A 43,148-nucleotide genomic window follows, 5' to 3' on the forward strand; every position below is an offset into this window, starting at 1 on the left:
CGTCAATACGCGCTACCGCAGCGCGGAAGTCGCGCACCTGCTCAAACTATCAGGCGCCAAGCTCATGGTGGTCGAGGCGGCATTCCGCGGGATCGACTTTGCCGCCATCCTCGCCGATGTCGCCGAGGCCGAGGTGCCCGCGCTGCAACGGCTTGCCGTGGTCGGCGCCGATGCGATCGCCGCGCGTTGGCCCTGCGTGCGGTTCGATGCGTTCGAGACGCCCTACCCCCTGGCTCCGCCGATTCCAGATGACGTCGACCTGCCCGTGCTGCTATACACCACGTCGGGCACCACCAAGGGGCCGAAGCTGGTCGCGCATTCGCAAGCGACGCGGGCGACGCACGCCGCCTCCGTCGCCCACGCGCTCCGACTCGATCCCCGGCGTCATTCCCTGCTGGCGATGCTGCCGTTCTGCGGCACGTTCGGCATGACGAGCCTGCTCGGCTTCCTCGCGGCCGGTGCGACCATTCATGTGCTCGATGCCTTCGAGGCTGCGCCGGCGCTGCAGATCCTCAGCACGCAACGGATCACGCATTGCTTCGGTTCGGACGAGATGTTCCGGCGCATCCTCGGCCTCACCGATGCGCCGCGGCCGTTTCCGCATCTCGAACTCTGCGGCTTCGCCGCGTTCCAGCCCGGCTGGCGCGAGCTGGCGGCGGAGGCCGAAGCGCGCGGCATGAAGCTGTATGGCCTCTACGGTTCGAGCGAGGTGCAGGCGCTGTTCTCGATCGGCCGCGCTAGCGATGCCTTCGCCGATCGGATCGAGGGCGGCGGCTGGCCGATGTCGCCGGAGGCGAAAGTCCGCGTGCGCGACCTCGAGACGGGCGAGCTCGCCGGAAGCCTCGTCTCCGGCGAGATCGAGATCAGCGCACCCTCGCGCTTCCTCGGCTATTTCAACAACCCGGAGGCGACGCGCGAGGCGATCACCGCCGACGGGTTCTTCCGCACCGGCGACATCGGCCGGCTGCGCGGCGACGGCTCCTTCGTCTACGAGACCCGCGCCGGCGATGCGATGCGCCTCGGCGGCTTCCTGGTCGCACCCGGGGAGATCGAGGACGAACTCAAATCCTGCGCCGGCGTCGCCGATGCCCAGGTCGTTGCAGTCGATCTCAAGGGCCAGGCGCGCTGCGTCGCCTTCGTGATCCCGGCAGGCGAGCCACCGCGACAGGAGACGCTGATCGCGCGTCTGCGCGAGCGGCTTGCCGGTTACAAGGTGCCGGCGCGGATCTATGTCGTGGACGCCTTTCCCGTCACCGACAGCGCCAACGGCGTGAAGATCCAGCGCGCCAGGCTTCGCGTCATGGCGATGGAGCGGATCGCCGGCGAATAGACCCGTTCAGTACGACTTCGCAAGCCCCAGCACCTTTTCCGCGATGAAGCTGAGCGCAAGCTGCGGGCTGACCGGCGCGATGCGCGGGATCAGCACCTCGCGCAAATAGCGCTCGACGTGGAATTCCTTGGCGTAGCCGAAGCCGCCATGGGTCATCACCGCCTGCTCGCAGGCCGAGAAGCCCGCTTCCCCCGCCAGATATTTTGCGGCATTGGCGGCCGCGCCGCAGGGCATGCCCTTGTCGTATTGCCAGGCCGCCGACATCACCATCAGCCAGGCCGCCTCGAGCTCGACCCAGTTCACCGCGAGCGGATGCTGGATGCCCTGGTTCTTGCCGATCGGGCGGTTGAACACGACGCGCGTCTTGGCGTATTCGGTCGCGCGCGACAGCGCGAGCTTGCCGAGGCCGACCGCCTCGGCCGCGATCAGAATGCGCTCCGGATTCATGCCTTCGAGGATGTACTCGAAGCCTTTGCCTTCCTCGCCGATGCGATCCTCCATCGGGATCTCGAAGTCCTCGAAGAACAGCTCGTTGGAATCGACGATCTTGCGGCCCATCTTCTCGATCTCGTGGACCTTGATCCTGTTGCGGTCGAAATCGGTGTAGAACAGGCTGAGACCGTGGGTGGGCGAGCGCACCTCTTCCAGCGGCGTGGTACGCGCCAGCAGCAAAATCTTGTGCGCGACCTGCGCGGTCGAGATCCACACCTTCTGGCCATTGACGATGTAGCGGTCGTTCTTGGCGACCGCACGGGTCTTGAGCTGGGTGGTGTTGAGGCCGGTGTTTGGCTCGGTGACGGCGAAGCACGCCTTCTCGCGGCCCTCGACCATCGGCGGCAGCATGCGCCTGCGCTGCTCCTCGGTGCCGAACACGACGACGGGGTTCAGCCCGAACACGTTGATGTGCACCGCCGAGGCACCGGACATGCCGGCGCCCGACTCGGCGATGGTGCGCATCATGATCGCAGCTTCCGTGATGCCGAGCCCAGAGCCGCCATACTCTTCCGGCACGCAGATGCCGAGCCAGCCGGCATCCGCCAGCGCCTTGTGGAAGTCGTGCGGGAAGCCGCCGTCGTGGTCCTTCTTCAGCCAATAGGCGTCGGGAAAGCCTTCGCAGATCTTGGCGATGGCGTCGCGAATGGCTTCCTGCTGATCGGTGAGCGCGAAATCCATGGTCTTGATCTCCCTTCGCCAAGCGTTCTTTAGCTCGAAAAATTGCATGCAGATACGTGAATTTGCCCGCGAAGTGTGCCTACCATGCATGGGGTCATGCGGCGCGATGTGCGAAGCGCGCCGTTATTTCGCAGGGAGGAAACCGCGATGGCCGGACTTTATTTCGAGGACTTTTCCGTGGGCCAGGAGTTCAGGCATCCGCTGACCCGGACAGTCACGGAGATGGACAACACCATGTTCAGCCTGCTGACGCTCAATCCGCAGCCGCTGCACATCGACGCGCATTTCGCCGAGAAGACCGAGTTCGGCCAGCGCATTTTCAACAGCCTTTACACCCTCGGCATCATGATCGGCATGACGGTCTATGATACGACCTTGGGCACCACCGTCGCCAATCTCGGCATGACCGACGTCACCTTTCCAAGGCCGGTCTTCCATGGCGACACGTTGCGGGCCACGACGAAGGTGCTCTCGGTGCGGGAATCCAGATCGCGGCCCAGGGCTGGCATCGTCGAGTTCGAGCATCATGCCCTGAACCAGAACGACGAGATCGTCGGCAAATGCCGCCGCATGGCGATGATGCACAAGAGGCCGGTCTGATGCGTTCGATGTTGTTCGTGCCGGGCGATTCCCCGCGCAAATTCGAGAAGGCGAGCGAAGGCAGGGCCGACGCGCTGATCATCGATCTCGAGGATTCCATCGTCACCGAGAAGAAGGCGGAGGCGCGCGGGCACACGCTCTCGATGCTGAAGAGCCGCCCCGGCCCGCATCAGCTCTATGTCCGCGTCAATGCGCTCGACACCGGCCTGACGCTGGCCGATCTCGCCGCGGTGATGCCGGGCAGGCCTGACGGCATCGTGCTGCCGAAATCGCAAGGCGGCGACGACGTGCGGCAGGTCGCGACCTGGCTCGAGGCCTTGGAAGCCGCAGCCGGCATCGCGATCAGTTCGACCCGCATCGTCTGCGTCGCGACGGAGACCGCCGGCTCGATTTTCGGGCTCGGCAGCTACAAGGGCTGCTCGCCTCGCCTCGCCGGGCTCATGTGGGGCGCGGAGGATCTCTCCGCCTCGCTCGGCGCCACCGAGAAGGCGAGCGGCGGCGTATTCCACAGCCCCTATCGGCTGGCGCGCGATCTCTGCCTGATGGCGGCGGCTGCGGCGGAGGTCGCGCCGATCGATACGGTTTACACCGACATCGACAATCTCGCCGGCCTCGAGCAGGAGACGCGCGCGGCGCGGCGCGACGGCTTTTCGGCCAAGGCCCTGATCCACCCAAAGCATGTCGACATCGTCAACGCGGCCTTCGCGCCGACGGAGGCCGAGCGCGCCTGGGCGGAGAAGGTGATCGCGGCGTTCGCGAGCAATCCCAATTCCGGCACACTGCGGCTCGACGGCCAGATGATCGACAAGCCGCACCTTCGCGCGGCGAAGAAGATTCTCGGCCAGACCTAGGGCGGGACGCAAGACGCTTCGGGCCGGCTGCCGCCCGAAGCTGCCGGCTTCAGTCGAATGCCTGAACGGGTGGTGCCGGGGATTGCGCCGGCGCGGCAGGCGCGGCCTGAACCGGCGGAGCCTGGATCGGCGGGGCCGGATTGCCGGCAGCTCTCATCTGGCCGTTGGCAGCCATCGCCTCGCGCGTGCGCGACGGGCTGCCGGTCGCGGCGGCGCGACGCGGCGGCGGCTGCCGGTGCCTTGCCGACTGCGAGCCTCTCAGGCCCCAGGAACGGGCGATCGAGGGTCCGGCCGTGTAGCCGATCAAGGCTCCGGCGACCGCGCCGACCGGGCCCAGCACCACCGCACCCGAGACCGCGCCGAGCGCAGCATCGCCCGCGCGCTCTTGCGCGAGCGCGCTCGCGGGTACGCAGGCCAACATTACGACAGCAGTGATCAGTGCCTTGGTCATCGGAGCGCCTCCCTCGCGAAGGATCACTCCTGCTCAAATATGGCCACACGAGGTTCGCTTGCCGGCCAACAGAAGGCAATCGCTGACGGAACCCGACCATCCGGACAGTCCGATCGGCCGATCATCGATCTTCAGGGCCAGCAAAAAGGACCGGCGCGCCGACATCTTGACACCGTTCAACCTCTGCCTATTTTTTTTCGCCGAGAAGAGACCTTCTCGTCCTCGCACAACCAAAGGATCTAACGCGACCGTCTGGAGAGACGACGATGCTCGATGAGAATCTGGCCCGCATCCGTGCGCACCGCAACAACATCCACCGCTATCGGCGCCTGCTGAAGACCAGGTTATCGCAGCTGGAGCGCCAATTCATCGAGAGACGACTTGCGGAAGAGCGATCGGCGCTCGATGACTTGGCCGCCACGACCTTTCCCGTCGGCTTCCGCGCCGCCGAAACGCCGGCTGGCGCAATGGGGATGGCGCAATGAACAGCCAGCGCGACCTGCTCATCCGCGGCAGCGAGAAGGTCATCGGCCATTACGAGCTGCTTCTTGCCAGCGCCAAGAGCGAGCATGAGCGCGAGCTCTATCGCCAGCGCATCGAACGCGAGCGGCGGCTGATCCGGGACCTGCAGGGCGGATGGGATCACCGCGCGGCCTGAGCTGGGAGATCACGCGTCGCGTGCCCTCAGGGCAATCGCATTTGAATTTTGCAGAGGTCGTCATGCCCGGGCTCGTCCCGGGCATCCACGTTCTTTGTGCTGCGTGGAAAGGCGTGGATGGCCGGGACAAGCCCGGCCATGACGCTGTGGAGACAGCTTCCGCGGTTCGTCCCGCATTCGTTTCAGCGGACGAGGCGATTGGGGCCTGCGAGCGCGCTGCTCGGTTCGGTTGCGGGCGCCACTCTCACCGTGGCGGTGAACGGCGCACCGTTGCGCAGCAGCGTGAGCTTCACGTCCTCGCCGATCCGCGCCAGTCCGATCGTGTTGCGGAGCTGGGCGGCCGTGCGGATCGGGCGGTCATCGGCACCGGTGACGATGTCACCCTTGCGCAGGCCCGCCCTCTCTGCGGGCGAATCCGCCGCGATCTCGGCGATGACGGCGCCCTGATTCAATCCCTTGTTGACCGTGGGATGCAGGTCCTTCAGCGAAATGCCGATGCGGCCGCGCTCGACGCGGCCGCTCACGATGATCTGCTCCATCACCTTGCGCGCCATGTTGACCGGAATGGCAAAGCCGATGCCGACGTTGCCCCCCGCCGGCGAGATGATCGCCGAGTTGATGCCGACGAGCTCGCCGCGCAGGCTGACCAGCGCGCCGCCGGAATTGCCGGGATTGATCGCCGCGTCGGTCTGGATGAAATCCTCATAGCCCTGCTTGCCGAGGCCGGTGCGACCCAGCGCGCTGACGAGCCCTGAGGTCACGGTCTGGCCGAGGCCGAAGGGATTGCCGATCGCGAGCACGAAGTCGCCGACATCGAGCCCGTCGCTGTCGCCGAAGGGAAGCGCCTTGAGCCCGACCGGGTTCTGGACCTGGAGCAACGCGACGTCCGTTGGCGGATCGCGGCCGATGACCTTGGCCGAAAACTGCCGGCCGTCCTTGGTCGTGATCTGAACGGCGGAGGTGCCCTCGACCACGTGATTGTTGGTCAGCACATAGCCGCGCTGGGCGTCGACGATGACACCGGAGCCGGTCGCATTGACCTCCTTCTCGATCTGCCGGGGAACGTCGAAGAATTCGCGAAACAGCGGATCGCGATAGAGCGGGTTGTCCTCACGCACGCGGCCGTGCACGGAGATGTTGACCACGGCCGGCGTCACCTGGCGCACCAGCGGCGCCAGGGTCGGCACCGGGCCGCCGGTCTTCAGATCCGGAATCTGGCCGGCGGCAGGCTGCGATGCCGTGAGCGTCATCATCAGCAAGGCCAGGAACAAGAGACGCACAGCATTCATCATCGTCACCCTGCCGCGTTGTGTTGTGGGGATCGTCGAAATCGTGGCTTCAGCCTTCGTCGCCTGACGCGACGATCATGCCCTGCAGGGCCAGAAACGGGACCGCCCAGGCTGCCGCGGCCTGGCCGAGCAGCACGAGGGCGAGTACGGCGGGCGTGAACATCATGCCGCCTGCCCTTCTGCGGCGGCCCATGGCCGCCGCAACCGCATCGGCACGCCGCCGCCCCGCGGCGGGTCGTCATTGTCGTTGTCGGCGTCGAGCTTGCGCAAGGCGGCGAGAATGTCGGCGAGCCGGACGGTGTGGCTCATGCCGGGAATCTCGCGCAAGGCGGGACAGGATTCGACCGCGTACATGTCCGATGCCCAGGACGACAGGATGACGCGCTTCTCGGGCGACGAGAGCTCCTCGGCATTCAGGACGTCGGCAGGCGAGTCGTAGTGGGCGGCAGGATGAAACAGCGGATTGAGCGTGCCGGAACTGGTATTCACGTTGGTCATCGGTGGGTCTCCCACATGCTCCTTTCCAGGGGGACGGCTCGTTGACGATGAGACGGCGGCGCCACATCGCCGCCGCCCCGTTTGACGTTAATGCGTATTGATCGCGATGCGCTTGACGCCTTCGCGCGCCTTCTCCGATTTCGGCAGCGACACGGTCAGGACGCCGTTCGTGAACGACGCCTCGGCCTTGTCCTCCTCGACACCCTCCAGCGGAATCTGCCGCTCGAAGGCTCCGTAATAGCGCTCGGTGAAGAACCTGCCTTCGCCGCTGCGCTCTGCCTTCTTCTCGCCGCGGACGGTGAGGACGCCATTGGCGATCTCGACCTGGACGTCCTGCTCCGTCAGGCCGGGAAGTTCGGCCGAGACGGTCAGCGTCTTGTCGGTCTCGCTGAGCTCGACCTTCGGCCAGCCGAAACGACCCTCCATCAGCGGCGACAGGCCGGTCCCGCCGAAGCCGCGGAAGACATCGTCGAACAGACGGTTCATCTCGCGGTGAAGCGTCAGGAACGGATCGAAATTGTCGCGCGCCGGCGCAAGCTCCTGGTTTTTCGACCAGGGAATGAGATCACGAAAAGCCATGGGACTCTCCTTCATGCATCGGGAGCGCGGCCCGCGCATCCGCGCGCCGCGTTCCGCCACCTTTTCGATCGAGCGCTCAGGCTGCCTTCTTCTGCTCGATCTGCGATGCCGCAGGAGCGCCGCCCGTGATCGCAATGCGGCGCGGCTTCATGGCTTCCGGAACCTCGCGGACGAGGTCGATGATCAGGAGCCCGTCCTGGAACGAGGCCTGCTTCACCTGGACATAGTCGGCGAGGTTGAACACGCGCCGGAACGGACGCGCGGCGATGCCCTGGTACAGATATTCGCGCGCGGCAGTCTCGGGCTTCTTGCCCTCGATGGTGAGCGCGTTCTGCTCGGCCGTCACGGTGATGTCGTTGACACCGAAGCCTGCCACCGCAAGACTGATCCGGTAGTGGTCTTCGCCGGAGCGCTCGATGTTATAGGGGGGATAATTGTCCTCGGTCGCCTGGCGCAGCGTGCTGTCGACGAGGTCGGCCAGATGGTCGAAGCCGATGGTGGATCGCCACAGGGGCGCGAAGTCAAAACTGGTCCTCATAACCAAGTCCTCCAAAGAGCAAGATGGATACGAAGGAGCGCAAGGCGGGATTCAGACGAGTCCGAAAAGACCTGCCCGGCGCCCGTGCCGGACCCGATTGGCATCCGGCACACCGCTCTCGCGGCGAAAAACGACTTAGAAGACCGGAAACCGGTTTCAAGAGGGCCAACGAAAATTTTTTTTGCCCCATCGATGGTCCGCCGGGCCCGGAAGCTCTCGGCGGCAAGGCAAGGTAAAATAAGGGTAAAATCGGCGGTCGAAACAAGGCCAGAGTGCGTCGGCGCGTCTGGCCCCGGGCAACGCGCATGACGAACCAGGCGGCAGCACACCGCAGACCACGGTCCCGACCGCGGCAGGCTGGTCGCGCGGCCGGCGTGATTGCCCTGCTCGCCGCCGCAATGGCCTTTGCGGCGCAGGCCGAGGACATCGCCATCTCGCCCGCCGGATTGAAGCCGATCGGAACGATCGACGCGCGCTTTCAGTCCTACAACATCGAGATGGTGGAGGTGACTGGCGGACGGTTCTGGAGGCCATATCCGCGAACGACACGCGCCTTCGACCAGCGGGATCGTTACAGCGCGCGACCGCCGATCGATCTTGCCAATGCGCGACTGCGCCGGCTCGCCGCGGCGTTGTCGCCGGCCTATCTGCGCGTGAGCGGCACCTGGGCCAATGCGACGTTCTTTTCCGAGGCGCCGGGAAAGCCGCCGCCGGGATTCAATTCGGTGCTCAGCCGAGCGCAATGGCGCGGCGTGGTGGAGTTCGCGCGTGCGGTCGATGCGGAGATCGTCACCTCCTTTGCGATCAGTCCCGGCAACCGCGATGCCCACGGCATCTGGAAGCCGGATCAGGCGCAGCAGCTGGTCGAGGCGACGCGCGCACTGGGTGGCCGTCTCGCCGCCGCCGAATTCATGAACGAGCCGACGCTCGCAGCGACGAACGGCGCACCGGCGGGCTATGACGCGGCCGCCTATGGCCGCGACTTCAAGGTCTTCCGCGATTGGATGCGGCGCGCCGCACCGGAGACGCTGATCCTCGGCCCGGGCTCGGCCGGCGATGCACCATCGCCGTCCGGCGCGGGGCTCACCACACGGGACCTGCTTGCCGCATCCGGTCCTGGCGTCGATCGGTTCTCCTATCACCATTACAACACGATCTCGCCGCGCTGCGGCGGGCACGACGATCCGGCGCAGGCTCTTTCCGAGCAATGGCTCGGCCGTACCGATACGACACTTGGGACCTACCGGGCGCTGCGCGACGCATTCGAGCCGGGCAAGCCGATCTGGCTGACCGAGACGGCCGATGCGGCCTGCGGCGGCGGCTTATGGGACCGGACTTTGCTGGACACATTCCGCTATCTCGACCAGCTCGGACGCCTGGCGAAGGCCGGCGTCCAGGTGGTAATGCACAACACGCTGGCCGCCAGCGATTACGGCCTGCTCGAGGAAACCACGTTCAGGCCGCGGCCAAGCTATTGGGCCGCGCTGCTCTGGCGCCGGCTGATGGGAACGATCGTGCTCGACATGGGCAAGGCTGCACCGCGCGATCTCCATCTCTATGCGCATTGCCATCCGGCCAAACCAGGCGCGGTGTCGCTGCTCGCGATCAACACGTCATACAGCAGGTCGCGCACGCTATCGCTGCCGGATTCCGCCGAGCGGTACACACTGCACGCGGCGCGGCTGCAGGGCACGATTGTGCAGTTGAACGGCAAGACGCTCGCGCTGACCGACGATGGCCGGCTGCCGCCGCTCCAGGCACGCGCTGCACCACAGGGCGCGATTCGGCTCGCGCCGACGACGATCAACTTCCTGGTGCTTCCGAACGCTGCAAATCCGGCTTGCCTGTCCCGGCGCTCAGGATCTTAGCGAGTCCCGCGCCGTCTCCGGCGCCATAAGCGTCGCGATGATCGTGACGATCGACAGCGCGACGATGTAGACCGACACCGCCCAATAGGAGCCGGCCCAGGCGAGCAGCGCGGCCGCAATCAGCGGCGAGAAGCCGCCGCTGAGCGCCGCCGCGACGTTGGCGCCGAGCGAAGCTCCGCTGTAGCGCACCTGGGTGCGAAACAGCTCCGGCATGAACGCGGCCTTCGGCCCGAACAGCAGCGCATGGGTGAGCGTCATCGTGACGACGAGCGCGAGCGTGATCAGCGCCGGCTCCCTGGTGTCGAGGAACCAGAACAGCGGAAACGCCAGCGCCACCGAGAACACGCCACCGGCCAGATACAGCGCCTTGCGTCCGAACATATCGGACAGCCAGCCGGCCAGCGGCAGCGTCGCGAACTCGACGATCGCGGCATAGACCACCGCATCCAGGATCACCTGCCGCGGCAGGCCGAGCTTGGTCGTCGCGTAGACCACCGTGAACACGGTAAGGAGATAAGCGAGCCCGACCTCCGACACCGTGATGCCGATCGCCAGCAGAAAGCTGCGCCAGTCGCGGCGCAGCACTTCGAGGGCCGGCTGTGCCAGCACCTCCTTGCGCTCGACGATCTCCTTGAAGTGAGGCGTCTCCGCGAGCTTGAGCCGCACGATGAAGCCGACACCGACCAGCAGAATGCTGATCAGGAACGGCACGCGCCAGCCCCAGCTGAGGAAGTCCGCCTCGGGCAGCTTCGTCATCAGGCCGAAGATGCCGGTGGAGGCGGCGACGCCGAGGGGAAAGCCGACCTGGACCAGGCTGCCGTAGAAGCCGCGGCGGTTGCCGGCGTGCTCGATCACCATCACGACCGCGCCGCTCCACTCGCCCCCGAGCCCGATGCCCTGAACGAAACGAAGGATCACGAGCAGGATCGGCGCCCAGACGCCGATCTGATCGTAGGTCGGCAGGCACCCGATCAAGAAGGTGCCGAGCCCCATCGCAATCATGGTCGCAACCAGCATGGTCTTGCGGCCGAGCCGGTCGCCGTAATGCCCGATGATGGCGCCGCCGATCGGCCGCGCGACGAAGCCGACCGCATAGGTCGAGAATGCCGCGAGCGTGCCGACGAAGGGATCGAAGCTCGGGAAGAACAGCTTGTTGAAGACGAGCGCCGCCGCCGTGCCGTAGATCAGGAAATCGTACCACTCGATCGCGGTGCCGAGCGCACTCGCCCACACCACATGCGCCGTCGTCGATCTCTCCGCCGCCGCGGAGACCCCCATTGCTGTCGTCATGTCACGCCCCAACGATTCCAGTAGGCATCATGGCCAAACGTTGTGACGGTTGCAATCTGTGGGAGTTGTTGGCTCTCGTGCCCCGGACGCTGCGCAGCACGAAGTGATGCGCTGCAGAGCCGGGGCCCATCTTTCCTCAAGCAGTCCGTGCGGCATGGGTCCCGGCTCTGCGCGGCAGCGCAAGAGCGCTGCAGCGCGTCCGGGACACGAGACCTTGGGTGCCGCAACGGCAGATCCCGCCTAGCTGCTATTCGCTATTGACAAACTCATCTGTTAATATCTAACTACCACAAACAATCCTGCCGCGCCAAGCGGCGAATAAGAGAGGAAACGGCAATGAGAGGGCTCTTGGCCTGCACCATGCTCGCGGCCATGACTTCGGCTGCCATGACCACTGCGGCGACCGCGCAAGTGTCCGACGACGTGGTGCGGATCGGCGTGCTGACGGACCTGTCGAGCTGGGGCCGCGACAATTCTGGGCCGGGCTCGGTCGAGGCCGCCAAGATGGCCGTGGAGGAATTCGGGCCGACCGTGCTCGGCAAGCCGATCGAGATCATCAGCGCCGACCATCAGATGAAGACCGACGTCGGCGTGCAGATCGTCCGCGGCTGGTTCGACAACGGCAAGGTCGACGCCGTCGTCGACATCCCCAATTCCGGCATCGCGATCGCCGTGCACAACATGGTGCGCGAGCGCGGCAAGATCGCCCTGCTCTCCGGTCCCGGCGCGAGCTCGCTGACCGACGAGCTTTGCAGCCCGAACACCGTGCATTTCACCTACGACACTTATGCGCTGTCGAAGGTGACGGCCTCCGCCGTGATCCGGGAAGGCGGCAAGTCCTGGTACTTCATCACGGCCGACTACGCCTTCGGCCAGCAGCTCGAGAAGGACGCCACGCGCTTCATCAACGAGATGGGCGGCAAGGTGCTCGGCGGCGTCAAGCATCCGACCAACACCGCCGATTTCTCCTCCTTCGCGCTGCAGGCGCAGAGCTCGAAATCCGACGTGGTCGCCTTCGCCAATGCCGGCCAGGACACCGACAACGCCATCAAGCAATCCGGCGAATTTGGCCTGGTCCAGGGCGGCCAGAAGCTGGTCGGCCTGTTGATGTTCGACACCGACGTGCACGCCATCGGCCTGAAGGCCGCGCAGGGCACCTATATGACCACGGCGTCCTACTGGGCCATGGATGAGGCCACCCGCGCCTGGTCGAAGAAGTTCTACGAGCGCACCAAGGTGATGCCGACCATGATCCAGACCGGCGTCTACGGCTCGGTGCTGCATTATCTCAAGGCGATCAAGGCGGCCGGCACCGACGATTCCGCCAAGGTGATGGCCAAGATGCGCGAGCTGCCGATCGAGGATATCTTCGTCCACGGCGGCAAGTTGCGCGAGGACGGCCGTGTCATCCGCGACATGTATCTCGCCAAGGTGAAAAAGCCCGAGCAGTCCAAGGAGCCGTGGGATTATCTGGACATCGTCAAGACCGTGAAGGGCGAAGATGCCTTCCGCCCGGTCTCCGAATCCAAATGTCCGCTCCTGAAGAAGTGAGGTGAGACATGACCGGCACCGAGCATGACGCCATCGAGACTTACGAGTGCGACGTGCTCGTGGCCGGATCGGGTTGCTCCGGCATGTCGGCCGCGATCACCGCGCGCTATCGCGGGCTCGACGTGCTGATCGTCGAGAAGGAGCCGCGCTTCGGCGGCACCACAGCCCGCTCCGGCGGCTGGCTCTGGATTCCCGGCACCTCGCTGGCGAAGGCTTACGGCATCGAGGAGGCGCCGGAACAGGCCCGCACGTATCTGCGGCACGAGGCCGGCAACAATTACGACGCGGCACGCGTCGATGCCTTCCTGAGTGCCGGCCCTGAAGCGGTCGATTTCTTCACCACCAAGACGGCGCTGCGCTTCGACATGCCGCTGGTCTTTCCCGATTACCACGCTGAGGCGCCCGGCGGCGCCCAGGGCGGCCGCTCCATGGTGACGCGCCCGTTCGACGGCCGCGAGCTCGGCGATCTCATCAAATCGCTCGGCATGCCGCTGCCCGAACTCACCGTGTTCGGCATGATGCTGGGAAGCGGCAAGGAGATCATCCACTTCATGCGCGTCACGAAGTCGCTGACCTCGGCGGTCTATGTCGCCAAGCGCCTGACGCGGCATCTCATGGACGTGCTACGCTATGGCCGCGGCATGACGCTCACCAACGGCAATGCGCTCGCAGGCCGCCTCGCAAGGTCCGCGCTCGACCTGAAGATTCCGATGTGGCTGTCCTCGCCCGTGCGGCAGCTGATGGTCGAGAACGGCACCGTGACCGGCGCCATCGTCTCGCGCGAGGGACGCGACGTGCATGTCCGCGCACGCCAGGGCGTCGTGCTTGCCTGCGGCGGCTTTCCGCATGACGTCGAGCGGCGCAAGAAGATGTTTCCGCATGCGCCGACCGGCGTTGAGCATTATTCGCCTGGGCCTACGGGCAACACCGGCGACGGCCTGCGCCTTGCGGAAGGCGCCGGCGGCCGCATCGAGGACCGCCTGCCGAACGCGGCGGCCTGGGTGCCGGTGTCGCTGACCACGCGCAAGGACGGCTCCAAGGGCGTGATGCCGCACTTCATCGATCGCGCCAAGCCAGGCGTGATCGCGGTGATGCGCGACGGCAAGCGTTTCGCCAATGAAGGCAATTCCTATCACGACTTCGTCCAGGCCATGATCAAGGCGGCCAAGCCCGGCGAGGAGATCGCCGCTTTCCTGGTCTGCGATCACAAGACGCTGCGGAAATACGGCCTCGGCTGCGTACCGCCCTTCCCGATGCCGCTGGGTCATCATTTGAAGACGGGCTATCTCATGCGCGGCGACACACTGGAAGCGCTGGCGGCGAAAGCCGGGATCGACGCCAAGGCGTTCGCCGAGACGGTCAAGCAGTTCAATGTGACGGCGCCACAAGGCCAGGATGCCGCCTTCGGCAAGGGCTCGAAGGCCTACAACCGCTACCAGGGCGATGCGCTGCACGGCCCCAATCCTTGCGTGGCGCCGATCGAGAATGGGCCGTTCTACGCCATCAAGATGGTGATCGGCGATCTCGGCACCTATGCCGGCATCGTCACCGACGCGAACGCGCGGGCGCTCGACGCCGAGGGCCGGGTGATTCCCGGCCTCTATGCCGCCGGCAACGACATGGCGAGCATCATGGGCGGCAATTATCCGGGTGCCGGCATCACGCTTGGGCCGGCGCTGACCTTCGGCTACATTGCTGGCAGACATCTTGCCGACAGCGCCGCCAAGCGCGACGCGGCGTAGAGCATGATCCGGAAAAGTGGGCAGCGGTTTTCCGAAAAGATCATGCTCAAACAAGGACTCAGGCGCATCGGAGGCGCATGAAGAGAGAGAGCCGCGGCATCCAGTCGATCGAGGTCGGCGGCGAATTGCTCCGCGCGCTCGCCCGCAGCGGCGAGCCGATGATGCTGCGCGATCTCGCCCGCGAAGCCGGCATGACGCCGGCCAAGGCGCATCCCTATCTCGCCAGCTTCTCCCGCATCGGCCTGATCGAGCAGGACGAGACCACAGGCCGCTACGAGATCGGCGCGCTGGCGCTGGAGCTCGGCCTGATCAGCCTGCGCCGCCTCTCCGGCGTGCGCATCGCGCGCCCGAAGATCGCGGGCCTCGCGAGCCAGATCGGCCACGCCGTCTCGCTCGCGGTCTGGGGCACGCACGGACCGACCGTGGTGCAGCTGGAAGAGCCGGCCCAGCCGGTGCACATCGTGATGCGCGTCGGCTCGGTGATGGCGCTGCTGGAGACCGCGACGGGCCGCGCCTTCGCGGCGTTCCTGCCGGAGAAGACGATCAGCGCCGCGCTCGACAGCGGCCTCGACCGCCATGGTGTCGGCTACAACCCGAAGCGCGCCGTGAAAGGTGCCAAGGTCGCCGAGATACTCGCTGAGGTGCGCAAGCACGGCCTCGCCCGTGCGCTCGGCGATCCCCTGCCCGGCGTCAACGCGTTCTCCGCGCCGGTGTTCGATCATTCCGGCCACGTCGCGCTGGTCATCACCGCGATGGGCCCGGAAGGCACGTTCGACGCGCGCTGGGACAGCCCGATCGCACATGCGCTGCGAGACTGTGCGGGCGCCATCTCGAAGCGGCTGGGTTACGGGATCAATGCTGCGGCGGAGTGAAGCTGTTGGATACGCCGTCATGGCCGGGCATAGCCGTCCGAAGGACGGCGTCGCTTTCCGCTCGCCTATGTCCCGGCCATCCACGTAGCGCGAAGACTGCCGACAGACGTGGATGCCCGGGCCTTCGCCGCGCCGAAGCGGCTTCGACCGCGCAGGCGGGTCAAGCCCGGGCATGACGACTGAGAGACAGCCAGGCCCTACTTCTCCTTCACCGGCACCGTGTAGTTCAGGACCAGCCGGCCGCCATCCGGATAGATCGTCTGCCCGGTGATGTAGGACGCATCGTCGCTGGCCAGGAACGCCACGACGGAGGCCACCTCGCTCGGCTCGCCGCCGCGGCCCGCGGGCGTGCGTGACAGCACGGTCTTGCGCGCATCCTCGGAGGTGTAGATCGACGACGCCACCATGTCGGTCAAAATCGTGCCCGGGCCGACCGCGACGACGCGGATGTTGTGCGGGGCGAGCGCGACGGCGGCGACGGAGGTCAGCTGCTTCATGCCGCCCTTCGACATCGCGTAGGTCGCAAGCGCCGGGATCGCCAGCAGCGCGTTCACCGAGGACATGTTGATGATGACCCCGCCGCCGCCTTGCGCGATCATTTGCCTCGCCGCCGCCTGCACGCCGAAGAACGCGCCTTTCAGATTGATGCCGATGATCTCGTCGAATTCCTCTTCGGTGATGTCGAGGATGTCGCGGTTTCGGGCGACGCCGGCATTGTTGACCATGATGTCGAGCCGGCCGAACTCCTTCACCGCGGTTGCCAGCAACTGATCCACGTCCGCACGCTTGGCGACATTGCCGACGATCGTGCGCAGCGCATCCGGCCGGCCAAGCTCGGCGGCCGTGGCGGCGAGGCCCTCGGCATGGACGTCGGAGATGACGACCTTGGCGCCGTCGTCCAAAAATCTCTTCGCGCAGGCCTTGCCGATGCCGCGCGCGGCGCCGGTGATGGCTGCGACCTTGCCGGATAGCTTCATGGTCTCCCTCAATACATTGGGACGATCTCGGGCATGTTCACGCAAAGACGCGCGGGCGCAGCCCGGCATGAAACCAGATGATCATGGAATAGATGTCGTAGACCGGCAATCCGACCTCGGCCTGAAGCGCGGCGGCATAAGGTGGCATGTTGGTGCATTCGAGCACGATGGCGCCGACATCGGGATGTCTGGCGACGAGCTCCTTGCCGGCCTCGACCACGTCGCGCTCGGCTTGCGCTATGTCCATGTCGTCCTTCTCGGCCTTGATCAGGACACGGAAGAACTCCTTGCCGTTCTCGGTGCCGACCAGCGGCGTGTCGAGCGGCACGCCGGCACCTTCGAGATGGGCCGGCGTCAAGGTCGAGCCCGACACCGTGACGAGGCCGACGCGCTTGCCCGGCGGCAGAGTCGCCTGCACCCACGGGACCTGCATCAGCGAGGAGGTCGCGACGGGAACGCCGACGGCTGCCGCGATCTCCTTCTGGAACAGCGAGAGGAAGCCGCAATTGGTGGTGATGGCCTCCGCCCCGAGCCGCACCAGGTCCTTCGCCGCATCGATGAAGTCGGGCAAGAGGCCGGCCGCGCCCTTCAGCACCACCTTCTCGGGCGATGCGCCGCTCACCACGCGATAGAGCACCGGGAATGGCCAGGTCGTGCCGTTGCCCATGTCGCCGGGAATGCGGGGAAAGCGCGCCTCCAGCATCAGGATGCCGAGCGGCGCGCCATAGATGGCCTTGCCGCCACGAGCGATGCGGGGGGAGTTGCCAGGATTGGTCATGGTTGCGCTCTCAGAGGAAACGATCGGGCGCGAACGGCGCGAGCGGAATCTCCGGCGCCTTGCCGCTCACGAGCTGGGCGACCAGACGACCGGTGCGGGCCGAGCCGACCAGGCCGACATGGCCGTGGCCGAACGCGTAGACGATGTCGCGCGAGGCGCGCGCAGAGCCGATGCAGGGCCGTCCGTCCGGCATGCTCGGCCGATGCCCGAACCAGGTCTTGACGCGCGAGGCCGGAATGTCCTTCGGCAGTTTCGGGAACATGCTGACGAGGTGATTGCGCAGAATCTCGGCGCGCTTCCAGTTCGGCGCGGCCTCGAGGCCGGCGATCTCGACCGTGCCGGCGGCGCGCAGGCCCTTGTTGGTCCAGTTCACCACCATCTTGGCGTCGGAGGCCATCATCGAGCTGCGCGGGCCTGCTTCCGGATTCTCGATCACGACATGATAGCCGCGCTCGGTCTCGAGCGGGAGGGGATCGCCGATCGAGGCGGTGAGCTGCTTCGAGCGGGCACCCGCCGCGACCACCGCGGCATCGCATGCGATCTCGCCGGTTTCGGTGACGACCGCGACGAGCTTGCCGCCGTTGAGCCTCAACCCGGTCGCCTTGGCACGCAGGTGCTTCGCGCCGCTGGCAATCGCATGATTGGCGAGCGCAGCAACGTAAGCGCCGGGATCGCGGCAACGCCCGGCCTCCTCCACCACCACGCCAAAGGTGTAGCGCGGATGCAGGTCCGGCTCGCGCTGGCGCATTTCGTCGGCATTGAGCTCCAGCCATTCGACGCCGACCTTCCTGCGCAGGCGCCAGCCGAGATCGTTGTCGAAATTGCCGCGCGAGGTGAACACGTGCATCACGCCGTTGCGCTCGATCAGCTCGGGGACGCCGGCTTCTTCCGCGAGCTTCCTGTGCAGCAGCGGCGCGTCCTTGAGGAGATCGCGCAGCGCGAACGCCGTCGTCTCGACCCGCGCTGCGGTCCAGCCCGACAGCAGATACTTGATCAGCCAAGGCAGCGCCTTCGGCAAGTAAGACCAGCGGATCGCGAGCGGGCCGAGCGGATTCATGAGATAGCCCGGCACCTTCTTCCAGACGCCGGGCTCGGCGGGCGGAATCACCGAATGTGACGACAGCCAGCCGGCATTGCCATAGCTCGCCGCCTGTTCGCCGCCGGGCTCGCCGGGATCGATCAGCGTGACGCGATGCCCCTCGCGCAGCGCCTCGATGGCGCTGATCACGCCGATCGCGCCGGCTCCGATGATGGCGACGTGGCGGCCTTCAGGCATCGCTCTAGGCTTTCACCGCCGGGACAAAATCCTTGCCGACCGAGATCGCCCTGGGATCGATGATGCAGTGGAGGATCGACGGCTTGCCCGAAGCCAGCGCGCGCTCGAAGGCGGGTGCGAACTCTTCGGTGCGCTCGACACGCTCGCCATGGCCGCCGAACGCCTTCGCATACATCGCAAAGTCCGGATTCCTGAGCTGGGTGCCGACGACGCGGCCGGGATAGTCGCGCTCCTGGTGCATGCGGATGGTGCCGTATTGCGAATTGTCGATGATGACGACGATCAGCGGCGCGTCATACTGCACGGCTGTCGCGAATTCCTGGCCGTTCATCAGGAAGCAGCCATCGCCGGCAAAGGCGACGACAACGCGGTCCGGATATTGCCGTTTTGCCAGCACGCCCGCCGGCACGCCGTAACCCATCGAGCCCGAGGTCGGCGCGAGCTGGGCGGCAAAGCTGTGGAAGCGGTGATGGCGATGGATCCAGCCGGCGTAGTTGCCGGCACCGTTGCAAATGATCGCGTCCTTCGGCAGGCGGTCGCGCAGCCAGGTCATCACCTCGCCGTACTGGAACCTGCCCGGCAGCTCGCGCGCCTTCTCGGTCCAGGCGAGATAATCGGCGTGCGCCTTGGCGGCTTCGCCCTTCCACGCCACCGTGCCCGAAGGCTTCAGCGTCGCGACGGCGCCAGCAAAGGCGGCCGGCGTCGCCTGGATCGCCAGCGCCGGCTGATAGACGCGGCCGAGCTCCTCGGAGCCCGGATGCACATGGATCAGCCTCTGCTTCGGATTGGGAATGTCGAGCAGCGTATAGGACGAGGACGGCATCTCGGACATGCGGCCGCCGATCAGCAGGAGGACGTCGGCATTCTCGATGCGCGCCTTGAGGCCGGGGCTCGGCCCGATGCCGAGGTCGCCGGCATAGTGCGAATGATCCGCATCGATCAGCGAGGCGCGGCGGAACGAGGTCGCGACCGGCAGGTCGAATCGCTCGGCGAAGCCCGCAATGCTCCTGGTCGCCTCGTCGGTCCAGCGCGAGCCGCCGAGGATGACGAGCGGCGCCCTGGCGCCGGCCAGCATGGCGCCGAGCTTCTCGATGTCGGCCGGCGCCGGCCAGCTCACGGCCGGCTCGATGCGCATGGCATCGGCAACCGCCGCGGTCTCGGTCAGCATGTTTTCCGGCAGCGCGATCACCACGGGACCGGGGCGGCCCTGCATGGCGACGCGGAAGGCGCGCGCCACCAGCTCCGGAATGCGGTCGGGACGATCGATCTCGACCGCCCATTTGGCCATGGAGCCGAACACCGCCTTGTAGTCGAGCTCCTGGAACGCTTCGCGCTCGCGCATGCCGGTGTCGACCTGGCCGACGAACAGAATCATCGGGGTCGAATCCTGCATCGCGATGTGGACGCCGTGGCTGGCATTGGTGGCACCCGGGCCGCGCGTGACGAAGCAGATTCCGGGCCGGCCCGTGAGCTTGCCATAAGCCTCCGCCATCATCGCCGCGCCGCCTTCGGCGCGGCAGATCACGACGTCGATCGGACTGTCATGCAGTGCATCGAGCGCCGCCAGATAGCTCTCGCCCGGCACGCAGGTGACGCGCTCGACGCCCTGGGCGACGAGCTGATCGATCAGGATCTGGCCCCCGGTGCGGGTGTTGCGAATGGTCATGTCGGCTCCCTCGAGACTTCGGCGATGCGCACGTGTTCGGGAACTGGCCTAAGACAGGCCGGGAGCGTGCGCAAGGTCGAAAGGCTTCTCGCAGCCTGCGCAGGCGTCATGCCTGTCCCTGCCGTTTGCACTACAGCCCCGTGCGGCAGCGATCCATGAACTGGACCCGCAGATGACGCTCGAGCATGCCGCCCCATCGAAGCGCGATGGTTCGGCGCTATCGGCTCGTACAACAACATCTCGCTGGGGTAGTGAGTCCTTGCTTTCGCCGGGAAGACAATAACTCCCCTCACCCGCTCCGCTTCTGTCGCGCGCTCGCCAGCAGCACCAGCATGAATGAGGCCGCCGTCATCAAGGTCGAGATCGCGGCGATGGTCGGGTCGATCTCGTCGCGCAGCGCGGTGAACATGCGCTTGGTCAGCGGCTGGTACTGGCCGCCGGAGATGAACAGCGCGACGATGGTCTCGTCCATCGCCGAGATGAAGGCAAAGATGCCCCCGGCGACCACGCTGGACTTGATCTGCGGCAGCGTCACGGCGAAGAAACTGCGCAGCCGGTTCATGCCGAGGCTGCGCGCCACCATCTCCTGCGCCGGATCGAAGCTCTGCAGGCCCGCAAGCACCGAAATCACGACATAAGGCAACCCCAGCATCACGTTGGCCAGCACAAGACCGGGCATGGTCGCGACCAGGCCGATCTTGGCATAGACGAAGAAGATACCCACCGCGGTGATGATGATCGGAACCACCAGCGGCAGCAGCAGCGCCATATGGATCAACCGCATGATCCGTAGCTTCGACTGGCTGATGGCATAGGCGGCGGCCACCCCGAACGGGGTCGCGATCACGACGGTGAGGAGGGCGACCGTCAGCGTCACCCGCGTTGCCTGCATCCAGGCGGGATTTGAGAAATATTGCTGGTACCAGCGCAGCGAAAAGGACGGCGGCGGGAACGTCAGAAAGCGCGCGCTGGAGAAAGAGATCGGCGCGATGATCAGAACGGGGAGGATCAGATAGATCAGCACCAGCGCGCTGATCACGTAGAGGGCGATCCGTGCGGGCGAGGCGCGCATCATTTCTGCCCCAACACACGATCGAGCGAAATGAAGCGGCTGACGATGAAGAAGATCACGAGCACGCCAAGAAGCAGCACCACCGCGACCGCGCTCGCCGCCCCGAATTGATTGTAGAGCTCGACATTGCGGCTCACCAGCATGGACACCATGACCGTGCGCCCGCCGCCGAGCAGCTCCGGCGTGATGTAGAAGCCGAGGCAGAGCACGAACACCATGGTGCAGCCCGCGAGCACGCCCGGCAGTGACAGCGGCAGGAACACGCGGAAGAAGGTCAGCGACGGGCTCGCACCGAGACTGGCGCCGGCCTGCATCAGGTCGTTCGGAATCTTCTGCATCGCGGCATAAAGCGGCAGCACCATGAACGGCAGCAGGATGTGCACGGTCGCAACCACCGTGCCGAACGTGTTGTGGACCAACGCGAGCGGCTCGGAGATCACATCGAGGTAGCGCAGGAACTGGTTGATCACGCCGCTGCGCTGCAGCAGCGCCAGCCAGGCATAGGCGCGCACCAGCACGCTGGTCCAGAACGGCAGCACCACCAGCGAGAGGATGAGGATGCTCCATCCCTTGGGCACCGAATTGGCGAGATAGGCCACGGGATAGCCGAGCAGCAACGCGATCACTGTGACCGCGAGGCTGATCTCGAAGGTCAGCGCAAAGCTGCGCCAGTAGACGTCCTCGGTGAAGACGCGGCGATAGTTCTCCAGCGTGAAGCCGTCATGATAGATCGACTGCCAGGCCAGCCAGCCGACCGGCAGCACGATCAGAGCCAGGATCACCAGCAGCGCCGGCGACACCAATGCCAGCATCAAGCCGTGCTCGCGGCGCTGATGCTTCTGGGAGGGATCTGGCACGGATGTCGTCAACGCTGCCTCCTCACTTCTGCATGAACGATGCCCAGCGCTTCTCGGCGGCTTCGCCTGCGGGCGAGGACCACCAGGCGTAGGACATCAGCGCCTGCTTGGCGGCGTTGGCCGGCTCGCTCGGCAATTGCGCGGCACGCTCGGGCTTGATCACGCCCGTCTCGAAGGCGTTCGGATTGCCCGGGCCATAGTCGATGTGCAGCGGCAGATTGGCCTGGTGCACGGGATCCACGGCCTCGTTGAGGAACTTCACCGCCGTGGCGAGATTCGGCGCACCCTTGAGGATGCAGAGCGAGGTGCTCTGCAGGATGCCCTGGTTGTAGGTAAAGGCGACCTTGGCGCCCTCCTTGGCGACGGCACTGACGCGGCCGTTCCAGGCCATCTCCATGTCGACCTCGCCGTCATTGAGCAGCTGCGCCGACTGCGCGCCCGAGGTCCACCACACCGTGATATGCGGCTTGATCTCCTCCAGCTTCTTGAAGGCGCGATCGACGTCGAGCGGATAGAGCTTGTCGGGCGCGACGCCGTCGGCCATCAACGCGGCTTCGAGCGTCGCGAACGGGTGGTTGCGCAGCGCGCGGCGGCCGGGGAATTTCTTCACGTCCCAAAAATCGGCCCAGCTGTTCGGCGCCTCCTTCGGGAAGGTCTTCAGGCTGTAGGACAGCACGCTGGAATAGAACTCGTAGGACACCGAATAGGGACTGCGATAGGCCTCCGGCATCGCCGCGCCGTTGGGAATCTTCGAAAAGTCGAGCTTCTCGATCAGCCCCTGCTCGCCGCCGCGCAGGCAGTTGCCGGTCGGGGTGTCGACGACATCCCAGATCGGCTTGCCGCTGCCGACCTGGGTCTTGATCGCGGGCCAGGCGTCGGGAATGGAGTCCTGGTTGATGGTGATGCCGAGCTTCTTGGCTGAGGGATCGAGGATCGCCACCGTCTGCGCCTGCTGATAGGCCCCGCCCTGCGAGACGAAGGTGATCTGTTCGGCGGCATCGGCCGCACTGGTCAGTCCGATTGCGCCCAGCAGCGCGCAGCCCATTCCAATAGTCCGCTTCATGGTCATCCTCGCCTCCTCCAAATAGATCTCACTGACCGATCGCATCGAGAAACTGGTACCAGCCCGCCACCATGCGCACGGCGGGCTCACGCAGCGGATAGAATGGGATCGCCTTCAAGCGTCGCGCATCGAGCAGGCCGACGTCGGGCGTCTCGCCGCGCACGAAGGCGGCGAGATAGCAGCCCATCAGGCTCGACATCGCAACGCCAGCGCCGTTGTAACCGACCGAGAACAGCGTGCGGTCGTCGAGCCGGCCGATATGCGGCACCGAGTCCAGCGTCATGGCGACGAGGCCCGACCATTTGTATGCGAGCGGAACATCGGCGAGATCGGGGAAGATGCCGACCATCGCCTTGCGCAAGGCGTCGAACGCGGCCTGCGAATCCTGCTTGCCGAAGGCGCCGCGGCCGCCGAAGACGACGCGGTTGTCGACCATGCGGAACCAGCGCATCATGCGCTTGGTCTCGGTGTAGGTGCGCCCCGTCGGCATCAGCCGCCCTGCGAGATTGCGCGGCAACTGCTCGGTCGCAATGATGGCGCTGCGGAAGGGGATCAGCGTGCGCTGCAGATGCGCGGTGGCGCCGGTCAAATCCGAATAGCTGTTGGTGGCGATGATCGCCTGCCTGGCGCGCACGGCGCCTTGCGGCGTCTCGGCGACGATGCCGCCGCTCTCCTTGCGTAGTCGCACCACCGGCGATTCCTGGTAGATCGGAACGCCGCGGCTCGCCACGCCGTCTGCGAGGCCGCGCAGATAGTTCAGCGGATGGATGCCGCCCGAACCAGGATTGTGCACACCGCCGACAAAGATCTCGGAGCCGGTCTCCTCACGCACGCCGTTCTTGTCGAGAATGCGAACCGCGGCCGAGCCCATCTCGCGCGTCATCCAGTTGGCCTCGTCGATCGCGGCCTTGAGTGTCGCTTCATTGTGCGCGGCCTTGACCTGGCCGGTGCGCACAAGGTTCGCGCTGGTGATGCCGAACTCGGAGACCAGCTCCTCGACCATGTCGGTCGATTCATGCGCGATCTCGTACATGCGCCGTGCCATGTCGCGGCCGTGCACGGCATCGATCTCGCGGAAGGACAGGCGGAACTTCGCCGTGATCACCCCGCCATTGCGCCCGCTCGCGCCCCAGCCGGGGCGGTTGGCCTCGAGCACGACGGGGCTGAGCCCGCTTTTGGCGATGTGGTGCGCGGCGGAGAGGCCGGTGTAGCCGGCGCCGATGATCACCACATCCGCCTGTTGCTCACCCGAGAGCACGGGAAACGCGCGCGCCGGTGCCGCCGTGGCTTCCCACAGCGAATTGACCGATGGCAGCGCGCGCCAGTCCCGTGTCATGCCACAGCTCATCCGTTATGCCGCCGGCCCGATCGCGGCGTCGGCGAGCGCCTTCAGGGTCGGATAATGAAAGTCCGGCTTGGTCAGCGTCTCCACGGCCGGCGTGCCGCCGAAGCCGTCAATGCCCTGGCGGCGTTCGATCCAGCACACCTTGTAGCCGAGCTTCCGCGCGATCCCGATGTCGTGATACTGGCTCTGCGCGACATGCAGAATGTCCGACTGCTTGTAGCCGAAGGCGGACTGGCGGCCCTTGTTGTAGGCGAAGAACTCCGGATTGGGTTTGGCGACACCGGTGTCGTCGGCGCAGACCGTGTCGTCGAAGGGATTGCCGAGCGCATGCGCGTAGCAGGACAGCGCGACGCGGTCGGCGTTGGTCATCGCGACCAGGCGGAATTTGGTGCGCAGACGCCTGAGCGCTTCGACCGAATCCGGGAACGGTCCCCAGCGCAGCACCGAGAGCTGGAACATGTCGCAGGAGGCATCGTCCGCTGGCAGGCCGAGTTCGGTGGCGAGATGGCGATAGACATGGAACATCACCTCGCTCGAGCGCTCGTAATGCTTGTCGCGGCCACGCTTGTAGGGCTCGAAGATTTGCTCGTCGCTGAGCTCGGCCGCCTTCTTGCCTCCGATCTTGCGCACGGCTTCGAGCACGCCGGTTTCGAAGTCGATCAAGGTGCCGACGACGTCGAAGGTGAGGACCTTGAAATTGCTGAACGCGGCTGGGGTCGACATTTTGGTTTCTTCTCTCGGTTGGATGAGGCTGGATTCAGTCCACCCTCTTCATTCCACCCTCGGCACGACGATGGTGTCCTCGGGGTGAAGGGTGACTGTGAGGCTGCCGCCGAGCGGCGGGATGCGGCTGTAGGCCAGGTGATGGCTCGGCTGGCGCAGGCTGAGCGCGATGCCGTCGGCGAGCGCCAGGAAGATGCGCAGGCTCTCGCCCTGGTAGACGATGTCGGTGACGGTCCCGGTCAGCCGGTTGCAGCCCGCGTCCTGCGCGCCATCGTCGATCAGAAGCTTTTCGCTGTGCACGGCGAGCATGAGCGCATCGCCCGAGGGAATCGCGCGGGCGCTACGCAGCAATGAATTGCCGAGCGCGACGCTGGAAGCATCGACGCGGCAGACCGGCAGCATCGTGGCTTCGCCGATGAAGCTGGCGACGAAGGAATCGGCGGGATGATCGTGCAGGCGCTCAGGCTTGTCGATCTGGATCAACCTGCCGTCCTTCATCACCGCGACGCGGTCGCTCATGGTCAGCGCCTCGCGCTGGTCATGGGTGACGTAGATTATGGTGGCGCCAATGCGCCGATGCAGCGCGCGCAGCTCGATCTGCATGGATTCGCGCAGCTGCTTGTCGAGCGCGGAGAGCGGCTCGTCCATCAGGATCAGGCGCGGCTCGAAGATCATGGCGCGCGCCAACGCCACACGCTGCCGCTGGCCGCCGGAGAGCTGGGCGATGCCACGCTCCTCATAGCCGGCAAGGCCGACCATGCCGAGCGCCGCGCGCACCTTGTCTGGCCAGCAGGACTTCGGCAGGCGCCGCGCGCGCAGCGGAAAGGCGACGTTCTCGCCGACGCTCATATGCGGAAACAGCGCATAGTTCTGGAACACGACGCCGATATCGCGCTTGTGCGGCGGCATATAGGTGACGTCGCGGCCGCCGAACAGAATCGTGCCTGAGGTCGGCAGGATGAAGCCGCCCAGAATGCCGAGCAGCGTGGTCTTGCCGGAGCCGGAGGGGCCGAGCAGTGAGACGAATTCGCCGGCGCCGACAGTGAGCGAAACGTCGTCGAGGGCGCGAACGGCGCCATAGGCCTTACTGGCGGACCTGATCTCGACGCTTTCCGCTCGCTTGTCCAACGATCGACCTCGCCATGTCCCTAGCTGGCGTGCCTCGCTGCGCGCCATAAGCCTGCTTTATAGACAGGGATTCCGTGCGGCCACGGCCGAACCGTGCGCTGCAGCAAATCTTCCTTCGCGCCCCTATCTTTGGGCTGTCATATCGATGACACCAGACTTGCGAAAACTCGGCAATTGCCAAATTCTCACCGCGCTCATAACATGACGTTATGCCAGAGCTGCGCCGCATGCTGCCGTCCAGTAACGCCCTGTTCGTCTTCGACGCAGCGGCGCGCAATGGCAGCTTCACGGCGGCAGCCGCCGAATTGAACGTGACGCAGCCTGCGGTGAGCCGGATGCTCGGCCAGTTCGAGGAGCATCTCGGCGTGCGGCTGTTTGACCGAAAGGCAGGCCGCGCGGTGCTCACCGAGGAAGGCGAGCTCTTGTATCGCCGCGTGCTCGAAGGCTTCCGCAGCATCGAGAGCGGGCTCGTCGAGATCGAGCGGCGCCGCAAGGGCACCGAGACGGTGACGCTGTCGGTCTCCTCCGCCTTCACCACACACTGGCTGATGCCGCGCATCGACAAGCTGCAGAAACAGTTTCCACAGGTCGATCTGCGCTTCCAGCTGATCTCCGGCGTGCTGCGCGGGCCGGTCGAGAATGTCGATCTCGGCATGCGCTTCCGCGACCGCGACGAGCCGTCATCCGGCGGCACGTTGGTGATGAAGGAAGTGATGCTGCCGATGTGCAGCCCCGGCTATCTCGGCGAGACTGATCCCGCCGAGGGCAACACCATCATCCGTCTCGCTGAGACGCCGGGCGACTGGGCCGCGGATTACGCTTCACTCCTCACCGGGCGCCGTGGCGCGGCCAAGGCGCTCAGCTTCACCGACTATGCCGTCGTGGTGCAGGCCGCGCTGCTCGGCCAAGGCATCGCGCTCGGCTGGCTGACGGTCACCTCGCACTGGCTGCTCACCGGCGCGCTGGTGCCGGCCTCCGACACGCTGACGACCACGCGCCGCATCTGCGAATTCCTGCCACCGCGCAACAGGGTCATGCGTCCCATCGCCGCCGAGATCCGCGACTGGATCATCGCGCAGATGAAAAGCGAGATCGCCGCGATCGACCGGCTCTATCCGAAGCTCGGCGCGATGAATGCGTGCTACTAAAGCCCTTCTATCTCCACGTCATTGCGAGCGCAGCGAAGCAATCCAGAGTCTTTCCGCAGAGGGATTCTGGATTGCTTCGCTACGCTCGCAATGACGGGTGGACAGGTCGTCGTCTCTACCGATGCTCGATCGCCCTGATCGCGCCCCGGAGCTCGGCGAGGCCGCGCAGGCGGCCGATCGCGGTGTAGCCGGGATTGGTGCGCTTGGTGGCGGCGAGATCATCTAACATGCGGTGGCCGTGATCGGGGCGGAACACGATTCTCTTGTCCGACGAACGCCGCGCGTTTTCCTTGAGCAGCGCCTTGAGCACCGCGATCATGTCGACGTCGCCGTCGAGATGATCGGACTCGTAGAACGACAGCCCGTCGGCCTCGCGCTTGGTCGCGCGCAGATGGGCGAAGGCAATGCGCGGGCCGAAGCGCTCCGCCATTTCAGGCAGATTGTTCTCCGCGCGCACGCCGAGCGAGCCGGTGCAGAAGCAGATGCCATTGGCCTTGGACGGCACGGCATCGAACAGCGCCTGATAATCGTCGGCGCTGGAAGCGATGCGCGGCAGGCCGAACAGCGGCCGCGGCGGGTCGTCGGGGTGCAGCGTCAAGGAGACACCGAGCTGCTCGGCCACCGGCGTCACGCGCGCGAGGAATTCCGCGAGATGCTGCCGCAGGATCTCAGGCGTGATGTCGCGATACGTCTCGAGACGATCGCGGAATTGCGGAATCGTCATCGGCTCCGTGGTCGAGCCCGGCAGCGCACTGGCGATGACCATGACGAGATAATCGACATCCGCCTGGCTCATCTGCTCGAACAGCTTTTTCGCGCGCGCCTGCGCTTCCGGCGAATATTCCTGCACGGCAGCCGGTCGTTTCAGGATATGCAGCTCGAACGCGGCAAAGCGGTCCTGGTCGAAGCGCATGGCACGGGCGCCGTTCGGCAGCTCCCATTCCAGGTCGGTGCGGCACCAGTCGACGACAGGCATGAAATTGTAGCAGATGATCTTGATGCCAGAGGCGGCCACCGCTTCCAGGCTCGCGATCCACGCCTCGATCGATTTCGTCGCCCTTCCGCCGAGCCGCTTGACGTCGTCAGGGATCGGAATCGATTCCACCACCGACCAGGTCAGCTGCGAACGGCCGGGCTGGCCGTGCTCGATGAAGTTCTTGCGCTCCTCGACCGCCTTGCGCGTCCAGGCCTCCCCGATCGGCACCTGATGCAGCGCCGAGACGATCTGGCTCGCCCCGGCCTGCCTGACATCATCGAGCGAGACCGGATCATCCGGCCCGTACCAGCGCCATCCCTCCAGCATCATACGCTGCCTCCCATCAGTTCGCGGTCAGCACGACCTTGACGCTCTGCGAGCGGTCGAGCGCCAGCCGCAGCGCATCAGGCGCGGTCGAGAGCGGCCGCTCGGCGGTGACCAGCGACAGCACGTCGACGCTGCCGTTGCCGATCAGTTCCACCGCATTCATGAACTCGAAGCCGAACCGGAACGAGCCGCGCAGGTCGATCTCCTTGGCCATCACCGCGTTCGACGGCGTCGGGATCTGGCCGCCCGGCAGATTGCCGATCTGCACCACGACACCGCCGCGCCTGACGATGCCGATCGCGCTGGCAAGGCCGGCCGCCGTGCCCGAGACCTCGAAGGCGACGTCGTAAGGACGCGCGGCAGCCTGTGCCTTCAGGCCCTCTTCACCGCCCGACACGTTCTCGACGTGGGAGGCGCCGAGCTTGGTCGCAAAGGCCAGCGGCGCCGGCGCGATGTCGGCGACGGTGATGTCAGCCATGCCGGCGCGGCGCGCCGCAAGCATGGTCAAAAGCCCGATCGGGCCGGCGCCGAAGATGATGCCGCGCTTGCCCTCGATCTTGCCGGCGCGCGCCACGGCGTGCAGGCAGACCGCGAGCGGCTCGGCGAGCGCCGCGGCCTGGTAGGAGACGTGATCGGGAATCTTCACGCACTGCGCCGGGATCGCGTCGAAATAATTGGCGAAGCCGCCCTGCATATGCGGCGTCTTCGAAGCCGAGCCCATGAAATAGATGTTCTCGCACAGGTTCGGCCGGCCCTCGCGGCAGGCGATGCAATGGCCGCACCAGCGCGAGGGGTTGACGGCGACGCGATCACCGACCTTCAGGTTCGCCGCAGCGCCGGCGATCTCGACGACCTCGCCGGAGATCTCATGGCCGAGCACCAGCGGCGACTTCACCACGAAATCGCCGGTGCGGGCATGGCGGAAATAGTGCATGTCCGAGCCGCAGATGCCGCCGGCACCGAAGCGGATGCGGACCATGCCATCCGCGAGCTTGTCGAGCGGATGCTCGATCATGCGCAGGTCTTCGGGGCCGAACAGGGTCGCGGCGAGAGCGGTCGAGGTCATTTGGAGAGTCCCATGTATTTTGGCAGCCAGAGGGTCAGGTCGGGAATGTAGGTGATCGCGATCAGCGCGAGCAGCAGCGGCACCAGCCAGGGCAGGATCGCCACCGTCGTGCGCTCGACCGAGAGTTTTGCGACGCGGGCGAGCACGAACAGCACCATGCCGAGCGGCGGATGCAACAGCCCGATCATCAGGTTCAGCGTCATGATCAGGCCGAAATGGATCGGGTCGATGCCGAGCTTGAGCACGATCGGCAGCAGGATCGGCACCAGGATGGTGATCGCCGCCGTGGTGTCGATGAAGCATCCCACGAACAGGATCAGAACATTGGCGAGCGCCAGGAACACCCATTTGTTGTGGGTGATGCTGAGCATCCAGTCCGAGAGCATCTGCGCCGCCTGCGACACCGTCAGCAGCCAGGCGAAGATCGAGGCGGCGGTGACGATGAACAGCACCGAAGCCGTGGTCTCGATGGTGTCGAAGGTCGCCTTGGCGACGGTCTGGAACGTCATGGTGCGGTAGCGGACGAGGCCGAGGAACAGCGACCAGATCACCGCGGCGACCGCAGCTTCCGTCGGCGTGAACCAGCCCAGCGTCATGCCGCCGATCAGGATCACCGGCGCCATCAGCGCCATCACCGCCGAGAAATCGAAATACCAGTCGATCAGGAGCAGCGTACCGAGGCCGATCACGACGGCCATGTTGACCGAGAGGCCGGCGAGCACCATCAGCCAGATCGCCATCGGGAATGACAGCACGATCAGGATCTCGAGGCCGGCCGAGCCGAGCTGCGGCCAGGAGAACGGCGTATCGCTTCCCCATTTGTTCTTGTGCGCGAAATAGGTGACGGTCACCATCATGAACAGCGTCAGCACGACGCCGGGAATGACGCCGCCAAGGAACAGCGCGCCGATCGAGACGTTCGCCATCATGCCGTAGATCACGAAGGGCAGCGACGGCGGGATGATCGGCCCGAGCGTTGCCGAGGCCGCGGTGACGCCGACCGAGAACTCGGTGGAGTAGCCGTGATCCTTCATCGCCTTGATCTCGATGGTGCCGAGGCCGGCTGCATCCGCGATCGCAGTGCCGGACATGCCCGAGAAGATCACCGAGCCGATGATGTTGACGTGGCCGAGGCCGCCCCGCATCCACCCCACCAGGGCGACCGCGAATTTGTAGATGCGCCCGGTCACGCCGGCGATGTTCATGAGATTGCCGGCCAGGATGAAGAACGGCACCGCGAGCAGGGGAAAGCTCTCGACACCGGCGATCATGCGCTGCGCCAGCGTGACGTCGGGCGTCACGCCGCTGACCAGGATGTAGAGCAGCGACGACACGGCCATGGCGATCGCCACGGGAACGCCGAGCAGCATCAGGACGAGAAAGCCTCCGAGCAACAGCAGCATGGTCTTATCCTTCCGATCCGTCGTAGGCACCGGGACGTTCGAGGACCGAATAGCCCTGCCGCCAGTTCTGGATTGCCACCTGCACGGCGCGTGCGAACATCAGCGCGAAGCCGAGCAGTACGGCGTAATAGACGTAGTCCTTGGGAAGATTGATCGTGGTCATCTGCTCGTCGCCGATGATCTTAATGTAGACCCAGACCAGCTTGATGGCGTAGCCGAAGAAGGCGATCCGGATCAGGTCAATCGCCGTCGACAGCACACGCCCTGCGGCATGCGGCAGGTAGCGATAGACGAGGTCGACCTGGATATGCCGCGACAGCCGTACGCACATCGACGAGCCGATGAAGACCACGCCGATCAGGCAATAGGTCGCGATCTCCTCGGTCCAGGCGTAACTGTCGTTCAGCACGTAGCGGGTGAAGAACTGCAGGAAGACGGCGAGCGCCATCACCCAGAATATCGCCAGCGCCACCCAGTCCTCGAGCGCGTAGACGCCGAGATCGACCTTCGGCGTCGCCTCCTCCTCGAAGGTGTGTGCGATCTCGTCCGCGGTGATCTGCCGGTGGATTTCGGCGGTGGACATGGGGGACTCCTCCTGACGTCATTCCGGGGCGACGCGCGAGCGTCGAACCCGGAATCTCGAGATTCCGGGTCTGGTCCTTCGGACCATCCCGGAATGACGACTCACTACTACTTGACCGCCTGGATCTTCTCCCAATCCGCCTTGCGATAGCCGAACGTCTCGAACGCGACGTTCTTCAGCACGGTGTCGCGGAACTCGTTCTTGTCGACCTCGGTCACGGTCAGGCCCTTGTCTTTGAAGAAGGCGACCAGCTTGGCCTCGTTCTGCTTGATCTCTCCCGTCGCCTTGGCAGCAGCCTCCTGCGCCACGTCGGTGAAGATCTTCTTGTCTTCATCGCTCAGCTTTTTCCAGAGCGCGCCGGCGATCACGGTGTTGAGGTGGTCGACGATGTGGCCGGTCAGCACGATGTGCTTCTGCACCTCATAGAACTTCTTGGCCTCGATCGTCGTCAGCGGATTCTCCTGCGCCTCGACGGTGCCGTTCTGGAGCGCGAGATAGACTTCGGCGAACGCGATCGGCGCGGTGTTGGCGCCGCAGGCGCGGGGCATGGCGAGATAGGCCGGCACGTCGGGCACGCGCATCTTCAGGCCCTTCATGTCGGCGCAGGTCTTGATCGGCTTGTTCGACGAGGTCTGGCGCACGCCGTAATAGGTCACCGCGACGATGTGGTGGCCGCTCTTGTCCTCATAGCCCTTGGCCAGCTCCTTGAAGATGTCGCTCTTGGTGTAGGCGAGCAGATGATCGGCGTCGCGGAACGTGTAGGGATAATAGGTCACGCCGATCGGCGCGAAGCTCTTGGCCGCGAAGCTGGAGCCGGAGATGATGATGTCGACCGAGCCGAGCGAGAGGCCCTGGTTGATATCGGCTTCCTTGCCGAGCTGGGAGGCCGGATAGACCTCGATCTGGTAGCGCCCGTTGGTACGCTTGGCGATCTCCTGCGCGGCCCAGACCGACGCCGTGTGGAACGGCTCCGAGGTCTCGTAGACATGGGCCCATTTGAGCTTGGTCTGCGCCAGGCTGGCGCTGGTCGTCGCCAATAGCGTGGCGGCAGAAATCACTGCTGCAATCGTCATCTTCTTCAACATCGACTTTTCCTCCATCGTTCAAGTCTGCTTCTTGTTCGCCCGCCCCGGCATGGATGCGAGCCGCTCAATCTCATCGCCGCCGCGAGCTGCCGGTCTTGGTCCGTTCCCTGGCCCGCTCCTTGGCGCGTTCTTTGGCCTGCTTCTTCGAAGGTCGCTTTGGTGCCGCCGGCTTCGTCGCGGATCGCGCGGTGCGGCTCCGCCCCGAGGACGCTGCTGCGGCGTTCTCGGCGCCAAAGTTCTGCGCAAAGCGCTCCTGGGATCGCGCCAGATGAACGCGCATGGCTTCGCGCGCAGCGTCGGGATCATGGGCCGCGATCGCGTCGCGCACGGCGCGATGCTCGTCGAGCGCCGTGCGCCACGTGCCGGGGCTCTCGAAATAGTGCGCAAGCTGCGCGAAATAGGGATTGAGACGTTGGTCGAACAGCTCGCCGACCACGCGCACCAGAACGGCATTGCCGAGGCTTCCGGCGATGGCGACGTGGAATGCGCGGTCGTGCACCATCGAGGCTTCGCCGGGATGCTCGACATTCTCCATCGCGACCAGGGAGGCGTCGATGCGGGCGACGTCATCGTTCGTCGCCACGCGCGCAGCCTGCTCGGCGATGGCGCTCTCCAGGAATTCGCGGGCGCGCAAGAGCTCGAACGGGCCTTCGATGACGGTAGCTTGTGTGGGCGCGGCCACGGCGGCGGGCTCGATCACATAAATACCGGATCCGACGCGGATGCGCAGCCGCCCCTCGACCTCAAGCGCAATCAGGGCTTCGCGCACCGTGGGCCTCGACACCTTGAGCTGTTCGGCGAGCTCGCGTTCGGTCGGCAAGCGGCTGCCGACCGCGTACTCGCCGCTGTCGATCAGGCTTCGCAATTGATCGGCGACCTGGCGATAGAGCCGTCTCGCCTCCACAGCTTCCAGCGGCACGCTGGTCCTCCCTGAAGGGTCGCGCGGGGCTGTCCAGACCCGCGGCCCGCCAATTTTGGAAAATTGGTCTTACCAATTGACCAGAGCATTGACCTGATACTGACGCCATGTCAAGCAGCGGGCAAAGCAAAGGGGAGACGTCCATGCGCCAGAGTTCGCTGCGCCTTGATTCCAGTTGCCTTGGCCGCGCCAATCTCGACCGGCTGGTGCCAAGCATCCGCCGTCCGGCCTATGACCGATCGCGCGTCACGCCCGGCATCGTACATTTGGGCCTGGGGGCTTTTCATCGTGCCCATCAGGCCGTCGTCATCGACGATTGCCTTGCGAGCGGCAGCATGTCCTGGGGCATCGTCGGCGCGAGCCTGCGCAGCCCGGATACGCGCGACGCCCTCGCCCCGCAGGACCATCTCTACACAGTGGCTGTGCGAGCCGCCGAGGGTACCGAGCACCGGGTGATCGGCGCCCTGCTCGACAGTGTCGTCGCACGCGAGAAGCCGGCAGCCCTGGTCGAGCGAATGGCCGATCCTACCACCCGCATCGTTTCGCTGACCGTCACCGAGAAGGGCTATTGCCACACGCCGCAGACCGGCGACCTCGATGAGCGGCATCCCGACATCGTGCACGACCTGAACAATGTCGATGCCCCGCGCTCGGCGCCGGGCTTCATCGTCGCCGCGCTGGCGCGCCGGCGGGCCCAGGGTCTTTCGCCCTTCACCGTGCTGTGCTGTGACAACCTCGCCGCCAACGGCCACACCGTACAGCGGATCGTGACGCAGTTCGCCGCGCTGCGCTCGAAAGACCTCGGCAAGTGGATCGCCGAGACGGTCGCCTTCCCCTCGACCATGGTCGACCGCATCGTGCCGGAGACGACGGATGCCGACCGCGATGCGGTCGCATCGGCGCTGGGCATGCGCGACGCCTGGCCTGTGATGACCGAGCCGTTCACGCAATGGGTGGTCGAGGACCGCTTCACCGCGGGCCGGCCGGATCTTGCCGCAGCGGGTGTCGAGCTCGTCACTGACGTCAAGCCGTTCGAGCTGATGAAGCTGCGGCTCCTCAACGCCAGCCATTCCGCGCTGGCCTATCTCGGCTATCTCTCCGGCTACGAGACCATCGCCGACACCATGCAGGATCCGCATTTTGCACGCCTCGCCGCACAGGTGATGGAAGAGGCCGCGGTGACGCTGATGATGCCGTCAGGCACGGATCTCGCCGCCTATCGCGCCTCCCTGCTCAAGCGCTTTTCCAATCCGGCGCTGCATCACCGCACCTGGCAGATCGCCATGGACGGCTCGCAAAAGCTGCCGCAGCGACTGCTTGGGGCGATGCAGGATCGCCTTGCGAAGGGCTTGCCGATCGCAACGCATGCGCTCGCGGTGGCCGGCTGGATGCGCTACGTCAGCGGCGTCGACGAGCAGGGACGGCCAATCGACGTGCGCGATCCACTCGCCGGCGAATTCGCCGCGCTGGCGCGCGAGGCGGGTCCCGTTGCCGAGCGCCTCGCGCCGGCACTGCTCGGGGTGGCGAAGGTGTTCGGCCCGATCGGCGCCGAGCCGCGCCTGCGCGAGGCCGTCACCGCGGCGCTCGGCCGCCTCTATGCTGACGGCGCGCGGCGGGCCGTGGCAAGGCACGTTTCGGCGTGACCACGACGCGGCAGCGTCATGAATGCTGCACTGCAGCCGAAATCGACAGAAGTTGCGCTTGATTTTTGCCTGTCCTTGCCCCACCCGAGAGTGATGGGAAACGACAACAAGGTCATCGCCGCCAACGCCGCCTTTTACGCCGCGTTTTCAACCGGCGACTTCGCCGGCATGGAACGGATGTGGGCGGACGACGACGGCATCTCCTGCATCCATCCCGGCTGGCCGGCCATCATCGGGCGCGCCACCGTGATCGGAAGCTGGCGCGACATCCTGCAAAACCCGCAGCGGCCGCAGATCGTCTGCGCCGAGCCGCAGGCCATCGTCGACGGCGACAGCGCCCGCGTGCTCTGCATCGAGATCGTCGACGGCACCGCGCTGGCTGCGGCCAACCATTTTCGCCGCGTCGGCGACGACTGGCGCCTGGTGCACCATCAGTCCAGCCCGATCGCACAGATTGTCGAGCAGGCTGAGGACGATAGAGCCAGTCACCGCGTCCACTGAGCACGGCGATCACGGGAGCGTGATCTACTGTGCATGGGGTTGTTTTTCAGCTTTTTTGTTTGGCGGGTCCGAAAGTTCCGACAGATCGTCGAGCACGATATGCGCGCCGGTGAAGTCGTCGTCCCCGAAGAACATGCTGCGGGTGATCAGAACCGGGATGCCGGCACGCGAGGCCGCAATCAGGCCGTTGGCGGAATCCTCGATCGCAACGCAGTCGGACGCCCCGAGCTTCAGCCGCGCCAGGATCTCGAGATAGACGTCCGGCGCCGGCTTCTTGTGCCTGACGTCATCGCCGGCGACGATCGCATCGAAATCCGCGGCCCAACGTTTGCCCAGCGCCTGCGACAGCAGCGCATCGATATTGCCGTGCGAGGTGGTGGTTGCAATCGCAAGCCGCTGGCCCCTCGCCCTCGCCGCAGCGAGCAAATCCGTCACGCCCCGCCGTAAGGGGCAGCGGCCGGCCTCGACCAATTCGGCATAATGCGCGGTCTTGATCCGGTGAAGCTCTGCGATGTCCGTGTCCGACAAGGGCGGAGCAGTCACGAGCCTCTTGTGGTAGGCGCGGATGCGTTCCTTGCCGCCCGTCACCCGCAGCAGGTCCTTGTAGACGGCGCGGTCCCACTGCCAGTCGAGACCGTGGCGGGCGAAGGCAAGATTGAAGGCCTGCCGATGCAGCTCCTCGGTTTCGGCCAGGGTGCCGTCGACGTCGAAGATCAGCGCGGCGGCGCGCCGGATCAGTTCGGGGGCGTCCGCTGGCGACTGAACCAACGCTTCGGCCTGCATGATGGATGCTTCCCTTCCGTTGCTGCGTGAAGCGAGCATCGACCGAGCCGGAGGGCGAGACAAATCGCAATATCTTTTGCCGGACCCAAAAATCTCTTATGAGCGAACGGCGCGCGACGGCGCGAACGGGAACTTTCGTCTGCACGGGAGACGCATGCGGCTTTTCATCCTCGGCCTCGGCTACAGCGCCCGGCACTTCGTCCGCAAGCACGGCGGCAGCTTCTCGCATGTCGCCGGCACCGTGCGCGATCCCGCGCAGCGCAACGATCTCGCCGGCCTCGAGGTGCATCCGTTTTCCGGCAGCGATCCGTCGCGCGAGACGGTTGAACGGGTTCGCGACGCCGATGTCCTCCTGGTGTCGATCCCGCCCAGCAGCATCGGCGATCCAGCCATCGTGACGTTCGAGGGCGTGCTCAAGGGAAGGAGCCGCAAGGTCGTCTATCTCTCCACCATCGGGGTGTACGGTGATCACGGCGGAGCGTGGGTCGACGAGAGCACGCCGCCGCAGGCCATGCTCGACCGCACGCGCATGCGGATCGCGGCGGAGCAGGCCTGGACGGATGCAACAGGCGGCGATGCGGCGATCCTCAGGCTTGCCGGCATCTACGGCCCCGGCCGCAACGCGCTGGCGACGCTGCGCGCGGGAACGGCGAGGCGCATCATCAAGCCGGGACAGGTCTTCAACCGCATCCACGTCGACGATATCGCAAGCGCGATCATGGCCGCTGTTCATCACCAGGGCGGCGGCGTTTGGAACGTCTGCGACGACGAGCCGGCGCCGCCGCAGGACGTGATCGCCTATGCCGCGCAGCTGATGGGCGTGGCGCCGCCGCCCGAAGAAGCGTTCGCCACCGCCGAGATGTCGGCGATGGCCCGCAGCTTCTATGCCAGCAGCGCCCGTGTCGCCAATGCGAAACTGAAACGCGAGCTCGGCGTCACGCTGGCCTGCCCCACCTATCGGCATGGCCTCGACGCTCTCTGGCGCGCAGGCGAAGGACGTTAGGGTTCCTGCACTCCGATGCCTCCCAGACATGGCTCGCCCGCGCTTGACTTCCTGCCGGCGCGGTCGTGATCTAGCCTTCGAGCGAGTCACCACACAGCGAGCTCGCCCCTTGGGAGGATGGAAATGAACAAGACGATCGCCATGATCGCGGCGACTATTGCTGTCGTCACGCTCGGCGCCGCGCGCGCCGCGCCGTTGCCCGAAGCCAATCCTGACGATGTCGGATTTTCGAAGCAAAGCCTTGCACGCCTCGATGATTTCTTCGGGCGCGAGATCGCGGCCAAGCGCGTGCCCGGCGCAGTGGTCGCCATCGCCCGTGACGGCAAGCTCGTCCATTACAAGGCCTATGGCCTGCTCGATCCGGCAAAGAGCACGCCGATGCCGCTCGATGCGATCTTCGCGCTGGCCTCGATGACCAAGCCGATGGCAGCGGTCGCCGGCCTGACGCTGATGGAGCAGGGACGGCTGCCACTCCAGGCCAAACTGTCCGATTACTACCCGGGCTTTGCCGATATGAAGGTCGCAGTTGCCCAGGCCGACGGCTCGCTCAAGCTCGAGCCGCAGGCCTCGCCGATCTTCATCCACGATCTCTATCGGCATACGTCGGGGTTGATGTATGGCGGCCGCCCGGACTCATCGAGCCCGGTGGCGCGGCAATATCCCGATGGCACTGCGCCGGCGATCGAAGGCGACACCCAGGCCTTTATCGATCGCATCACCAAGCTGCCGCTCGCGCACCAGCCGTCGACCGCGTTCGAATACGGCTTTTCGATCGACGTGCTCGGTGCAGTCATCGAGAAGGTGAGCGAGCAGAAGCTCGGCGACTATCTCGCGGCCAATGTCTGGCAGCCGCTCGGCATGAAGGATGCGACCTTCCATCCGACCGACGCGCAGCGCCCCCGCCTTGCCCGCCCCTTCGCGAACGATCCGCTCACGGGCAAGCCGCAGGCCATCAAGCTCCTGGACACCCCAACCAAGTTCGACTGCGGCGGCGCCTGCTCGTTCGCGACGGTCGGCGACTACATCCGCTTCGGACAGATGCTGCTCAACGGCGGCGAGCTCGACGGGCAGCGCATCCTCGGTCCGAAGACCGTCCATCACATGACGGCGAACCATCTCGGCCCAGAGATCAAGAATAACGTCGCCAATGTCGAGCCGCATCGCGGCGGCTTCGGCTTCGGCCTTTCGGTGGCGGTCCGGACGGCCGAAGGATTGTCGTCGGTCCCGGGCAATCCCGGCGAGTTCACCTGGAACGGCGCCTACGGGACGCAGTTCTTCTGCGATCCCAAGGAGCGTCTCGTCGTGGTGGTGGGGACGGCGGCACCGGGTGAGCTCAGGAAGTATTACCGCGAGCAGGTCCAGGACATCGTCTACGGCGCTATGACGAAGTGAGACGGCCACGCTCCTGAAAGAGAAAGGGCGGCCGCTTGGGCCGCCCGCTTGATTGAGCGTCAGCTCAACACGCCGTATTTCTTGAACCAGGCCTCCATAGTGGCCGAGCACCGGCGCCTTCATCTCGGGCGCGAGCTGCAGCGGGCTCTTCGGCCCAACGGGTTGGCAGCAACATCCATTAACCGAAAGAAGCGGTTCCTTTCCCCGCCGGCCGGCCTCCTGGGCGCTGCAAGGGATGCACCTGTGCGCACGCCCGACAGGCTCTGCCGCAACAAATAGCAATCGCAGTCACGACGGTGACGCATCATGTTGCTCGCGCATCGCTTGTCATCGCCAATTCACGTGCGAACCGCCGTCATTTGATTGAAATTTTCCGAATATCTGGGCCGCGCGATTTACCCGGTCTTTCTTTGTGACACCCTAGTTCCAAGGCCGGAAGTTCCATCTTCGGAAACGCAGAGGCTTCTTCCCGCGACGCGCCGATACTCGCCCGCAACGGACGACCGAGCGCAAGCGGGCTTCGTTCTCGTCCGCCCCGATTGCGCTACCCAAGGCCCAATTGAATAAAGTTTATCCGACCTGGAACTGAAATGAATTTGGCTCGTGAATCGATTGAACTGCTGGAGCAGGCCGCACGCATCCTGTGGTTCGAAGGCACCAAGCACGGTTTGCGCGACCGCGAGTGGATGGCGCTGCGCTTCCTCTCCCGCGCCAACCGGTTTTCCCGAACCCCCTCGGCGCTGGCGAGCTACGTCGGCACCACGCGCGGCACCGCCTCTTTCATCATCGGCGAGCTCGAGCGGCTCGGTTATCTCGAGCGGAAGCGCTCGGCCACCGACAAGCGGTCGGTGACGTTGAGCGTGACCCAGCAGGGCAAGAAGTTCCTGGTGCGCGATCCCGTCAACGTCCTCGTCGAGGCGATTGCCGTTCTCGACGACGAGGTCAAGATCCGCTTCCGCGACACGTTCCGGCACGTTCTGGACCACTCGGATGCCGCCGAGCAGCGGCACCACACCGACGTCTGCAAGCGTTGCATCTTCCTGCGGGAGGATCGCGCCAGTGCCGACAGCAAGACGACGGTCGAGTTCAGCTGCCGCTTATTTCGTGCGCCGATCGCGGAGGCGGAGGTCGATCTGCTATGCACCAGCTTCGAGCATCACCGCCAATAGAAGGCGGTTCGATCAGGGCGTCGCCTTGCGCGACGAATAGATGACGCCGCCGCTGGATTCTACCACCAGGCGCCCGTTTTCGTTCCTGATCTCTTCGATGCGGCCAAGACCGGGCACCTGTTGCCCCAGCACGGCTTCGACGACGCCGTTCGGCCCTTGCAGGATCACGATTCCCTCATAGGCTTGGCGGACAGCCCAGCCCTTGATCGTCTTGCGCGGCGCCGACGCACGCTCGGCGGCAGGCACCGATCCCGTGAATTCGGGCGCGGCGACCGCGGCCATCATCGGTCCTTGCGGTGACACCGGCTGCGTCTGCACCGTCGCCGGCGCGGGAGCTTGGACCTGGACTTGGGCCTGCGCCTGAGCGAGCTTGTCGAGCTTCACCGTGGAGGACGAGCTCACCCGCTCGATCCGGTCCAGGTTCTCCGCAAACCTGCCGAAGCGATCGTTCGTGACCTTGCTGGATTGATCGACCGCGGTGCGCAAGCCGTCGAGATTTTCGGACACGCCCGACACCTGCTTGCGCAGTTGCGCGACGGTCTCGCGCAGATTCCTGATCTCCGCATTGGCCGCAGCGTTGTTCGGCGCGGGCTGCGTGGTGAGATAGGCGATCACGCCGGTGCAGGCGCAGACCACCAGCATGGCAGCGACCGCCAGAGTTGCGAGCGGCACGACCCATGTCGGACGAGGCGGTGGCGGCTTCGCCACGATCACGGCCGGCTTGATCACAGCCGGCGTGGGTTTCGGGATTGCCATCTTGTCGAGGCGCGCCTTGGCGCGGATGCGCTTCAAGCCCTCGAGTGCCTCCTTTGCGAGAGCCTCGTCGCTGGCCGCGGCCGATACGCGCTTTGCGCTCGCGGCAGGCTTGGTCGTCCGCGCCGCGTTGTCCATTGTATCGCTTGGCGCCGGCTTCGCCGCCGCGGAAGCATCCGTGGTCGCGTTGGGACGAGCTTGTCCATCGGACGACATATGAAAATGCTCCGTTCGGTTCGGTCTGTCGAACGACGACGTTATTTGCCGAAGCTTGCCTGAAACGTGCGCGTCGTAAGCCCTTCATCGCGTGTAATGCGACGTCGGATGAGTCGATCACGTCATACACGTGGCGATAGTGCGACTCGAAAGACACACACTCGCCGGATTTCATCAAGCTGGAGTCGCGGCGCAGACGTGAGTCGAACTGCCGCATGTGAAAAAACGGGTTCCAGGGTCAATCCCGGGTTGAAAACCCATCAATGTGCGTGCGCCGGAACACCACCCGAAATGGCTGTAATTGTACGGGGATGCGGAACTATACGACCAGCACGGTGCAAAATTAGTTCGGCATCAAAATCAACTGATGCGATTGAATACATCAAGAAACAACCCGCAACGAATCAACAGCATCAAGCGCGTGTAGCAATCGCTTTGTTCCGCACGCTTGATCGGAAATCGGCAATCGTTACGGTTCTACTCAAGTGATTCTCGCCAGTTGGCGAGGAGATCGACACGGTTCAGCAGTGTTCGGACGCGATGAGCAACTTGGCGCAACTGTTCTAGGTCGTTTCTCAATCTGCTCCGCGAGGTGATCAGTTAGACACCCGCCGAGCCTCACGCAGTAAGCGTTTCAGTATCGAGTTGAAGTAACAGGCCTGCGAAACGCAGGCACTGAACGCGTAGGGCTGCCCGCGAATATCGAAACCACAACAACGGTTCGCGGGATGGAATGTCGTCAAACAGCATCGTTGCCGAGCCGGGGCATCACAACAACCAACCGGCCGCAACGAGTGCGAAACAGGGGCGAAAGACTGATGTATATTATCGTTGATGATCGTGAGAGCGTCGCGAACAGCTATGTCGGAGGGCTCGTTCGCGAAGGCGTATCGTCGATCGGCTTCTCCTCCGGAGAATTCTGGGACTGGCTGCAATCTGCGAGCGAATCCGATCTGGCGGCGGTGGACGCTTTTCTCCTCGGGGATTGCGATGCCCGCGGAAGCCTGCCGCGGGCGATGCGCAAGCGCTCCTCGGCTCCCATCATCGCCATGAGCGGCCAGAAGATGCTCAAGAACACGCTGGAGCTGTTCGAATCGGGCGTGGACGACGTCGTGCACGTGCCGATCCACCTGCGCGAGATCCTCGCCCGAACGGCCGCGATCGCGCGCCGCCGCGTGGGCGAGCTGCCGAGGCCCTGCGAGAGCAGGATCCAAGTCTTCTTCAACGGCCGTGATCCCGAAATCGCGGGCCACGCCCTCACCCTACCCCGCCGCGAACTGCGCATTCTCGAATATATGGTGGCCAACCACGGCAAGTGGATCACCAAGACGCAGATCTTCAACGCGGTCTACGGCATCTTCGAGTCCTCCTTCGACGAAAGCGTGATCGAGAGCCACGTCAGCAAGCTGCGCAAGAAGCTCCGCGACCGCCTCGGCTTCGACGCGATCGTGGCAAGGCGTTACGTCGGATACCGCCTCAACATCCCGGCGGGCGAAAGCCTCGACGAGCCGGTGCAGGAGCTCGAAGACATCGGCATCCTCCTGAACAGGGCGCAGGCCGCCCCGGCGGCATACCCGGCCGGCAACTGACACGGCAGGACATCGCCACGAAACCGGGAACGGCCTCTGCGAACATCTTTGCAGAGGCCGTTGCACTTAAGGTGGCGAGCTGAACGCACGCCTCGCCCTTCGAGACGGCGCTGACGCGCCTCCTCAGATCCTATGGGGCGGCGGGTGGTCAAGAGAGGTTAGGATTGGATTGCAAACCACCCAGCCTCGGAGGACCAAGATGATCAAGCTCGATCGCATTGACGCACCCGCCACGGCGGAGCATGCCACGGTTTACCTGGCTTTTGAACTGAGCAAAGCGAAATGGAAGCTCGGCGTGTTGCTGCCGGGCTCACAGAAGCTGAGCCGGTACACGATTGGTGGCGGTGATCTGGTGGCCTTGGCAGCGCGGCTTGCAGACGTGCGCAAGAAGGCTGCCGCGGATGGACGGCCGATACG

General features: G+C 65.3%; 41 protein-coding genes and 1 pseudogene (1 of these 42 only partly in view). 17 read left to right on the forward strand and 25 right to left on the reverse strand.

The window, feature by feature from the left end; all coding sequences use genetic code 11:
- Window positions 1-1,330: the 3' portion of an AMP-binding protein gene (locus HZZ13_RS28410; RefSeq protein WP_197962829.1), read on the forward strand. Its footprint begins 245 nt before the window's first position; the window shows 1,330 of its 1,575 coding nt (coding positions 246-1,575); its start codon lies off the left edge, out of view; it ends in the stop codon at window positions 1,328-1,330.
- 6 nt (window positions 1,331-1,336) lie between these two features.
- Here HZZ13_RS28410 and HZZ13_RS28415 read toward each other — a convergent pair whose 3' ends face one another.
- Complete coding sequence (locus HZZ13_RS28415; RefSeq protein ID WP_060735112.1) at window positions 1,337-2,503, reverse strand: acyl-CoA dehydrogenase family protein; 1,167 nt, start codon at window positions 2,501-2,503, stop codon at window positions 1,337-1,339.
- Window positions 2,504-2,599: 96 nt separating this feature from the next.
- Between HZZ13_RS28415 and HZZ13_RS28420 the strand changes: the two genes are divergently transcribed.
- The gene (locus tag HZZ13_RS28420; protein ID WP_376707083.1) at window positions 2,600-3,103 is read left to right on the forward strand and encodes a MaoC family dehydratase; all 504 of its coding nucleotides are present in this window, start codon (window positions 2,600-2,602) and stop codon (window positions 3,101-3,103) included.
- Entirely contained in the window at window positions 3,103-3,954 is an 852-nt protein-coding gene (locus tag HZZ13_RS28425) for an HpcH/HpaI aldolase/citrate lyase family protein (RefSeq protein WP_197962831.1), read from the forward strand. Before HZZ13_RS28420 ends, HZZ13_RS28425 begins: the two co-directional genes overlap by 1 nt.
- A 49-nt stretch (window positions 3,955-4,003) precedes the next feature.
- On the opposite strand, the gene HZZ13_RS28430 is transcribed toward HZZ13_RS28425, so the two are convergent.
- On the reverse strand, window positions 4,004-4,405 hold the full coding sequence (locus HZZ13_RS28430) for a hypothetical protein (RefSeq protein WP_197962832.1): 402 nt from the start codon (window positions 4,403-4,405) through the stop codon (window positions 4,004-4,006).
- Between the two features lie 266 nt (window positions 4,406-4,671).
- On the opposite strand from HZZ13_RS28430, the gene HZZ13_RS28435 reads away from it, so the two are divergent.
- Together HZZ13_RS28435 and HZZ13_RS28440 are read left to right on the forward strand one after the other, a co-directional pair.
- Window positions 4,672-4,890: a hypothetical protein gene (locus HZZ13_RS28435; RefSeq protein ID WP_197948408.1), complete on the forward strand. Its 219-nt coding sequence runs from the start codon at window positions 4,672-4,674 to the stop codon at window positions 4,888-4,890.
- On the forward strand, window positions 4,887-5,063 hold the full coding sequence (locus HZZ13_RS28440; RefSeq protein ID WP_197948407.1) for a hypothetical protein: 177 nt from the start codon (window positions 4,887-4,889) through the stop codon (window positions 5,061-5,063). The genes HZZ13_RS28435 and HZZ13_RS28440 overlap by 4 nt, the downstream gene beginning before the upstream one ends.
- Window positions 5,064-5,245: 182 nt before the next feature.
- Here HZZ13_RS28440 and HZZ13_RS28445 read toward each other — a convergent pair whose 3' ends face one another.
- The 4 genes from HZZ13_RS28445 to HZZ13_RS28460 form a co-directional block, all read right to left on the reverse strand.
- Window positions 5,246-6,355: a trypsin-like peptidase domain-containing protein gene (locus HZZ13_RS28445; RefSeq protein WP_376707084.1), complete on the reverse strand. Its 1,110-nt coding sequence runs from the start codon at window positions 6,353-6,355 to the stop codon at window positions 5,246-5,248.
- 159 nt (window positions 6,356-6,514) lie between these two features.
- Window positions 6,515-6,850: a hypothetical protein gene (locus HZZ13_RS28450; protein ID WP_197948405.1), complete on the reverse strand. Its 336-nt coding sequence runs from the start codon at window positions 6,848-6,850 to the stop codon at window positions 6,515-6,517.
- Window positions 6,851-6,937: 87 nt separating this feature from the next.
- Window positions 6,938-7,429, reverse strand: coding sequence for an Hsp20/alpha crystallin family protein (locus HZZ13_RS28455; RefSeq protein WP_197962833.1), 492 nt, complete (start codon window positions 7,427-7,429; stop codon window positions 6,938-6,940).
- Between the two features lie 76 nt (window positions 7,430-7,505).
- Entirely contained in the window at window positions 7,506-7,967 is a 462-nt protein-coding gene (locus HZZ13_RS28460) for an Hsp20 family protein (protein ID WP_197948403.1), read from the reverse strand.
- Between the two features lie 374 nt (window positions 7,968-8,341).
- On the opposite strand from HZZ13_RS28460, the gene HZZ13_RS28465 reads away from it, so the two are divergent.
- Window positions 8,342-9,835 carry a glycosyl hydrolase family 79 N-terminal domain-containing protein gene (locus tag HZZ13_RS28465; protein ID WP_197962834.1) on the forward strand — a complete coding sequence of 498 codons (1,494 nt, stop codon included), beginning with the start codon at window positions 8,342-8,344 and terminating at the stop codon, window positions 9,833-9,835.
- Here the strand turns inward: HZZ13_RS28465 and HZZ13_RS28470 are convergent.
- Entirely contained in the window at window positions 9,824-11,125 is a 1,302-nt protein-coding gene (locus HZZ13_RS28470) for an MFS transporter (protein WP_197962835.1), read from the reverse strand. The two genes, HZZ13_RS28465 and HZZ13_RS28470, sit on opposite strands and share 12 nt — an antisense overlap.
- Window positions 11,126-11,461: 336 nt before the next feature.
- Between HZZ13_RS28470 and HZZ13_RS28475 the strand changes: the two genes are divergently transcribed.
- The 3 genes from HZZ13_RS28475 to HZZ13_RS28485 all read left to right on the forward strand — a co-directional run bounded on the left by HZZ13_RS28475 (window position 11,462) and on the right by HZZ13_RS28485 (window position 15,290).
- The gene (locus tag HZZ13_RS28475) at window positions 11,462-12,676 is read left to right on the forward strand and encodes an ABC transporter substrate-binding protein (RefSeq protein WP_197962836.1); all 1,215 of its coding nucleotides are present in this window, start codon (window positions 11,462-11,464) and stop codon (window positions 12,674-12,676) included.
- A gap of 8 nt (window positions 12,677-12,684) precedes the next feature.
- Window positions 12,685-14,418, forward strand: a complete 1,734-nt coding sequence (locus HZZ13_RS28480; RefSeq protein WP_197962837.1) for an FAD-dependent oxidoreductase — start codon at window positions 12,685-12,687, stop codon at window positions 14,416-14,418.
- A gap of 77 nt (window positions 14,419-14,495) precedes the next feature.
- Window positions 14,496-15,290: an IclR family transcriptional regulator gene (locus HZZ13_RS28485; protein ID WP_197962838.1), complete on the forward strand. Its 795-nt coding sequence runs from the start codon at window positions 14,496-14,498 to the stop codon at window positions 15,288-15,290.
- A 197-nt stretch (window positions 15,291-15,487) separates the two neighbouring features.
- On the opposite strand, the gene HZZ13_RS28490 is transcribed toward HZZ13_RS28485, so the two are convergent.
- The 10 genes from HZZ13_RS28490 to HZZ13_RS28535 form a co-directional block, all read right to left on the reverse strand.
- Window positions 15,488-16,267, reverse strand: a complete 780-nt coding sequence (locus HZZ13_RS28490) for an SDR family NAD(P)-dependent oxidoreductase (protein ID WP_197962839.1) — start codon at window positions 16,265-16,267, stop codon at window positions 15,488-15,490.
- Window positions 16,268-16,304: 37 nt separating this feature from the next.
- Window positions 16,305-17,045 (reverse strand): aspartate/glutamate racemase family protein, encoded by a 741-nt coding sequence (locus tag HZZ13_RS28495; protein WP_197962840.1) that lies wholly within the window; start codon window positions 17,043-17,045, stop codon window positions 16,305-16,307.
- A 10-nt stretch (window positions 17,046-17,055) separates the two neighbouring features.
- Entirely contained in the window at window positions 17,056-18,321 is a 1,266-nt protein-coding gene (locus tag HZZ13_RS28500; protein WP_197962841.1) for an NAD(P)/FAD-dependent oxidoreductase, read from the reverse strand.
- A gap of 4 nt (window positions 18,322-18,325) precedes the next feature.
- Window positions 18,326-19,987 carry a thiamine pyrophosphate-binding protein gene (locus HZZ13_RS28505; RefSeq protein ID WP_197962842.1) on the reverse strand — a complete coding sequence of 554 codons (1,662 nt, stop codon included), beginning with the start codon at window positions 19,985-19,987 and terminating at the stop codon, window positions 18,326-18,328.
- 289 nt (window positions 19,988-20,276) lie between these two features.
- Entirely contained in the window at window positions 20,277-21,062 is a 786-nt protein-coding gene (locus HZZ13_RS28510; RefSeq protein WP_197962843.1) for an ABC transporter permease, read from the reverse strand.
- Window positions 21,059-21,871, reverse strand: a complete 813-nt coding sequence (locus HZZ13_RS28515; protein WP_197962865.1) for an ABC transporter permease — start codon at window positions 21,869-21,871, stop codon at window positions 21,059-21,061. Before HZZ13_RS28515 ends, HZZ13_RS28510 begins: the two co-directional genes overlap by 4 nt.
- Before the next feature lie 67 nt (window positions 21,872-21,938).
- Window positions 21,939-22,985, reverse strand: a complete 1,047-nt coding sequence (locus HZZ13_RS28520; RefSeq protein ID WP_197962844.1) for an ABC transporter substrate-binding protein — start codon at window positions 22,983-22,985, stop codon at window positions 21,939-21,941.
- 22 nt (window positions 22,986-23,007) lie between these two features.
- Window positions 23,008-24,315: an NAD(P)/FAD-dependent oxidoreductase gene (locus HZZ13_RS28525; RefSeq protein ID WP_246504579.1), complete on the reverse strand. Its 1,308-nt coding sequence runs from the start codon at window positions 24,313-24,315 to the stop codon at window positions 23,008-23,010.
- Between the two features lie 15 nt (window positions 24,316-24,330).
- Window positions 24,331-25,047, reverse strand: coding sequence for an HAD family hydrolase (locus HZZ13_RS28530; RefSeq protein ID WP_197962846.1), 717 nt, complete (start codon window positions 25,045-25,047; stop codon window positions 24,331-24,333).
- A gap of 48 nt (window positions 25,048-25,095) precedes the next feature.
- Window positions 25,096-26,175 carry an ABC transporter ATP-binding protein gene (locus tag HZZ13_RS28535; RefSeq protein ID WP_197962847.1) on the reverse strand — a complete coding sequence of 360 codons (1,080 nt, stop codon included), beginning with the start codon at window positions 26,173-26,175 and terminating at the stop codon, window positions 25,096-25,098.
- 209 nt (window positions 26,176-26,384) lie between these two features.
- On the opposite strand from HZZ13_RS28535, the gene HZZ13_RS28540 reads away from it, so the two are divergent.
- The gene (locus HZZ13_RS28540; protein ID WP_197962848.1) at window positions 26,385-27,323 is read left to right on the forward strand and encodes a LysR family transcriptional regulator; all 939 of its coding nucleotides are present in this window, start codon (window positions 26,385-26,387) and stop codon (window positions 27,321-27,323) included.
- Window positions 27,324-27,438: 115 nt separating this feature from the next.
- Here HZZ13_RS28540 and uxuA read toward each other — a convergent pair whose 3' ends face one another.
- The 6 genes from uxuA to HZZ13_RS28570 all read right to left on the reverse strand — a co-directional run bounded on the left by uxuA (window position 27,439) and on the right by HZZ13_RS28570 (window position 33,682).
- Window positions 27,439-28,629, reverse strand: a complete 1,191-nt coding sequence (gene uxuA, locus HZZ13_RS28545) for a mannonate dehydratase (protein ID WP_197962849.1) — start codon at window positions 28,627-28,629, stop codon at window positions 27,439-27,441.
- Between the two features lie 13 nt (window positions 28,630-28,642).
- A complete protein-coding gene (locus HZZ13_RS28550) occupies window positions 28,643-29,692 on the reverse strand; it encodes an L-idonate 5-dehydrogenase (protein ID WP_197962850.1) in 1,050 nt (349 codons plus the stop codon).
- Complete coding sequence (locus HZZ13_RS28555) at window positions 29,689-31,095, reverse strand: TRAP transporter large permease (RefSeq protein WP_197948384.1); 1,407 nt, start codon at window positions 31,093-31,095, stop codon at window positions 29,689-29,691. Before HZZ13_RS28555 ends, HZZ13_RS28550 begins: the two co-directional genes overlap by 4 nt.
- Window positions 31,096-31,099: 4 nt before the next feature.
- Window positions 31,100-31,678, reverse strand: a complete 579-nt coding sequence (locus tag HZZ13_RS28560) for a TRAP transporter small permease (RefSeq protein ID WP_197962851.1) — start codon at window positions 31,676-31,678, stop codon at window positions 31,100-31,102.
- A gap of 107 nt (window positions 31,679-31,785) precedes the next feature.
- Complete coding sequence (locus HZZ13_RS28565; protein ID WP_197962852.1) at window positions 31,786-32,763, reverse strand: sialic acid TRAP transporter substrate-binding protein SiaP; 978 nt, start codon at window positions 32,761-32,763, stop codon at window positions 31,786-31,788.
- Between the two features lie 70 nt (window positions 32,764-32,833).
- On the reverse strand, window positions 32,834-33,682 hold the full coding sequence (locus tag HZZ13_RS28570) for a FadR/GntR family transcriptional regulator (RefSeq protein ID WP_197962853.1): 849 nt from the start codon (window positions 33,680-33,682) through the stop codon (window positions 32,834-32,836).
- Window positions 33,683-33,825: 143 nt separating this feature from the next.
- Here HZZ13_RS28570 and HZZ13_RS28575 point away from each other — a divergent pair, with 143 nt between their 5' ends.
- Window positions 33,826-35,325 carry a mannitol dehydrogenase family protein gene (locus HZZ13_RS28575; RefSeq protein ID WP_197962854.1) on the forward strand — a complete coding sequence of 500 codons (1,500 nt, stop codon included), beginning with the start codon at window positions 33,826-33,828 and terminating at the stop codon, window positions 35,323-35,325.
- 93 nt (window positions 35,326-35,418) lie between these two features.
- Window positions 35,419-35,826: a nuclear transport factor 2 family protein gene (locus tag HZZ13_RS28580; protein ID WP_197962855.1), complete on the forward strand. Its 408-nt coding sequence runs from the start codon at window positions 35,419-35,421 to the stop codon at window positions 35,824-35,826.
- A 24-nt stretch (window positions 35,827-35,850) separates the two neighbouring features.
- Here HZZ13_RS28580 and HZZ13_RS28585 read toward each other — a convergent pair whose 3' ends face one another.
- Window positions 35,851-36,609 (reverse strand): HAD family hydrolase, encoded by a 759-nt coding sequence (locus HZZ13_RS28585; RefSeq protein ID WP_197962856.1) that lies wholly within the window; start codon window positions 36,607-36,609, stop codon window positions 35,851-35,853.
- Window positions 36,610-36,763: 154 nt separating this feature from the next.
- Between HZZ13_RS28585 and HZZ13_RS28590 the strand changes: the two genes are divergently transcribed.
- From HZZ13_RS28590 to HZZ13_RS28600, 3 genes are all read left to right on the forward strand, one after another.
- Window positions 36,764-37,612 carry an SDR family oxidoreductase gene (locus HZZ13_RS28590; RefSeq protein WP_197962857.1) on the forward strand — a complete coding sequence of 283 codons (849 nt, stop codon included), beginning with the start codon at window positions 36,764-36,766 and terminating at the stop codon, window positions 37,610-37,612.
- Window positions 37,613-37,735: 123 nt separating this feature from the next.
- Complete coding sequence (locus HZZ13_RS28595) at window positions 37,736-39,004, forward strand: serine hydrolase domain-containing protein (protein ID WP_197962858.1); 1,269 nt, start codon at window positions 37,736-37,738, stop codon at window positions 39,002-39,004.
- A 590-nt stretch (window positions 39,005-39,594) separates the two neighbouring features.
- Window positions 39,595-40,173: a MarR family winged helix-turn-helix transcriptional regulator gene (locus HZZ13_RS28600; protein WP_197948376.1), complete on the forward strand. Its 579-nt coding sequence runs from the start codon at window positions 39,595-39,597 to the stop codon at window positions 40,171-40,173.
- Window positions 40,174-40,185: 12 nt separating this feature from the next.
- Here HZZ13_RS28600 and HZZ13_RS28605 read toward each other — a convergent pair whose 3' ends face one another.
- On the reverse strand, window positions 40,186-41,142 hold the full coding sequence (locus HZZ13_RS28605) for a hypothetical protein (RefSeq protein WP_197962859.1): 957 nt from the start codon (window positions 41,140-41,142) through the stop codon (window positions 40,186-40,188).
- Between the two features lie 818 nt (window positions 41,143-41,960).
- Between HZZ13_RS28605 and HZZ13_RS28610 the strand changes: the two genes are divergently transcribed.
- Window positions 41,961-42,731, forward strand: a complete 771-nt coding sequence (locus HZZ13_RS28610; protein ID WP_197962860.1) for a response regulator transcription factor — start codon at window positions 41,961-41,963, stop codon at window positions 42,729-42,731.
- A 199-nt stretch (window positions 42,732-42,930) separates the two neighbouring features.
- Window positions 42,931-43,148, forward strand: a pseudogene (locus HZZ13_RS28615) (hypothetical protein); the annotation flags it as partial.

This window comes from Bradyrhizobium agreste, assembly GCF_016031625.1.
Taxonomy (GTDB): domain Bacteria; phylum Pseudomonadota; class Alphaproteobacteria; order Rhizobiales; family Xanthobacteraceae; genus Bradyrhizobium; species Bradyrhizobium agreste.

Bases quoted from the DNA above. Each gene is read 5' to 3' on its own strand.
- HZZ13_RS28480 (WP_197962837.1), top strand. From the start codon at position 12,685: ATGACCGGCACCGAGCATGACGCCATCGAGACTTACGAGTGCGACGTG.
- HZZ13_RS28520 (WP_197962844.1), bottom strand. From the start codon at position 22,985: ATGACCATGAAGCGGACTATTGGAATGGGCTGCGCGCTGCTGGGCGCA.
- HZZ13_RS28430 (WP_197962832.1), bottom strand. From the start codon at position 4,405: ATGACCAAGGCACTGATCACTGCTGTCGTAATGTTGGCCTGCGTACCC.
- HZZ13_RS28605 (WP_197962859.1), bottom strand. From the start codon at position 41,142: ATGTCGTCCGATGGACAAGCTCGTCCCAACGCGACCACGGATGCTTCC.
- HZZ13_RS28510 (WP_197962843.1), bottom strand. From the start codon at position 21,062: ATGATGCGCGCCTCGCCCGCACGGATCGCCCTCTACGTGATCAGCGCG.
- HZZ13_RS28555 (WP_197948384.1), bottom strand. From the start codon at position 31,095: ATGCTGCTGTTGCTCGGAGGCTTTCTCGTCCTGATGCTGCTCGGCGTT.
- HZZ13_RS28550 (WP_197962850.1), bottom strand. From the start codon at position 29,692: ATGACCTCGACCGCTCTCGCCGCGACCCTGTTCGGCCCCGAAGACCTG.
- HZZ13_RS28500 (WP_197962841.1), bottom strand. From the start codon at position 18,321: ATGCCTGAAGGCCGCCACGTCGCCATCATCGGAGCCGGCGCGATCGGC.
- HZZ13_RS28610 (WP_197962860.1), top strand. From the start codon at position 41,961: ATGTATATTATCGTTGATGATCGTGAGAGCGTCGCGAACAGCTATGTC.
- HZZ13_RS28445 (WP_376707084.1), bottom strand. From the start codon at position 6,355: ATGATGAATGCTGTGCGTCTCTTGTTCCTGGCCTTGCTGATGATGACG.
- HZZ13_RS28450 (WP_197948405.1), bottom strand. From the start codon at position 6,850: ATGACCAACGTGAATACCAGTTCCGGCACGCTCAATCCGCTGTTTCAT.
- HZZ13_RS28585 (WP_197962856.1), bottom strand. From the start codon at position 36,609: ATGCAGGCCGAAGCGTTGGTTCAGTCGCCAGCGGACGCCCCCGAACTG.
- HZZ13_RS28475 (WP_197962836.1), top strand. From the start codon at position 11,462: ATGAGAGGGCTCTTGGCCTGCACCATGCTCGCGGCCATGACTTCGGCT.
- HZZ13_RS28530 (WP_197962846.1), bottom strand. From the start codon at position 25,047: ATGTCGACCCCAGCCGCGTTCAGCAATTTCAAGGTCCTCACCTTCGAC.
- HZZ13_RS28435 (WP_197948408.1), top strand. From the start codon at position 4,672: ATGCTCGATGAGAATCTGGCCCGCATCCGTGCGCACCGCAACAACATC.
- HZZ13_RS28440 (WP_197948407.1), top strand. From the start codon at position 4,887: ATGAACAGCCAGCGCGACCTGCTCATCCGCGGCAGCGAGAAGGTCATC.
- HZZ13_RS28575 (WP_197962854.1), top strand. From the start codon at position 33,826: ATGCGCCAGAGTTCGCTGCGCCTTGATTCCAGTTGCCTTGGCCGCGCC.
- HZZ13_RS28425 (WP_197962831.1), top strand. From the start codon at position 3,103: ATGCGTTCGATGTTGTTCGTGCCGGGCGATTCCCCGCGCAAATTCGAG.
- HZZ13_RS28540 (WP_197962848.1), top strand. From the start codon at position 26,385: ATGCCAGAGCTGCGCCGCATGCTGCCGTCCAGTAACGCCCTGTTCGTC.
- uxuA (WP_197962849.1), bottom strand. From the start codon at position 28,629: ATGATGCTGGAGGGATGGCGCTGGTACGGGCCGGATGATCCGGTCTCG.
- HZZ13_RS28565 (WP_197962852.1), bottom strand. From the start codon at position 32,763: ATGTTGAAGAAGATGACGATTGCAGCAGTGATTTCTGCCGCCACGCTA.
- HZZ13_RS28485 (WP_197962838.1), top strand. From the start codon at position 14,496: ATGAAGAGAGAGAGCCGCGGCATCCAGTCGATCGAGGTCGGCGGCGAA.
- HZZ13_RS28525 (WP_246504579.1), bottom strand. From the start codon at position 24,315: ATGACACGGGACTGGCGCGCGCTGCCATCGGTCAATTCGCTGTGGGAA.
- HZZ13_RS28580 (WP_197962855.1), top strand. From the start codon at position 35,419: ATGGGAAACGACAACAAGGTCATCGCCGCCAACGCCGCCTTTTACGCC.
- HZZ13_RS28420 (WP_376707083.1), top strand. From the start codon at position 2,600: ATGCGGCGCGATGTGCGAAGCGCGCCGTTATTTCGCAGGGAGGAAACC.
- HZZ13_RS28515 (WP_197962865.1), bottom strand. From the start codon at position 21,871: ATGCTGGCATTGGTGTCGCCGGCGCTGCTGGTGATCCTGGCTCTGATC.
- HZZ13_RS28460 (WP_197948403.1), bottom strand. From the start codon at position 7,967: ATGAGGACCAGTTTTGACTTCGCGCCCCTGTGGCGATCCACCATCGGC.
- HZZ13_RS28505 (WP_197962842.1), bottom strand. From the start codon at position 19,987: ATGACCATTCGCAACACCCGCACCGGGGGCCAGATCCTGATCGATCAG.
- HZZ13_RS28560 (WP_197962851.1), bottom strand. From the start codon at position 31,678: ATGTCCACCGCCGAAATCCACCGGCAGATCACCGCGGACGAGATCGCA.
- HZZ13_RS28495 (WP_197962840.1), bottom strand. From the start codon at position 17,045: ATGACCAATCCTGGCAACTCCCCCCGCATCGCTCGTGGCGGCAAGGCC.
- HZZ13_RS28595 (WP_197962858.1), top strand. From the start codon at position 37,736: ATGAACAAGACGATCGCCATGATCGCGGCGACTATTGCTGTCGTCACG.
- HZZ13_RS28470 (WP_197962835.1), bottom strand. From the start codon at position 11,125: ATGACGACAGCAATGGGGGTCTCCGCGGCGGCGGAGAGATCGACGACG.
- HZZ13_RS28455 (WP_197962833.1), bottom strand. From the start codon at position 7,429: ATGGCTTTTCGTGATCTCATTCCCTGGTCGAAAAACCAGGAGCTTGCG.
- HZZ13_RS28490 (WP_197962839.1), bottom strand. From the start codon at position 16,267: ATGAAGCTATCCGGCAAGGTCGCAGCCATCACCGGCGCCGCGCGCGGC.
- HZZ13_RS28600 (WP_197948376.1), top strand. From the start codon at position 39,595: ATGAATTTGGCTCGTGAATCGATTGAACTGCTGGAGCAGGCCGCACGC.
- HZZ13_RS28415 (WP_060735112.1), bottom strand. From the start codon at position 2,503: ATGGATTTCGCGCTCACCGATCAGCAGGAAGCCATTCGCGACGCCATC.
- HZZ13_RS28590 (WP_197962857.1), top strand. From the start codon at position 36,764: ATGCGGCTTTTCATCCTCGGCCTCGGCTACAGCGCCCGGCACTTCGTC.